At 68.2% G+C, this 57488-nt stretch carries 53 protein-coding genes, 4 tRNA genes and 1 pseudogene (1 of these 58 running past the window's edge); 11 read left to right on the forward strand and 47 right to left on the reverse strand.

Annotated elements, in window-relative coordinates:
- Positions 1-108: 108 nt before the first annotated feature.
- From rpoB to ACFYP0_RS18915, 27 genes are all read right to left on the reverse strand, one after another.
- A complete protein-coding gene (rpoB, locus tag ACFYP0_RS18785; RefSeq protein ID WP_091402413.1) occupies positions 109-3540 on the reverse strand; it encodes a DNA-directed RNA polymerase subunit beta in 3432 nt (1143 codons plus the stop codon).
- 569 nt (positions 3541-4109) lie between these two features.
- Entirely contained in the window at positions 4110-4496 is a 387-nt protein-coding gene (rplL, locus tag ACFYP0_RS18790; protein ID WP_091402415.1) for a 50S ribosomal protein L7/L12, read from the reverse strand.
- 54 nt (positions 4497-4550) lie between these two features.
- Positions 4551-5096 (reverse strand): 50S ribosomal protein L10, encoded by a 546-nt coding sequence (rplJ, locus tag ACFYP0_RS18795; RefSeq protein ID WP_112584808.1) that lies wholly within the window; start codon positions 5094-5096, stop codon positions 4551-4553.
- 339 nt (positions 5097-5435) lie between these two features.
- A complete protein-coding gene (locus ACFYP0_RS18800; protein ID WP_355499009.1) occupies positions 5436-6125 on the reverse strand; it encodes a hypothetical protein in 690 nt (229 codons plus the stop codon).
- Entirely contained in the window at positions 6122-7012 is an 891-nt protein-coding gene (locus ACFYP0_RS18805) for an ABC transporter ATP-binding protein (RefSeq protein WP_355499011.1), read from the reverse strand. Before ACFYP0_RS18805 ends, ACFYP0_RS18800 begins: the two co-directional genes overlap by 4 nt.
- A gap of 80 nt (positions 7013-7092) precedes the next feature.
- Complete coding sequence (rplA, locus tag ACFYP0_RS18810; RefSeq protein ID WP_124858778.1) at positions 7093-7809, reverse strand: 50S ribosomal protein L1; 717 nt, start codon at positions 7807-7809, stop codon at positions 7093-7095.
- A gap of 78 nt (positions 7810-7887) precedes the next feature.
- Positions 7888-8319, reverse strand: a complete 432-nt coding sequence (gene rplK, locus ACFYP0_RS18815) for a 50S ribosomal protein L11 (RefSeq protein WP_091402426.1) — start codon at positions 8317-8319, stop codon at positions 7888-7890.
- A gap of 186 nt (positions 8320-8505) precedes the next feature.
- Positions 8506-9228, reverse strand: coding sequence for a transcription termination/antitermination protein NusG (gene nusG / locus ACFYP0_RS18820; RefSeq protein ID WP_112584800.1), 723 nt, complete (start codon positions 9226-9228; stop codon positions 8506-8508).
- A 38-nt stretch (positions 9229-9266) separates the two neighbouring features.
- On the reverse strand, positions 9267-9656 hold the full coding sequence (gene secE, locus ACFYP0_RS18825; RefSeq protein ID WP_091403530.1) for a preprotein translocase subunit SecE: 390 nt from the start codon (positions 9654-9656) through the stop codon (positions 9267-9269).
- 213 nt (positions 9657-9869) lie between these two features.
- Positions 9870-9942: transfer RNA gene (locus tag ACFYP0_RS18830), tRNA-Trp, on the reverse strand.
- Between the two features lie 129 nt (positions 9943-10071).
- Positions 10072-10464: a MaoC family dehydratase gene (locus tag ACFYP0_RS18835; protein WP_091402431.1), complete on the reverse strand. Its 393-nt coding sequence runs from the start codon at positions 10462-10464 to the stop codon at positions 10072-10074.
- A gap of 1 nt (position 10465) precedes the next feature.
- The gene (locus ACFYP0_RS18840; protein ID WP_355499014.1) at positions 10466-10912 is read right to left on the reverse strand and encodes a MaoC family dehydratase N-terminal domain-containing protein; all 447 of its coding nucleotides are present in this window, start codon (positions 10910-10912) and stop codon (positions 10466-10468) included.
- Positions 10913-11035: 123 nt separating this feature from the next.
- Positions 11036-11203: a 50S ribosomal protein L33 gene (rpmG, locus tag ACFYP0_RS18845; RefSeq protein ID WP_007073056.1), complete on the reverse strand. Its 168-nt coding sequence runs from the start codon at positions 11201-11203 to the stop codon at positions 11036-11038.
- A gap of 135 nt (positions 11204-11338) precedes the next feature.
- Positions 11339-11411: transfer RNA gene (locus ACFYP0_RS18850), tRNA-Met, on the reverse strand.
- A gap of 24 nt (positions 11412-11435) precedes the next feature.
- Positions 11436-11508, reverse strand: a tRNA-Thr gene (locus tag ACFYP0_RS18855).
- A 93-nt stretch (positions 11509-11601) separates the two neighbouring features.
- Positions 11602-14151, reverse strand: coding sequence for a putative bifunctional diguanylate cyclase/phosphodiesterase (locus tag ACFYP0_RS18860; protein ID WP_355499016.1), 2550 nt, complete (start codon positions 14149-14151; stop codon positions 11602-11604).
- Between the two features lie 1106 nt (positions 14152-15257).
- Complete coding sequence (locus ACFYP0_RS18865; RefSeq protein ID WP_355499018.1) at positions 15258-15623, reverse strand: hypothetical protein; 366 nt, start codon at positions 15621-15623, stop codon at positions 15258-15260.
- A 667-nt stretch (positions 15624-16290) separates the two neighbouring features.
- Positions 16291-16710 carry a DUF2750 domain-containing protein gene (locus ACFYP0_RS18870; RefSeq protein WP_355499020.1) on the reverse strand — a complete coding sequence of 140 codons (420 nt, stop codon included), beginning with the start codon at positions 16708-16710 and terminating at the stop codon, positions 16291-16293.
- A 303-nt stretch (positions 16711-17013) separates the two neighbouring features.
- Positions 17014-19629 carry a KGGVGR-motif variant AAA ATPase gene (locus tag ACFYP0_RS18875; RefSeq protein ID WP_386996909.1) on the reverse strand — a complete coding sequence of 872 codons (2616 nt, stop codon included), beginning with the start codon at positions 19627-19629 and terminating at the stop codon, positions 17014-17016.
- A 522-nt stretch (positions 19630-20151) separates the two neighbouring features.
- The gene (locus ACFYP0_RS18880; RefSeq protein ID WP_386996911.1) at positions 20152-21588 is read right to left on the reverse strand and encodes a tyrosine-type recombinase/integrase; all 1437 of its coding nucleotides are present in this window, start codon (positions 21586-21588) and stop codon (positions 20152-20154) included.
- Entirely contained in the window at positions 21585-21770 is a 186-nt protein-coding gene (locus ACFYP0_RS18885; RefSeq protein WP_030329852.1) for a helix-turn-helix transcriptional regulator, read from the reverse strand. Before ACFYP0_RS18885 ends, ACFYP0_RS18880 begins: the two co-directional genes overlap by 4 nt.
- Positions 21767-23521: a replication initiator gene (locus ACFYP0_RS18890; RefSeq protein ID WP_386996913.1), complete on the reverse strand. Its 1755-nt coding sequence runs from the start codon at positions 23519-23521 to the stop codon at positions 21767-21769. The genes ACFYP0_RS18885 and ACFYP0_RS18890 overlap by 4 nt, the downstream gene beginning before the upstream one ends.
- On the reverse strand, positions 23518-24060 hold the full coding sequence (locus ACFYP0_RS18895) for a DUF2637 domain-containing protein (RefSeq protein WP_386996915.1): 543 nt from the start codon (positions 24058-24060) through the stop codon (positions 23518-23520). Before ACFYP0_RS18895 ends, ACFYP0_RS18890 begins: the two co-directional genes overlap by 4 nt.
- Positions 24057-24245, reverse strand: a complete 189-nt coding sequence (locus tag ACFYP0_RS18900; protein WP_151496821.1) for a hypothetical protein — start codon at positions 24243-24245, stop codon at positions 24057-24059. Before ACFYP0_RS18900 ends, ACFYP0_RS18895 begins: the two co-directional genes overlap by 4 nt.
- A gap of 3 nt (positions 24246-24248) precedes the next feature.
- The gene (locus ACFYP0_RS18905; RefSeq protein WP_386996918.1) at positions 24249-24515 is read right to left on the reverse strand and encodes a hypothetical protein; all 267 of its coding nucleotides are present in this window, start codon (positions 24513-24515) and stop codon (positions 24249-24251) included.
- Positions 24512-26107: an FtsK/SpoIIIE domain-containing protein gene (locus tag ACFYP0_RS18910; RefSeq protein ID WP_386996920.1), complete on the reverse strand. Its 1596-nt coding sequence runs from the start codon at positions 26105-26107 to the stop codon at positions 24512-24514. The genes ACFYP0_RS18905 and ACFYP0_RS18910 overlap by 4 nt, the downstream gene beginning before the upstream one ends.
- Positions 26108-26282: 175 nt before the next feature.
- Positions 26283-26678, reverse strand: coding sequence for a transcriptional regulator (locus tag ACFYP0_RS18915; protein WP_091402451.1), 396 nt, complete (start codon positions 26676-26678; stop codon positions 26283-26285).
- A gap of 776 nt (positions 26679-27454) precedes the next feature.
- Between ACFYP0_RS18915 and ACFYP0_RS18920 the strand changes: the two genes are divergently transcribed.
- Complete coding sequence (locus tag ACFYP0_RS18920; protein ID WP_196919831.1) at positions 27455-27898, forward strand: hypothetical protein; 444 nt, start codon at positions 27455-27457, stop codon at positions 27896-27898.
- On the opposite strand, the gene ACFYP0_RS18925 is transcribed toward ACFYP0_RS18920, so the two are convergent.
- The 4 genes from ACFYP0_RS18925 to ACFYP0_RS18940 form a co-directional block, all read right to left on the reverse strand.
- On the reverse strand, positions 27888-28664 hold the full coding sequence (locus ACFYP0_RS18925; protein ID WP_386996923.1) for a glycosyltransferase family 2 protein: 777 nt from the start codon (positions 28662-28664) through the stop codon (positions 27888-27890). The two genes, ACFYP0_RS18920 and ACFYP0_RS18925, sit on opposite strands and share 11 nt — an antisense overlap.
- Positions 28652-29473 (reverse strand): GntR family transcriptional regulator, encoded by an 822-nt coding sequence (locus ACFYP0_RS18930; RefSeq protein ID WP_386996925.1) that lies wholly within the window; start codon positions 29471-29473, stop codon positions 28652-28654. Before ACFYP0_RS18930 ends, ACFYP0_RS18925 begins: the two co-directional genes overlap by 13 nt.
- Before the next feature lie 149 nt (positions 29474-29622).
- Positions 29623-29868, reverse strand: a complete 246-nt coding sequence (locus ACFYP0_RS18935) for a precorrin-4 C11-methyltransferase (RefSeq protein WP_366337949.1) — start codon at positions 29866-29868, stop codon at positions 29623-29625.
- 91 nt (positions 29869-29959) lie between these two features.
- Positions 29960-30097 carry a hypothetical protein gene (locus ACFYP0_RS18940; RefSeq protein ID WP_386996928.1) on the reverse strand — a complete coding sequence of 46 codons (138 nt, stop codon included), beginning with the start codon at positions 30095-30097 and terminating at the stop codon, positions 29960-29962.
- Positions 30098-30846: 749 nt separating this feature from the next.
- Between ACFYP0_RS18940 and ACFYP0_RS18945 the strand changes: the two genes are divergently transcribed.
- Positions 30847-31269: a GntR family transcriptional regulator gene (locus tag ACFYP0_RS18945; RefSeq protein WP_386996930.1), complete on the forward strand. Its 423-nt coding sequence runs from the start codon at positions 30847-30849 to the stop codon at positions 31267-31269.
- A 129-nt stretch (positions 31270-31398) separates the two neighbouring features.
- On the opposite strand, the gene ACFYP0_RS18950 is transcribed toward ACFYP0_RS18945, so the two are convergent.
- Entirely contained in the window at positions 31399-32544 is a 1146-nt protein-coding gene (locus ACFYP0_RS18950; protein WP_386996932.1) for a DNA cytosine methyltransferase, read from the reverse strand.
- Between the two features lie 126 nt (positions 32545-32670).
- On the opposite strand from ACFYP0_RS18950, the gene ACFYP0_RS18955 reads away from it, so the two are divergent.
- Together ACFYP0_RS18955 and ACFYP0_RS18960 are read left to right on the forward strand one after the other, a co-directional pair.
- The gene (locus tag ACFYP0_RS18955; protein ID WP_386996934.1) at positions 32671-34932 is read left to right on the forward strand and encodes an ATP-binding protein; all 2262 of its coding nucleotides are present in this window, start codon (positions 32671-32673) and stop codon (positions 34930-34932) included.
- A gap of 388 nt (positions 34933-35320) precedes the next feature.
- Positions 35321-36148: a hypothetical protein gene (locus ACFYP0_RS18960; RefSeq protein WP_386996936.1), complete on the forward strand. Its 828-nt coding sequence runs from the start codon at positions 35321-35323 to the stop codon at positions 36146-36148.
- Between the two features lie 632 nt (positions 36149-36780).
- On the opposite strand, the gene ACFYP0_RS18965 is transcribed toward ACFYP0_RS18960, so the two are convergent.
- A tRNA-Tyr gene (locus tag ACFYP0_RS18965) sits at positions 36781-36864 on the reverse strand.
- A gap of 147 nt (positions 36865-37011) precedes the next feature.
- Here ACFYP0_RS18965 and ACFYP0_RS18970 point away from each other — a divergent pair.
- Positions 37012-37506: a YajQ family cyclic di-GMP-binding protein gene (locus ACFYP0_RS18970; RefSeq protein WP_091402478.1), complete on the forward strand. Its 495-nt coding sequence runs from the start codon at positions 37012-37014 to the stop codon at positions 37504-37506.
- Between the two features lie 419 nt (positions 37507-37925).
- Here ACFYP0_RS18970 and ACFYP0_RS18975 read toward each other — a convergent pair whose 3' ends face one another.
- From ACFYP0_RS18975 to ACFYP0_RS19015, 9 genes are all read right to left on the reverse strand, one after another.
- Entirely contained in the window at positions 37926-38453 is a 528-nt protein-coding gene (locus ACFYP0_RS18975; protein ID WP_386996938.1) for a dihydrofolate reductase family protein, read from the reverse strand.
- A 261-nt stretch (positions 38454-38714) separates the two neighbouring features.
- On the reverse strand, positions 38715-39974 hold the full coding sequence (locus ACFYP0_RS18980; protein ID WP_355499027.1) for an MFS transporter: 1260 nt from the start codon (positions 39972-39974) through the stop codon (positions 38715-38717).
- 137 nt (positions 39975-40111) lie between these two features.
- Positions 40112-40987, reverse strand: coding sequence for a zinc metalloprotease HtpX (gene htpX, locus ACFYP0_RS18985; protein WP_124858758.1), 876 nt, complete (start codon positions 40985-40987; stop codon positions 40112-40114).
- A 116-nt stretch (positions 40988-41103) separates the two neighbouring features.
- Positions 41104-42591 (reverse strand): NADH-quinone oxidoreductase subunit N, encoded by a 1488-nt coding sequence (locus tag ACFYP0_RS18990; RefSeq protein WP_386996941.1) that lies wholly within the window; start codon positions 42589-42591, stop codon positions 41104-41106.
- 55 nt (positions 42592-42646) lie between these two features.
- Positions 42647-44155, reverse strand: coding sequence for a complex I subunit 4 family protein (locus tag ACFYP0_RS18995; RefSeq protein WP_386996943.1), 1509 nt, complete (start codon positions 44153-44155; stop codon positions 42647-42649).
- Positions 44156-44210: 55 nt separating this feature from the next.
- Positions 44211-46142: an NADH-quinone oxidoreductase subunit 5 family protein gene (locus ACFYP0_RS19000; protein ID WP_356979127.1), complete on the reverse strand. Its 1932-nt coding sequence runs from the start codon at positions 46140-46142 to the stop codon at positions 44211-44213.
- The gene (nuoK, locus tag ACFYP0_RS19005; RefSeq protein ID WP_124858754.1) at positions 46139-46501 is read right to left on the reverse strand and encodes an NADH-quinone oxidoreductase subunit NuoK; all 363 of its coding nucleotides are present in this window, start codon (positions 46499-46501) and stop codon (positions 46139-46141) included. Before nuoK ends, ACFYP0_RS19000 begins: the two co-directional genes overlap by 4 nt.
- Complete coding sequence (locus ACFYP0_RS19010) at positions 46498-47058, reverse strand: NADH-quinone oxidoreductase subunit J family protein (protein ID WP_356979129.1); 561 nt, start codon at positions 47056-47058, stop codon at positions 46498-46500. Before ACFYP0_RS19010 ends, nuoK begins: the two co-directional genes overlap by 4 nt.
- Positions 47059-47083: 25 nt before the next feature.
- A complete protein-coding gene (locus tag ACFYP0_RS19015; RefSeq protein WP_355499041.1) occupies positions 47084-47680 on the reverse strand; it encodes a NuoI/complex I 23 kDa subunit family protein in 597 nt (198 codons plus the stop codon).
- A gap of 104 nt (positions 47681-47784) precedes the next feature.
- Between ACFYP0_RS19015 and ACFYP0_RS19020 the strand changes: the two genes are divergently transcribed.
- Positions 47785-48360, forward strand: coding sequence for a Uma2 family endonuclease (locus ACFYP0_RS19020; protein ID WP_355499043.1), 576 nt, complete (start codon positions 47785-47787; stop codon positions 48358-48360).
- On the opposite strand, the gene ACFYP0_RS19025 is transcribed toward ACFYP0_RS19020, so the two are convergent.
- Entirely contained in the window at positions 48341-48769 is a 429-nt protein-coding gene (locus tag ACFYP0_RS19025; protein WP_124858751.1) for an ester cyclase, read from the reverse strand. The two genes, ACFYP0_RS19020 and ACFYP0_RS19025, sit on opposite strands and share 20 nt — an antisense overlap.
- An 85-nt stretch (positions 48770-48854) precedes the next feature.
- Here ACFYP0_RS19025 and ACFYP0_RS19030 point away from each other — a divergent pair, with 85 nt between their 5' ends.
- Positions 48855-49874, forward strand: coding sequence for a glutathione S-transferase family protein (locus tag ACFYP0_RS19030; protein ID WP_355499045.1), 1020 nt, complete (start codon positions 48855-48857; stop codon positions 49872-49874).
- A gap of 371 nt (positions 49875-50245) precedes the next feature.
- Here ACFYP0_RS19030 and ACFYP0_RS19035 read toward each other — a convergent pair whose 3' ends face one another.
- Together ACFYP0_RS19035 and ACFYP0_RS19040 are read right to left on the reverse strand one after the other, a co-directional pair.
- The gene (locus ACFYP0_RS19035) at positions 50246-51208 is read right to left on the reverse strand and encodes a complex I subunit 1/NuoH family protein (protein ID WP_030329816.1); all 963 of its coding nucleotides are present in this window, start codon (positions 51206-51208) and stop codon (positions 50246-50248) included.
- Between the two features lie 284 nt (positions 51209-51492).
- Positions 51493-52089: pseudogene (locus ACFYP0_RS19040) on the reverse strand (NADH-quinone oxidoreductase subunit C); the annotation flags it as partial.
- Positions 52090-52194: 105 nt separating this feature from the next.
- On the opposite strand from ACFYP0_RS19040, the gene ACFYP0_RS19045 reads away from it, so the two are divergent.
- The gene (locus ACFYP0_RS19045; protein WP_355499049.1) at positions 52195-53241 is read left to right on the forward strand and encodes a glucose 1-dehydrogenase; all 1047 of its coding nucleotides are present in this window, start codon (positions 52195-52197) and stop codon (positions 53239-53241) included.
- 16 nt (positions 53242-53257) lie between these two features.
- On the opposite strand, the gene ACFYP0_RS19050 is transcribed toward ACFYP0_RS19045, so the two are convergent.
- On the reverse strand, positions 53258-54574 hold the full coding sequence (locus ACFYP0_RS19050) for a DUF2252 domain-containing protein (protein ID WP_355499052.1): 1317 nt from the start codon (positions 54572-54574) through the stop codon (positions 53258-53260).
- A 179-nt stretch (positions 54575-54753) separates the two neighbouring features.
- Between ACFYP0_RS19050 and ACFYP0_RS19055 the strand changes: the two genes are divergently transcribed.
- Positions 54754-55014: a hypothetical protein gene (locus ACFYP0_RS19055; protein WP_355499055.1), complete on the forward strand. Its 261-nt coding sequence runs from the start codon at positions 54754-54756 to the stop codon at positions 55012-55014.
- A gap of 54 nt (positions 55015-55068) precedes the next feature.
- On the opposite strand, the gene ACFYP0_RS19060 is transcribed toward ACFYP0_RS19055, so the two are convergent.
- Positions 55069-55650 carry an NADH-quinone oxidoreductase subunit B gene (locus tag ACFYP0_RS19060; RefSeq protein WP_124861683.1) on the reverse strand — a complete coding sequence of 194 codons (582 nt, stop codon included), beginning with the start codon at positions 55648-55650 and terminating at the stop codon, positions 55069-55071.
- Between the two features lie 195 nt (positions 55651-55845).
- On the opposite strand from ACFYP0_RS19060, the gene ACFYP0_RS19065 reads away from it, so the two are divergent.
- Positions 55846-56406, forward strand: a complete 561-nt coding sequence (locus tag ACFYP0_RS19065) for an RNA polymerase sigma factor (RefSeq protein WP_386996949.1) — start codon at positions 55846-55848, stop codon at positions 56404-56406.
- On the forward strand, positions 56399-57488 hold the 5' portion of the coding sequence (locus tag ACFYP0_RS19070) for a hypothetical protein (RefSeq protein WP_355499058.1). The gene runs 119 nt beyond the window's last position; 1090 of the gene's 1209 nt are visible here — the first part of the coding sequence; it begins with the start codon at positions 56399-56401; the stop codon falls past the right edge of the window. Before ACFYP0_RS19065 ends, ACFYP0_RS19070 begins: the two co-directional genes overlap by 8 nt.

Here is a 57488-nt window from a genome sequence, read left to right on the forward strand (position 1 = left end):
CTTTGTTATTTTTGACTTTCTTATATTGTTGCTTTACTTGTGTTTTGGGCCCCGGGCGGGGGGGGGGGGGGGCGGGCCCCCCCCCCCCCCCCCCCCCGACCGCTCACCTCAGACCTCTTCGACCGAGCTCGGCTCGCGCCGGGACAGGTCGATGCCCAGCTCCTCAGCGGCCCGGAACACCTCGTCGTCGGTCTCGCGCATTTCCAGGGCCACACCGTCGCTGGAGAGCACCTCAACGTTGAGGCACAGCGACTGCAGCTCCTTGAGCAGCACCTTGAACGACTCCGGGATGCCCGGCTCCGGGATGTTCTCGCCCTTGACGATGGCCTCGTAGACCTTCACTCGGCCGAGCACGTCGTCGGACTTGATCGTGAGCAGCTCCTGCAGGGCGTAGGCAGCGCCGTACGCCTGCATCGCCCAGCACTCCATCTCACCGAAACGCTGACCACCGAACTGCGCCTTACCACCCAGCGGCTGCTGCGTGATCATCGAGTACGGACCGGTCGAACGAGCGTGGATCTTGTCGTCGACCAGGTGGTTGAGCTTCAGGATGTAGACGTAGCCGACCGCGATCGGGTCCGGCAGTGGCTCGCCGGAACGACCATCGAACAGCTGCGCCTTGCCGGTACGACCGATCAGCTGCTTGCCGTCCCGGTTGGGCAGGGTCGACTCGAGCAGACCGGAGATCTCCTCCTCGCGGGCACCGTCGAAGACCGGGGTGGCCACGTTGGTGTCGCCCTCGGACTCGTGCGCGTCGATCGAGCGCAGCTGGCGCTTCCAGTCGGCGTCGTCGCCCTCGACCTTCCAACCGGTCTTGGCGACCCAACCGAGGTGGGTCTCCAGCACCTGGCCGATGTTCATCCGGCTCGGCACACCGAGCGGGTTGAGCACGATGTCGACCGGGGTGCCGTCCTCAAGGAACGGCATGTCCTCGATCGGCAGGATCTTCGAGATGACACCCTTGTTGCCGTGCCGGCCGGCGAGCTTGTCGCCGTCCTGGATCTTGCGCTTCTGGGCGACGTAGACCCGGACCAGCTCGTTGACACCCGGCGGCAACTCGTCGCCGTCCTCGCGGGAGAACGTGCGCACACCGATGACCGTGCCGGTCTCGCCGTGCGGCACCTTCAGCGAGGTGTCCCGAACCTCGCGCGCCTTCTCACCGAAGATCGCGCGGAGCAGACGCTCCTCCGGGGTCAGCTCGGTCTCGCCCTTGGGCGTGACCTTGCCGACCAGGATGTCACCGGGGACGACCTCGGCGCCGATCCGGATGATGCCGCGCTCGTCGAGGTCAGCGAGCATTTCCTCGCTGACGTTCGGGATGTCGCGGGTGATCTCCTCCGGACCGAGCTTGGTGTCCCGGGCGTCGACCTCGTGCTCCTCGATGTGGATCGAGGTGAGCACGTCCTGCTGCACGAGGCGCTGCGACAGGATGATCGCGTCCTCGTAGTTGTGGCCCTCCCAGCACATGAACGCCACCAGCAGGTTGCGTCCGAGTGCCATCTCGCCCTCGTCGGTGCACGGACCGTCGGCGATGACCTGACCGGCCTCGACGCGGTCGCCCTCGAAGACGACCGGCTTCTGGTTGACGCAGGAGCCGGCGTTGGAGCGGCGGAACTTGTGCAGCAGGTACGTCCGGCGGTGGCCGTCATCCTGGTGGATGGTGACGTAGTCGGCGCAGAGATCCTCGATCACGCCGCCGACCTCGGCGACCACCACGTCGCCAGCGTCGACAGCGGCCCGGTACTCCATGCCCGTACCCACGAGCGGCGCCTCGGCCTTGACCAGCGGCACCGCCTGGCGCTGCATGTTCGCGCCCATCAGTGCCCGGTTGGCGTCGTCGTGCTCGAGGAACGGGATCATGGCGGTCGCGACCGAGGTCATCTGCCGGGGCGAGACGTCCATGTAGTCGACGGCACCGGGGACGACGTCCTCGGTCTCGCCGCCCTTACGACGGCAGAGCACCCGGTCCTCGGCGAACGTGCCGTCAGCCTTCAGGCGCGCGTTGGCCTGGGCCTTGACGAACCGGTCCTCCTCGTCCGCGGTCAGGTAGTCGATCTGGTCGGTGACCCGACCCTCGACGACCTTCCGGTACGGCGTCTCGATGAAGCCGAACGGGTTGACCCGGGCGAAGGTGGACAGCGCGCCGATCAGGCCGATGTTCGGGCCTTCCGGCGTCTCGATCGGGCACATCCGGCCGTAGTGGGACGGGTGCACGTCGCGGACCTCGAAGCCGGCCCGTTCCCGGGACAGACCACCCGGGCCGAGCGCGCTCAGCCGACGCCGGTGGGTCAGGCCCGCCAGCGGGTTGGTCTGGTCCATGAACTGGGACAGCTGGGACGTCCCGAAGAACTCCTTGATCGCCGCCACCACCGGGCGGATGTTGATCAGGGTCTGCGGGGTGATCGCCTCGACGTCCTGCGTGGTCATCCGCTCGCGGACGACACGCTCCATCCGGGACAGGCCGACCCGAACCTGGTTCTGGATCAGCTCGCCCACGGTACGGAGGCGCCGGTTGCCGAAGTGGTCGATGTCGTCGGCCTCGTAGCCGTCCTCACCGGCGTGCAGCCGGCACAGGTACTCCACGGTGGCGACGATGTCGTCCTCGGTCAGCGTGCCGGTGGTGATCGGCACACCAACTTCGAGCTTCTTGTTGAACTTGTAGCGCCCGACCTTGGCGACGTCGTACCTCTTCGGGTTGAAGAAGAGGTTGTCGAGCAGGGTCTGGGCGTTCTCGCGCGTCGGCGGCTCGCCAGGGCGCAGCTTGCGGTAGATGTCGAGCAGAGCCTCGTCGGCGCCGGCGATGTGGTCCTTCTCGAGCGTGGTCATCATCAGCTCGGACCAGCCGAACTTCTCACGGATCCGCTCGGCCGACCATCCGATGGCCTTGAGCAGGACAGTGACGGCCTGCCGACGCTTGCGGTCGATACGTACACCGACCGTGTCGCGCTTATCGATGTCGAACTCCAGCCAGGCACCCCGACTCGGGATGACCTTGACGCTGGAGAGGTCGCGGTCGGAGGTCTTGTCCGGCTGCTTGTCGAAGTACACGCCCGGAGACCGGACGAGCTGGCTGACCACGACGCGCTCGGTGCCGTTGATGACGAAGGTGCCCTTGGGCGTCATCATCGGGAAGTCACCCATGAACACCGTCTGGCTCTTGATCTCGCCAGTGGTGTTGTTGGTGAACTCCGCGGTCACGAAGAGCGGAGCGCAGTAGGTCAGGTCCTTCTCCTTGCACTCCTCGATCGAGGCCTTGACCTCGTCGAAGCGCGGCGCTGAGAAGGAGAGCGACATGGTGCCGGAGAAGTCCTCAATGGGACTGATCTCTTCAAGGATCTCCGCGAGACCCGATCGTGCGTGCGGGTCGTCCGCCGACCGGCCCTGCCAAGCCTCGTTGCCGACGAGCCAGTCGAAGGACTCGTTCTGAATGGCAAGGAGGTTGGGGACCTCGAGGTGTTCGGTGATCCTGCCGAATGAAACTCGGCGGGGAGCGAATGCGCTCGACGTACGACTGGTCTTCGCAGGGCGGGAAGCTGCCAAGATGCGTCCTTCCGAGGACCGGTGCTGCAGAACGGCTGGTACGCGTGCACTCCAATGACCCCACCAGAAATATCCGTAAACGGACATTTCCGAGCAGGGGTCAAGTCGGAAGGCAGCGCAAACTAGCAGTGTAGCCGAGAGGCTAACCGCTGTCCAGCCCACCCCGCAGGTTGTTTGCGGAGCGCGCCTCGGCCCCCGTCAACCGGGGTCTGCCGGGCCGCTCAGAACGCAACTCCCCACTGGGCCGCTCGGGTTACAGCGGCCGATGGTGCCGCCGCTGTCATACCCACGTCGTGGCCGTCGCAAGCGCGGTGTCTTGCTGGTGTCAGCGTGCCTGGCAGCCCCGGGCCGCGTCAAGGGCCGGTATCCGGGTTGTCCCTTGTTTCCCACTGGAGGGCGACCCGCCACGCTCGCTCGGGTCAAGGGTACCCATGGTTGGAGCCCAGCTCAGGACCGGTCGCAGCCAGATCTACCAACACGGCGGGCGGTGATCCGTGTCGGATCACCGCCCGCCGTGACGCGATGGTGTCCCAGCTCACGAGCCGGGTACGCGTTGGTGGAACGTCAGGTCACTTGAGGGTGACCTTGGCGCCTTCACCCTCGAGCTTGGCCTTCGCCTTGTCGGCGGTCTCCTTGTTGACCTTCTCCAGGATGGCCTTCGGCGCGGACTCGACCGCGTCCTTGGCCTCCTTGAGGCCCAGGCCGGTCAGCTCACGCACGACCTTGATGACCTGGATCTTCTTGCCACCGTCAGCCTCGAGGATGACGTCGAACTCGTCCTGCTCCGGCTCGGCCTCGGCCGCAGCGCCGCCGCCGCCGCCACCCTGGGCGATCGCGACCGGAGCGGCAGCGGTGACCTCGAAGGTCGTCTCGAACTGCTTCACGAACTCAGAGAGCTCGATCAGCGTCATCTCCTTGAACGCGTCGAGCAGCTCGTCGGTGCTGAGCTTCGCCATATCTGGCGTCCTTTCCTGATTCTGTTAAGTAAGAACTGGTGCGCCGTGGGGGCCTCAGGCCGCCTCGGCGCCCTCCTTCTCGCGCTTGTCCTGCAGTGCAGCCGCCAGACGGGCGGTCTTCGACAGCGGGGCCTGGAACAGGGCCGCGGCCTTGCTCAGGTTGCCCTTCATCGCGCCGGCCAGCTTGGCCAGCAGCACCTCGCGGGACTCCAGGTCGGCGAGCTTCGTGACCTCGGCCGCGGTGATGGCCTTGCCCTCGAAGACACCGCCCTTGATGACGAGCTTCGGGTTGGCCTTCGCGAAGTCGCGAAGCCCCTTCGCCGCCTCGACGACGTCGCCCGAAACGAAAGTCAGCGCGGTAGGACCGGTGAACAGCTCGTCGAGGCCGGTGATGCCCGCGTCCGTCGCAGCACGCTTGGCCAGCGTGTTCTTCGCGACCGTGTAGCTGGTATCGGCGCCGAGCGAGCGCCGAAGCTGGGTGAGCTGGGAAACCGTCAGACCGCGGTACTCGGTCAGCACGGTGGCGCCCGAGCTGCGGAAGCTCTCGGTCAGCTCAGCGACGGCCGTGGCCTTGTCGGCCCGGATCGGCTTGTCCGCCATGTCCCTCCTCTCTCGTTACTCGAGGCTGGTCCCCGTCTCGGCCGAAGCCGGAACGGGGGCGGAGGCAGCGCGACAACGAAAAGCCCCGGCGCAGGGCGCACGGGGCGAGGGCCGGCGGATCGTCATGGTCGGCGGACCACGCTCACTGCCGAGTTACGCTTGCCGCCCTACGCGGGTCGCCCGTTGTCGCGGGACCTTCGACCGTGCCGAAGCACGGCGACCAGCGGTCTCTGGGTGGTTCCTCATCCATGAGAACACGGATGACGGTTGAAGAGTACGCGCCCCGACCAGCAGCGCCAAATCGCGCCCGGTGAGCCGCGTCACCCGTACCGGAGCCGGTCAGCCCTGGGCCCGCCGGCGCCACAGGTAGCCGCCGACGACCGCGGCGCTCCAGGCCATCGCCCACCCGCTCAGCGCCAGCAGGGTCAGCGCGGCCGCGTCGCCGGCGGTGGTGCGGGCGGCCGCCATGATCGGCGGTGCCAGCCAGGGGGCCACCGAGCCGGTCAGGCCGAACACCACCGCGCCGACCCCGCCGAGGGCCAACACCGCGACGCCGTACCCCGCGCCGCCCACGGAGGCACGGCTGGCCAGCGCCCCAAGAGCAACCGCAGCGGGTACGACCAGCAGGTGCGCCCACAACCCCAGGGCCAGCCCGACCGGAATCGACCGGTCCCCCGGGTCGACCGGGCCGGACACCCCGCCGACCAGCCACGGAAAGAGCAGCGCGACTGCCACCGTCACCAGCGCCGCCACTGCGGCGGCGAGCAGCCCGGCCGACCGCTCCCGCGCCACCCCTACCGTCACCTGCGCCAGCCGACGTTGCACGTCCGGCTCGACGTCCAACAGGATCTTGGTCTGCCAGGCGAGCACCGGGAAGAGCACCACTGCGGAGACGCCGTACGCCTCCGCGGGCTGGGCGCGGCCACCGCCATAGAGGGTGCCGAGCGTGATCAGGCCGGCGAGCAACGGTGCCAACGCCCGGCCGGTGCGCAGGAAACCGGCCAACCGCATCCGGACCAGGGCGCTCACCGGGCCTCCCCCGCCGCCGACTCGACCGCGGCGTCAGCGGCCTCCGGCTGCTCCGCTGTCAACTCTCCGGCCATCCCGAGCGGCGGCTCGGCGGGTCGGGCGGCCCCGGTCGACCGGGGCGGCTCGACGGGTAGGGCCTGGGATGCGACGGTGGAGGCGTCGGGGCGTACCCGCAGCACCTGGTGGCCCTCGGCGCGCAACCGGGCGACGGTGCCGGCGACCCGCGCGGCCGGCACGGCGACCTCGACCACCGCGATCGTCTCGTCCGTCGACGACGTCTCCTCGGAGAGCGAGCCGTCGGCCACCAACCAGCGGCGCGCGGCCGGGAGCCGGACCGTCTCGCCGCGGTGGTCGCTGACCAGGACGGACCCGTCGGCGGCGAGCACCTCGGCGATCAGCTCGGGCACCAACTCACGGGTGGCGGCGTCCAGCCCCTCCCACGGCTCGTCGAGCACCAGCAGGCCCGGTGGGCGCAGCAGCGCCTGGGCGAGGCCGACCTTCTGCGCGGTGCCCTTGGACAGCTCCGGCAACCGGACCGAGCGGAAGGCGGACAGCCCGAGCCGGTGCGTCCAGGAGGTCACCGCCTCGTCGGCCGCAGCCCTGCCCAGCCCTGCCACCCGGGCCATCCCGGTCAGATAGCGGGTCACCGTGAACGGTTGGTCCGCGGGGAACCGCTCCGGCACCCAGCCCACCCGTGCCGGCCGGTCGGTGACCCGGCCCCGGCCCGGGCGGAGGACCCCCGCTGCCACCTGGAGCAGTGTCGACTTGCCCACCCCGTTGCGGCCCAGCACGATCGCCACCTCGCCGGGACCGATCCGCACGTCGATGCCCTGCAGCACCCACGGCCCCCGCCGGTGGTACCGCAACCAGACGTTCTCCAGCCGCATGGCGTCGAGCCTGCCACACCTGGAACGCGCCGGGGCGCCGCCACGGTCGTGGCGGCGCCCCGGCGGAGCGATCTGTCGACTCAGGCGTCAGCCTGGTCCTCCCGAAGGTTCTTCACCAGGTTCGGGTCGACCGGGACGCCCGGGCCCATCGTGGTGGTCAGGATGACCTTGCGAAGGTACTTGCCCTTGGCCGCGGACGGCTTGGCACGCAGCACCTCGTCGAGCACCGCAGCGTAGTTGTCCACCAACTGGGTCTCCGTGAAGGAGGCCTTGCCGATGATCAGGTGCAGGTTGGAGTGCTTGTCCACCCGGAAGGTGATCTTGCCGCCCTTGATGTCCGACACCGCCTTGGTGACATCCATGGTCACCGTGCCGGTCTTCGGGTTCGGCATGAGACCGCGCGGGCCCAGGATCCGCGCGATCCGGCCGATCTTGGCCATCTGGTCCGGCGTGGCGATCGCCGCGTCGAAGTCGAGCCAACCACCCTGGATGCGGGCGACCAGCTCATCGGTGCCCACCTCGTCCGCACCCGCGGCGGCGGCCTCTTCGGCCTTCGCGCCGCTGGCGAACACGATCACGCGGGCGGTCTTACCGGTGCCGTGCGGCAGGTTGACCGTGCCGCGGACCATCTGGTCCGCCTTGCGGGGGTCGACGCCGAGGCGCATGGCGACCTCGACCGTGGCGTCGAACTTGACGTTGGTGGTCTCCTTGGCCAGCTTCACGGCCTCGGTGGGGGTGTAGAGCTTCGACCGGTCGATGACATCGGCGGCCTTGCGGTAGCTCTTGCTGCGCTGCATTGCTTATTACTCCTGTGGTCTCTGGCGGGCCGCTCGGCGCGAACCCTCCCACGGTCGGAACGAAGGCCGGGGCCGACGTCAGTCGTTGACGGTGATGCCCATCGACCGGGCGGTGCCGGCGATGATCTTCTCGGCCTGGGCGATGTCGTTGGCGTTGAGGTCGGCCATCTTCTTCTCGGCGATCTCACGCAGCTGGGCGCGGCTGACCGAGCCGACCTTCTCGGACTGCGGAACACCCGAACCCTTCTGCACACCGGCAGCCTTGATCAGCAGCCGGGCAGCGGGCGGGGTCTTCAGCACGAACGTGAAGGACCGGTCCTCGAACACGCTGATCTCGGCGGGGACGATGTCGCCCCGCTGAGACTCGGTCTGCGCGTTGTAGGACTTGCAGAACTCCATGATGTTCACGCCGTGCTGGCCGAGCGCGGGGCCGACCGGCGGCGCCGGCGTGGCCTGGCCCGCCGGCAACTGAAGCGTGAACGTCTTGACGAGCTTCTTCTTCGGAGGCATGTCACTTCCTGGGGCTTGGAGCTGGGAAAATGCGGCTGTCGCCGCCCTCGGGCGCGCACGGTCAGCGCGGTGCGACAGCGGCGACATTCAAGAGTAGCGCAGGCCGCAGCCCACTCGTCCGCCGAGGTCGAGCGAGAGCGCGTACGCCGACGTCGGCGGCGGGTCGGGCCCGCCGCCGACGACCAATCAGATCTTGGCGACCTGGTTGAAGTTGAGCTCCACCGGAGTCTCACGACCGAAGATCGACACCAGCACCTTGAGCTTCTGCTGGTCGGCGTTGATCTCGCTGATCGTGGCCGGCAGCGACGCGAACGCGCCGTCGGTGACGGTGACGGAGTCGCCCACCTCGAAGTCGAGGACCTTGATCTCCGGCTTCGCCTTCTTCTGCTCGGTCTCGACCGCCGGCGCCAGCCACTTCAGCACCTCGTCGAGCGAGAGCGGAGCGGGCCGGTCGGCCCGGTCGGTCGCGCCGACGAAGCCGGTCACACCAGGGGTGTTCCGGACACAGGAGTAGGACTCGGCGGTCAACTCCATCCGGACCAGGATGTAGCCCGGGAAGACCTTGGCCTGGATCTGCGAACGCTTACCGTTCTTGACCTCGACCTCTTCCCGGGTCGGCACCTCGACCTGGTAGATGAAGTCCTCCATGTCGAGGCTCGTGATCCGGGTCTCGAGGTTGGTCTTGACCTTGTTCTCGTAGCCGGCGTACGAGTGCACCACGTACCAGTCACCCGGGGCGTAGCGCAGCTTCTGCCTCAGCTCCGCGACGGGGTCGTAGTCCTCGTCCGGTGCGGGCTCGGTCGTTGGGAACTCCGGCTCGCTGGCGGCCTCAACCGACTCGTCACCAGCCGCCGTCGCGACCGTGGACTGCTCGTCCACCGGTCCGGCGGTCTCGTCGTACTCAGGCACGCTCGCTCACTTCCGTCACTATGGCTGGAGGCAGCCGGTCAGTCCGAGTTGCCAAAGACAAACAACACGACCTTGGCGAAGCCGAAGTCCAGCACACCCACGATCGTCAGCATCACCGCGACGAACGCCACCACCACGGCGGTGTAGGTCAGCAACTCCTTGCGGGTCGGCCAGATGACCTTACGCAGTTCGGCTACGACCTCGCGGAAGAACCGCGCGATGCGGCCGAAGACGCCCACCCGACCCGTTTCCGACCGCGTGGTCGGCCGGCTGTCCGCCGACTCCGCCCGGGCACGGGACCGCGTGGCGGTGCCTCCCCGGGAAACCGGCTCGTCCGCGCCGGAGGCGTCGTCGTCGGCCACGTCGTCGACGACCTCGTCGTCCAGACGATCGTCGCCGTCGTCGTCGCGCCGCTTGTTGTCGGCCACTTCGCCCTCCGTCGCGGAATCTGGGGTCGCACGCCGAGTGGCGTACGCGGCGCTGGTCACGCCGGCCGGACCCAACCGTCCCGCGACGGGCCGCGGCCGGTGGATCACCAGGAGGGCCCGATTGCCTCGGAGCCACCCCGCCGATGCCACCACCACGGGCCGGACGCCGCCAAGTTGGCGGCGCGACCCACGGGAACGGTCAGGCCTGAGGCGCAGGGGTGACAGGACTTGAACCTGCAGCCTGCGGTTTTGGAGACCGCTGCTCTGCCAATTGAGCTACACCCCTATGTGGCAACACTCGCCCCACGCGGCCACAGACGGCCGAGCAGGGGTCACTTGCCCCACGGCGGACCAGTGTACGGGTAGCCGCCCGACTTTCCCAACCGGTCTCTCCGCCACGCGTGGCGGGCTCGGTTCAGCGTGCCGTCCGGATGGTTGCCCGCGCCTGCGACAGCACCTTTTCACCAAGGCAGGTGGCGGTCACCTCGAGTCGGGTGAGACCGTCCTCGGTCACCTCGCGGACCCGCGCGGTCACCTCGATCTCGGTCCCCTGGTCGTCGTCGGGGACCACCACCGGCCGGGTGAAACGCACGCCGTACTCGACCACGGCGTCCGGCGACCCGGCCCACTCGGTGACCGCCCGCCCGACCAGCGCCATGGTGAACATGCCGTGGGCGATCACCCCGGGCAGACCCACCTTGGTGGCGACCCGGTCGCTCCAGTGGATCGGGTTGAAGTCGCCCGAGGCGCCGGCGTAGCGGACCAGGTCCGCGCGGGTCACCTGAAACGTCTGTGCTGGCAACTCCATCTCACGCCTCCCCGCGAATGACATACCTGGCCCAGACCGCGACCACGGGTTCGCCGCCGACGGTGCTCACGTCGGTGCGCGTGGTCAGGAAGCCGTGCCCGCCCCTGGTGCTGACGTCCTCGATGGTGTTGGTGCAGACCAGCTCGTCGCCGGCGACGACCGGCCGGGTGTACGCGAACCGCTGGTCGCCGTGCACCAGGCGGCCGTAGTCGACACCCAGGGCCGGGTCCTCGATGATCTGGCTGCTCGCGGCCATCGTCACGATCACCGGAAAGGTCGGCGGGGCCACCACGTCGGGGTGGCCCAGCGCCCGCGCGGCCTCCGGGTCGTGGTGGGCCGGGTCGGTGGCGCCGATGGCACTGGCGAACTCGCGGATCTTTTCTCGGCCCACCTGGTAGGGGGCGGTCGGCGGATACGTCCGGCCGACGAAGGAAGGGTCCAGAGGCATGCCGCGAACCTACACGGAAAGCCCAATCGCCGACCTGATCGGTAGGCGGCGGAGCCGCACCAAACCGGTCAGATCGGCGATCGGAAAGCTTCGACAACGGCCGGCCCTGAGGCCGGCCAGCAGTCAGCGGGTCTCGCGGTGGACCGTGTGCCGACCGTCACGCGGGCAGAACTTCTTCAGCTCGATGCGGTCGGGGTCGTTGCGCCGGTTCTTGCGCGTGATGTAGTTGCGCTCCTTGCACTCCACACACGCCAAAGTGATCTTCGGCCGGACATCGGTAGCCTTCGCCACGGCGGAGTGCCTTCCTCGCTAACGGAAACAACTACGACGCGCCAGCCTAGACGCTGACAGCGCGGACATGCAAAGTGGGCGCCGGAAGCGCCCATTTTCTTACGACCACCGGCAACGGAGCCCGGAAGACGAGAGTAGCGGTGGCCGGACTTGAACCGGCGACACAGCGATTATGAGCCGCTTGCTCTACCATCTGAGCTACACCGCTGCGATGGGTCCAGCTGAACCCTCGAGCCCCCTTACGGAATCGAACCGTAGACCTTCTCCTTACCATGGAGACGCTCTGCCGACTGAGCTAAGGGGGCCTGCGCGATCTCCCCGTGGGGCGCGCAGGAGTAAGAGTACACGGCCCGGCTCGGCAGGTGAAATCGGATCCCCCGTGATCGTCCGCGCCCTGCTCAGGGCACGACACGCAGGCGCGGAAGCTCCCCGTTGGCGACCGTCTCCGGCTCGACCTGGGCACCGAACCAGGCAGCCAACCGCTCGTACGGCAGCGGCCTGCTGAACAGGAAACCCTGCCCGATCTCGCAGCCGATGTCCTGGAGAAGCTCCAGGGTCAGCTCGCTCTCCACCCCCTCGGCCACCACCGCCAGGCCGAACTGCTGGGAAAGGGTGACCACCGCGTTGACGATCGCCAGGTCCCCCGGATCGGTCGCCATGCCCTGCACGAAGGAGCGGTCCACCTTCACCTCGTGCACCGGCAGCCGGCGCAGGTGCGCCAGGGACGAGTCACCCGTGCCGAAGTCGTCCACCGACAGCCGTACGCCGAGATCCCGCAGCCGTTGCAGGGTGGGGATCGGCCGGTCCGTGCCGTCCAGCACCCCCGACTCGGTGATCTCCAGGGTGAGGCGCTGTGCCGGCACCTTGTACTCGGTCAACAGCTCCTGGACCCGGTCCGGGAAGTGCTGGTCGATGAGCGTACGAGCCGAGAGGTTGACCGCGATGGGCAGCGGCTGGTCGGCCAGCGCCCAGTCCCGGCTGCGCCGGAGGCCCTCCCGGAGCACCACCTCGGTGAGCCGGCTCAACTGGCCGGTGTGCTCGGCCACCGCCACGAAGTCCTCGGGCGCGACCGTGCCGTGCGCCGGGTGTTCCCAGCGGGCCAGACACTCCACACCCACCAGGCGCCGGTCCCGCAGAGTCACCTTGGGCTGGAAGTAGACCTCCAGTTCGTCCTGGTCCAGTGCTCGGCGCAGATCGCCGGCCAGACCCAACCGGCGCAGTGAACGGGACTCCAGCGCGGGATTGAACAGCTGCACGCTGCCCGGCACCGACTTGGCCGCGGTGGCGGCGAGGTCGACCCGGAGCAGCAGGGTCGCCGCGTCGCTGCCATGATCCGGGTGTACGGCCACCCCGACGGCGGTGTCCACGTCGAGGGTGAGCGCGTCGAAGACCATCTCGTCGCGGATCTGGTCGCGCAGTTGGGCGGCCAGCTCGAGCGCGGCCTCAGCGCTCTCCAACCGCAGCGTCACCAGGAACTCGTCCCCGCCGGCACGGCCAACCAGAGCCGACGACGGCGCGCTGGCCCGCAACCGATTGGCGACCTCGGTGAGGACCTTGTCCCCGGCCGCGTGCCCCAGGGACTCGTTGACCTGGCGCAGCCCGTCGACGTCGAAGAGCAGCAGCGCCACCACCTCGCCCGGCGCGCGGATCTTGACCGACTCGTCCAGCGCTCCGGTGATCCGCCGCCGGTTGGGCAGTCGGGTCAACGTGTCGTGGTGTGCGTCGTGCCGGAGCCGGTCGACCAGCCGCGAATTCTCCAGGGCCACGGCCGCGTGCGCGGCGACCGTCTCGAAGACGGGGATGTCACCGGGCGTGAAATGACCGACGTCGCTGAGCCGGTTGACCACCTCGAGCGTGCCGATCACCGCCTGCCCCGAGTAGAGCGGCACCACGATGATGTCCTTCACACCGGTGGCGCGCAGCGAGCTCCGCAGGCTCTCCTCGTCCCCGAGGCGAACACCCATGGCCAGACTGCGGCGCTGACGGCGGGCCTCCTCGCGAACGACCACCGGCGTCGGCGACGTGTCCAAAAGGCCGGCGTCGTCGACCCGCGCCGTCAGCATCACCTCCGGGTGACGCCCCTGGGCCGGCAGCCACAACGTCGCGTACTCGGCCTGCATGAGCCCCCGGATCCGACCGAGGAGGACGTCAGCCAGGTTGCCGCTCTGCCCGTTGGCGGTCATCGCCTTGGTGAGTTCGTACATGTCGCCGAGCGTCCGGTGCTGACGGAAGAACTGCTCGTACGACCGGTAGACCTTCGCGAGCGCGGCCGCAAGCACGACGATCAGCACGGACGACCACCAGGTCGTCCGCACCGCGATCAGGACGACCAGCCCGACGACGATGTTGACACCGGAGGTCAGCAGGGGCGGCAACGCGTTGCGCAGCACGCCCAGTGCCGCCTGCCAGCCGTGCATGATCGCGATGACGCCGGCCACACCAGCCAACGTCGAGATGAGGATCGTGCTGACCGCGACGAAGAGCACGGCCCACGTCCGTGGCCCGACCTCCCCCTGAATGGGCGGGAGCGCCAGCAGCACGAGCCCGGCCAGCGATGCGGCGGCAGAGGCGTTCGCGACGTTGAAGGCCAGTTTCGCGAGGCCGAACCGGTACCGCAGATGGGTGATCAGCGTCGAGAGCGTGTACGCCGCGACCACCATCAACGGTGGCAGGAAGAAGAACGCCAACACGAGTGGGATCTCGGTCAGCCGCGACCCGAAGGACTGGCGTCCGATGACGAAGTTGAGCATCGGTAGGCCGGCGATCACCATCACGGCCAACAGGACGGCGGCGAGCCCCCAGGATCGGAGATGGTCCTGACTGGCCAACCCGATAGCCGTCGAGAAGATTGCGGCCGCGAACGCCAACGGCCCGGTGATGAACCAGGCGTATTGGGCAGGGCGGCTAGGAGACCCTGAGCCACCCGCTGCGGGCCGACGCTCGGCCATACCACTCCTTACCGGTCACTGCCACAGAACCATGCACGGCCGGCGAACGAAGCTGGCGGACAACGCCGATCACGGTGTTGGCCGCCTGCCCGACCTAGCGGAGTGGTGCCGTCCAAACGAAATCGAAGGCTTGGAACTCTCCGTAACCGGAAGCTCCGCCAGCCATCACGGCGAGGGCCAGAACTGCGAACACCATGCCGACCCGCCGGGCCAGCCTTTGACCAGACATCGCGTGCTCCTCGTGGCAGGGGTGTCGGGAAGGCAAGATTCCACGATGGTGCCACACCGGGGGCAGCCCGCAAAGCGGTCGGACGGCTGAGCAGCGCAGGCCGTCCAGTCGGCCCGAGCGCTTCAACGACGGATGCCCAGCAAGGTCGTTGGCTCGCCCCAGGAGACGCGCAGATGATGCATGTTCAAGTTATAGCCACAATTTGGATCTACGTCATGGATGCCACTTCCGGTTGCAAAGCCCGCCTGAAACCCAAAGCCGGCAAGCGTGGGGGGGCGGCACCGGAACCTCTCCACAACCGGAACACCCCCAGAACGACGGGCGCCGGTCGGCAATTGGCAACCGGTGACCAGTTGAACACAACAATCCCCTCGGATCCATAGGATCGGAGTCTCTCGATTATCACCGCCGACGGAGGATGGTTCGAGACTCTGTAGCCTTCGCGACCGATCGGCGAGCCCCACAAGGCTCGTCCCAGGCCGCGAGGTGGCCGCCGCGGTCAACCTCGTTGAAGTACTGAGGCCGGCTAGACCGTTTCGGCCCAGTTCCGCGGAGCGGCCCAGACCTCGCCGGGGACGTGGTGAAGCCGACGGGACCGAGACCGGCAGAGGCTGTTCAGGACGCGGCGGACCATCCCGGGCGAGTCCAGCTCGACGACCGGAAGGGACGCGGTTTCCAGCCAGGCAAGCGCCGCCGCGTGCTCGGCCGGGATCTCTCGGACCAGTGGTGGGGGTTGAGACCGTAGAGGTACGCGCCCCACGGAGCAAGGCTGCAGTGACGGCAGGCCGCCCCGGACCGCTACGCGGCCGGGACGGGAAGCCACCGAATACCGTCGGGCAGCCGCCCCCGCGCCGAGGTGTGGCAGTCGATCCGCTGGCTACGGGCGTGAAGCGTCTTCCCTGTCCTGACTAACCGCGAGGCAAGCGACGACGCGGGAGGCGTCAGGTGCGAGGAAGAGCTGGAAAAACCAGGGCGTCTCGGCGCCGCCGACCTGACCGATCAGCAACTCTCCCAGTTCTTCGGCCGAGATCAGCCGATTCACCGCCTGGACGAAGCCGAGCGTCCGGATGCCACGCGTACGGGTGTGATGCTCTCGACGCCGGTAGGCGGTCACCAGGGCCCCAACCGGTGCCGCCCCGTCGAAGACCTTGAAGTCGTAGCCCGCTCGCAGAGCGTCGCGACATGACTCGTAGATGTCGCCGTCCTCAGCACTAAGAAGGATGATCAGGGTGTCTCGCTCCACCGGGCTATCCTGCCGGTCCGCCGACGTCCCATGCCCGGGAGTGACCAGACTCCGCAGCCGACGAACTAGACCACCGCAAGGCGTTACGGAAGCCGGGCCGCCGTCGAGGTCTGGGCTTCCGACTGCCGCACCAGTCCAAGAAACGGGACTGGCTTGCCCCGAGCGTCCCGCTGCCGGCCCGCACATACCTACCAAGGCCGCCCCACGCCGGTACGCCGTCGAGAGACGCCCAGGACCGATCTGCCTGAATCCAGCAACCGTGCGCCGCCCGAAGGTCGTGCCGGATCAGGTCGGTCAGGCCAGCCCGCTCGACCGCCCGGTCAAATCGGTACTTCCAGCCGTTGTAGCTCTGCGGGCGTCCGGCGGTCCGCTGCTGCCGGCCGGGGAAGAGGAAGGGTCTGGGTCATCGGGCAGCTCGGCTAAGTACTGTCGAAGCCGATCGACCACGAAGGCCGGCAGGGCGAACTCCCGGCGCTGGTGACTCTTCGGGGTGTCGATGACCGGGCCCCGGGGAGCTGGGCGACGGACTCGGCTCAGGTAGCCGAGGCAGCTTGACTCCCCGACCCGGGGTCACCGGGATCAGCCCGTTGTCGACGGCCGAGGCCATGATCTGCGACAGCAGCCGGTACGCCTGCCGAACCCGAGAGGGATGGGGGCAGCCTGGCGGTCAATCAATCGCAGCTGTAGGCGATGAGCTGCCTTCAAGCCCGGTGAACCAGCCGAGCATGTCTTGAGGGCTCACGTCGTAGCCGGTGGCTCGTTCCCCGCTCCAGTTGACGCCGATCAGGACTCCCTGCTCCGCCAACCAGGGCACAAAATCGCGCAGCCACTGATCGAACGGCATGGAGACGATCTCGAGCCCGTTGTAAGCGGGCACCTGTTCGACCACACGTTGCGCTCGTGACCGCAGCGACCAGAAGGGCATCGCCCGGCTCCCATCGGGCTTGTGGGGCGCGATGTAGGAGCCGTCATCCTCTAGGAGGGTCCAAACACGCCCGGCAGCAGGAGCCTCGCTCCTGAACGCAGCAGAGTGAGCGGCACTGACAGTCAAATCGTGCCTCCCCACCGTGCCGGCGCTTCTGCGCACCTCACCGACAACTCGCCTACGTGCCCGTTGCGTGCCCGATCAGCCAGTAAACCGGGGGCACTCGCGGTCAACAGCAGCAGGAGACGACAAAGGCCCCCAACCTGTGTTTCCGCAGGTAAGAGGCCTCGCCGTTCCCTGGTGGCGGGTAGAGGATTCGAACCTCTGAAGCTTTCGCGACGGATTTACAGTGGGCGACGACCTCGGTCGGAAGGTCGGTGTTGACCAGCCATTTCTTCAAAAGTGATCATGACAGCCGCGGATGCCGCCCACGGTCCGCCCACAGCGGGCGTTGGAAGCTAGACCTCACGCCTGACCCCTGCGGGTCATTCCCAAGGCATGCCGGTAGAGGTCCGGCACTCGGTACCGGCGAACCTCTTCCTGGGTGCCCTCATGAACCGCTATCAGGCCAACCTCCAGCGCTAGGTCAAGTTGCTCCAACGCCTGCGGGTTCACGCCCTCGATGTCGGTGGGCACGAGAGGTGTCCGGCCGACCAACTCCAACGCATCGACCATCGCTTTCAGTTCCGGGAATTCCTCGTGCAGCGCTCCGATCGCCTCAATACTCACCTGCTCCAGGCTTGGAACGAGCGCGCGCGGGCGAATCACACTTTGGTCGTAGGCGCTACGTTCCCGCGTCTCCCACTCCACGGCAGTGGCAAACAGTTGAGAGAGCGTCCGAGGACTATGGTCCCCCTGGCCGTCGGCAAGCCTGTTCCATACCCAGTTCCGGGTAAAGGTAGTTTTGGCACCCTTCATGCGTTCGCCGATGAGAAGGTTCCACGCCTGGAACACCTCCTCTGAACGCCAGGAATCAACTTGGTGTCCAATGCCAATGTCGGTCAACATTACCTGAAAGGCCTGACTACGAGCCGCCTGCTTGAGCACGGTCTTGAAATAGTCCGCCTGATCCCTCCACAGTAGCTGGACGTAACGACCAAACAGGTGGCTTTTATTTTCAAACAACAACTGCTGCCAGATATCTAGCCGTAGTAACACCTTGAAAGATAGGTTATCCAGCCGCGTCTCGGCCTCGGTAAGGAAGGTAAACAGTCCCGCAACTGCCGAAGTCCTTCGGTCGCGACTGGCCACATCGTTTCCAAAGCCGGTGTCCAGGCCGTCAAATAGGAGGAACCTCGCTCCCGGCAGGCTTTTATCGAGGTCTCGAAGCCATCGGGCAGCGAGCAACCCAGCCTGAGGGTCCTCGATCATCTTGATGACGGCGTCAACGACGAACAATTCGTCTGTCCGCTCCGGATGGCTGAACTCGCTCAAGTCCAAATTGAATCTCGGCGGCGGCGCAGTTTCAGCCTGCTTTGGGAGCGTCAAAAACGCCGCCAGCGCTGCATAACAAGCCCAGAAACGCGACCAGGCCGCACCCCGTGCAGCCAGCGCCTCGTCGATTGCTGCGAACCCTTCCGCCCCAAGCACCCATGGGAATCTTTTGCGAAACGTGTTCGGGCACATTACCACGACCGGCGGGTCTCCCCCCGGACGGTCCAATAGCCATCGGAATACTGCGGTCTTTCCTGTTCCCTTACGACCTATCACAAGTGGATACTGCGGATCCGCTGCCTGGAGTGCGACACGTGTCTTGACGAAGTCGTCGAGAAGATTCTCCTGCACCTCTGCCTGCCCACGCGAGAAGTTCAGCTCACTCAGAGCCTCCCGCTTACTACCAGAGCGGACAGCGGTTTGGCGTGAAGGTTGCGGCAATAACTGCTCTAACCAATCAGCAACCGGGCCATAAGTGTCGTTTACGGCCGAGGAGACCTCCATGAAGTCTTTGAAGGCCATATCAGCTGAATACCCCACCGTGTGGCTCAGCTCATCGGACTGCAAGGGTCCAACTTCGGGGACGCGCCGGTCAGCAGCTTTTTCGAGCCACGTGTCAATCCATGACAAGGCACGCTCGTGCACCTTAATAGCCGAAGGTCCAGGCGGGACAGGCGACACAAGAAATCTGGGCTCCGGCGAAATCACACGCTCATTAGTGGACCGCCTCGTTCTGGCAGCCAAAAGCGACTGCACCAACAGTTCCGTGCCAAGGTGCGCCTGTGGGTGCGGAAAGAAGCAGACAACAGCCAGATCGGAAATATCGAAAAGCAGCGGCGCACTAATGGGGGATATGCCGGTGCGAGAGTCGACCAGGATGAGTTCTGGCTGAATGGAGGAGGCGGACGCTAAATCGAATAACCCCCGCAGCGGGTTCCGTTCCTCAAGGTACCAGTTCTCCGGTTCCAACAGCCGTAGGCGTTCCGCGTAGTCAACCCCCAGTCGGCCAGAGGGCAAGCAGTAGAGCTCTTCGGCATCATTGACCCGCTGTACATGCTCCCTGATATCTACAGGGTCCCCCCGCTCAAGAGCTAGCAGCAGCGGGAGCACGCCCTGATCGGAGCTAGGCTCGCCAAGGCGAAGCAGATGGTGCAGCCCGGGTGCCTCGAAGTCCATGTCGATACAGAGCACTCGCCGCCCTCGAGCCGCCAGGATCCGAGCGGCAGCAGCCAGCGCGGTAGTTCGCCCGACGCCGCCGCGGAGGCTGTAGAAGGTGACCACTGCGGGTGCGTCAATATCTTCGTCCAGGTCGCTGGCGAAGAGGAGCGGTTGGCTGGATGACTGGTTAAGAGCGTCGGACCAAACCGGCAGCGCGCCTTCGACCTCGCGCGGCGGAGGGCCGTACCACTCCTCTTCAGCAGAGGTGAGGAGCTCCGCATCTTCGATCCAACCCTCCAGCCCTGACAACAGAAGGCTGCGCCGCTCGACATCCGATCGGCCTGTCAGGGCATCGCTGACCACTCGGATCCGCCACCCCTGCTCCATCCCCCGCGTCACATGCACACGAAGATCAGTCACGTTATTACGGGCTGCATTCTCCTCTAGTGCTCGCTTCACGGCGTCCGCATCGAGCTGTTCGGAATTCATGACTTCCTTCCGCCATGTCGAAGCGGGCGAGCGTACCTAACCCGGTGGGTCACCATGCCCGCCAGCTCGATCGCTCCCTTTAGCAAATCCGTCGGCGCATGCGGCGATTCCACCACGCAGGTATATCTGATGCTCGTGCTCCAGTAGTCGAGGAACGCGCGCTTGTGCCCGACGAGGTCTTCTCGACGAAGACCGGCCGCGTCCCACAATCCGCGAAGGTCATGTCCGGCTTGCCCTGACCGCGGGAACGGCCTGCTGGACCGGCTGAGGAGATCTTTTAACTTGCACTCGATGACGTAGCCGGCTAGATACAGGGCGCCACACAGGTGACCCCCGTCGGCCAAATGCCTCGCCTCGGTCGCGCGCATCCGCGCCGCGTCCTCGTACAACCCATGACCCCTCTCCCGCCCGACGCCCACCACCGTAGGCCCTCAGGCCTCTACTTCGGAATGCTCCCTCGGCTCCGCAACCTCGAAGAAGGCGCTTGAACGCCCCGTTCGTTTACGGCATCCGGCGGGCCCATCATCCGAGCGCGTCGCCGATCTTGTCGTTCATGGTGTCGTCGCCGCCATCGATGCAGTTGGCATAGACCCGAAGCAGAACGGCGACGCCGTGTCCCAGGCGCCGGGCGACCTCGGTCGGCGGGACGCCGGCATTCAGCCAGAGCGAGGCCGCCGCGTGCCGCAGGTCGTAGGGCCGGCGGACGAGCGGCGAGGCGACCTGTGATTCGGTCAGCGCCCGTTCGCGGGCGAGCTTCCACCACCGGTCGTAGACCGACTCGGAGAGCGGTCCACCGTGCAGGCCCCGGAAGAAGCGACCGTCCGGGCCGACCCCGTGATTCTCGACGTGCGCGCACAGCAGCTCGACGAGCCGGGGCGGGATCGGGACCGTACGAGTCTCAGCCCTCCCCCGGTGCTTGAGTCCCCGCCGCTCGTGGGAGCCGCCATCATCGGTCCAGTGCGACCCGGCGCGCGGCGAGGTGCCGGCGAGCACCAGACGGCCCCAGCGATATTCGATCTTCTCGTGGTCGCAGGACCGGGAAGGCTTGACCGCCGCCAGGTCGTCGAAGTCGGCCCCGCAGTCGGCGCACCGGCCGGCTAGGTCGCAGTCTTCTCGCCGCAGGTCTGCCGCTTCCGAGGGCCGCATCCCTGCGTAGTAGAGACAGCCGAAGAAGGCCGTGACCTTGTCAGCCCGTTTGCCGAGAGATTTCACCGCCTCCAGCAGCGTGGAGACCTGGGCCGGGTTCGCCACCACCCGCCGGTCGATCGACTGTGCAACCTCGGGCGCGGTCCACTGGACCCGGTCGACCGGGTTGGAGGCGACCAGCTCCAGCTCGACCGCGTACCCGAGCACGTTGTAGAAGGTTGCCCGCTTCCGCTGGACGGTGGAGGCAGCCGCGGGCTTGCCGTCGAGGCGTACGCACAGGCTGTCGAGAACACGGCGGACCATCGCGGGCGAGTCCAGCTCGACGACTGGGAGGGACGCGGTTTCCAGCCAGGCGAGCGCCGCTGCGTGTTCGGGCGGGATCTCGTCGGACCAGCGGCGTGGGTTGAGGCCGTAGAGGTACAGCGCCTCACGGAGCAGCGCGTCAGTCGGTCGGCCCCGCTTTGTCGGACGGGTCAGTGTCACCGTGATCGAGGTCAGCGCTTCGACGATCGAGCGCCGGGTCTTGGCCGCCGCCCGGGGCCACTTCATCTCGACGTACGCGCGGCTGTGCGCGTACCAAGTGGTTGGGTTCTTGGTTCTGGCTTCGGCCACCGGGCGCCCGGTGGCCGGGTCGAAGGGCTCCCCCGCGTTGGCCGCCTGGACCAGCTCGGCGCGGAACGAGTGCGCCAGGGCCTTGGTACGGAACATGTCCTCGAAGCGTTGGCCGCTCACCGCCCAGCGGACCCGCCACGGCCGAGCCTTCCGGTCAGCGCGCTTACCGATTTCCCATATCTGGACCTCGTAGCTCTTCATGCGGCGTCCTGCTCCAGGTCGCCGAGCCACCGACCGAGCGCCGACCGGCGGACCCGCAGCTGCCCGTTCGGGAGCTTGATCACCCGTGGTCCCTTGCCGGTCTGCCGCCAGTAGAACCAGGTCGAGCGCGGTACGCGAAGTTCGGCGAGCACTTCCGGCACGGTCAACAACTCCTCGTTCACTGCGTTTCCTCCCCGTCGTGCTGTGCGCTGTGCTGAGTTGCCGAAAGATCTGGAGATCCCTGCGCGGCCCGGTCCTTGGCGGCGAGCAGTTCGGACCGCCAGCGCGCGCGTTCGCTGATCGACCGCATGAGCCGGTGGGTCATCGGGCCGACATCGGGGTCATCGGGTCGGGCGAGTTCCCAGGCGTGCCGGACTCGTTCGGTGGTGTCGCCCTGGTCGTCGACGAGCTGCGTGCCGTCGGTGGTGACGCCGAGCAGCGCTCGGACCCAGGCCCGCGCGTCGTGCTTGTGGTCGGCGAGGGTCTTGCCGGACCAGTCGCGGGAGATGAGGATGCGCCGGCCGCCGATGCCGAGGGTGTCGCGCTGGTGGACCTTGCCCCTGCAGCGGCCCGGCTTGAGCTTGGCGTGTGCCTTTTTCGGCTGGACGCCGTAGAGCAGCCAGTTGGCGCACCGGTCGGTGCAGGGGGTCAGCTGGAGTTGCTGCCAGAGCCGGTCGAGGTGCTTGCGTTGCCGGTCAGTGGTGGCCTTGTGGCAGTCGCCGGTGTGCTTGGTGATGTATTTCGTGACGTACCGGATGGTCCGCTCGGCGTCCTCGGTGCCGGGCATGACGCCGCGGGCGTCGACCTGGGCGCCGAAGCGCACGACGTGCACAGGCTCGGCGTCCGGGTCGTCATCGATGGTGTCGAGGGCTTCCGTCCAGGTGGTCAGCGGCTCGCGGCTGGCCGGGTCTACCCATGTCGCCGCCTGCTCGTCCCAGATTGGGAGCCGGTCGAGGGTGTAGCGCTGGACGTCGACCGCGGGCCACCACACCTGGTGGTAGGTCGCCGCCGCCACCGTGCGCAAGACGTCCCGGGGGATGGTGCCCCGGATGGCGAAGTGAGCGTGTGGGGCGAGTCGACGTTGCGGCTCGACGCAACCGGCGTACTGGACGTTCCAGCCCTCGCACCGCCGAAGGTTCTGCCAGAACCGGTCGAGGAGCCGAGGGAAGTGCACGGCGTCCCAGGCGGCGCGGCGGTAGTCGTAGCGGGCCGGGTTGACCGGGGTGCCATCGGGGCGGACCGGGCCGTACGAGTCGAGGGTGAGGGTCAGCCACATGGACGGTTGGTAGGTGGAGCCGTCCGGGGCGGTGTAGGTCTTGCCGACGGTGCGGCGCTCGACCTTGCGCCGGGGCAGTTCGGGGGCATCTTGGCGCCGTTTGGTGGAGCGCTTGCGCCGTGGGCCGGGCTCGTCGTCCTGGTCCTCGTCGTCGCTGGCGTGCGGTGGCCCGACGCGCCCGCGCAGGCCCTCAGCGGCGATGGCTTCCTCTACCTCGCGGATAGCCTCGTCGAGGTCGGCCACCTGGTCCCACTGGGCCGCCCTCACCGCCTCGTCGCGGGAGAACTCCAGGTGCGCGCGGAACAGGATCAGGGACTTCTGCGCCTCGGTTGCGGGTTCCGGACCGGGCAGCGGTTCGTCGTCGCGGTGCCAGCCCTCGCGGATCTGGGCCTGCCGAAGGCGGCGGTTCTTCTTGGCGCACGGCGCGCACTTGTCCTCGCGGGTGGCCCCGCAAGGCAGGTCGATGACTTCGGTCAGGCCGGTGTCAAGGTCGGTACGGCGCATGGCGAGCGGGCGGACGCAGACGCCGTACTCGATGGCGATGTCCTTGAGCACGTCGATCGAGCGGGGTAGCGCCATGCGGGCCGCCCGCGACCCCGGCCGAGGAGCAACCGGGGTCGGGGCGGGTTCGAGACCGGGCAGGGTTGGTGCCGTCATCGGATGATCCCGACGACCTGGGGCCGGTTGGGCTGGATGGCCTTGATCGGAGGCAGCACCGCGGCTGATGCCGGCGGCATCACCGGAACCGGCGGGGCGGGTTCGACAGGCTGCGCCTCGTCGTACCAATCGCCCTGCGGCTGATCGGGTTCAGGAGCCGGCGGGACGGTGGGTGCACTGGACAGGACAACCTTCACCAGGGCGAGGAAGGCCAGCGACGGCACCGCCGCGACGATCCAGCCCCAGACGGACGGTTCGGCTTCGGCGACCTGGGCGGCGAGGGAGAGCAGCGCGAACGCGATCAGGAGCACGCCGACCAGGCCGACAGGTCGGCCGACGCGGCGGCGGGCGCGGATTTCCAGGCCGAGGTAGATGGCCATCAGCTCGACGGCTACGGCGTTGGCCCAGCCGATCCAGTCGGGTTGGCCGTGGGCGACGGTCAGGTCGTGGACGTGGGTGAAGGCGGCGGCGCCGGCCATGGTGCCGATGGCGAGCAGGATCAGCACCCGGACGCCGGACTCGGCGCGTTCGCGGATCATCGGCCGCTGCCGTTGTCGCGGATGGTCAGGATGATGCAGATCTGCTGGCCGTTGAGGTCGCGGCGGCGGTTGACCATGTGCGCCAGGCCGTGCAGAGCACCGGCGAGCCGGTCCGGGGAGCCGTTGAGTTCGATGTGCAACGGCTTGAGGCGGTGGGTGCCGAGGAAAAAGCTCTTGAGGGACATCGGTTACCTCCGGGCCGGAGCGACGCGAGTACGGATGTGGTCGGGTGGCTCGCCGAGGGAGGCCACCGCTTCGGAGAGGCAGCGCCACAGGGCCCACGCCTCGTCGGGGGTCAGGTACATGCGGCGTCGGCCGCCGCCGACGGCGAGATAGACCGGGTACGCGTCGGGCCGGGCAGGGTCGACGCGCACGGACACAGCCGTGCTGCTGGCACCGTCGGTTCCGGGTGCGCGCAGCCGGTAGAAGGTTCGGCCGTCGGTCGGGGCGGTCACCGCGGCTCACCCCCGTCGGCGTCCCGGTCGAGGATGTTCAGCAGCGAGTCAGGCAGCAGCGGTCCGCGACGCTGCCGGGGCAGAGGAGGCCGGGTCGGTTCGGTGGCGGTCTCCCGGCCAACCTGGGCGAGGATGTCCGCCGCGTCGGCCGGAGCCGGGTACTCGGCGGCCAGCTCCCGAATGTGGTCGTCGGAGATGTAGGAGAAGCGGACCCGGGCCGGTTCGGGGGTGCCGTCGAGGATCACGTAGCCGACGCCCTTGGCCCAGCGGGGCATCTGGTCGGCGAGGGCACCCCGGTTGCGGGCACCGTCGCCCAACACGAGGTCGACCTGAGCGGCCTCGGTCAGGCCGAGCGCGATTCGGGTCGGGAACAGGTCCCGGAACGGCAGCACCTCCTTACGGGGGTCCTGCAACGCGGCCACCACCAGGACACCAACGCCGGCACCCTGCGACAGCAGCAACCCGAGCGACCCGGCGATGCGCTTACGTAGGTCGACGTCCTGGAGGTACGCGGTCAGTGCCGCCATCTCGTCGATGACGACCACGACCAGGGGGTCAGCCAGGGTCGGAGTGTGGACCCGCACCGCGCCGGCAAGGCGGGTCTGCCGCTCCCGCATCACCGTGACGGCCTCGTCGAGCAGGTCGGCCATGGCCTCGAACGACTTGCAGGCGAACCGCGCGAACAACGGCCGCCCCATCGCGAACTCCATGCCGCCCTTGGGATCGATCACCCACAGCCGAACCAGCCCGGAGGAGATCCCACCGGCTAGGACGCGGACCAGCGACCACAGCACCGAGCCCTTTCCGGAGCGGGTGGCGCCGCCAATGAGGACGTGCGTGGCGAGCAGGTGCAGGCACCAATGCCGCAGGTCTTCCCGTCGCGCGAGCGGGAGCGCGGTGAAGTCGGGTACCGACGGGACGTCGAACGGGTCGACCAGGGTGCGCAGCGCATCCGTACGGACCACCACCAGGTAGACCACCGACGGCCGGTCCCGGAACCGCAGCCGGTCCACCGCGCCCAGGACCAGTGCCCAGTAGCCCGACCGGATCGGCGGGTCATCGGGGCGCTCGGAGTAGACCCGGGCGTGGCGCCGGCCGAAGGCGTACGCCAGGTTCGCCGTCGCTTTCTGGAATTCCTCCGGGGTCTGGCCGCGGACCATGCGGATGGTCAGCACGTCGAGCGCCTGATCCGAGCGGACCCTCAGCAGCTCCGGCAGGACAGTGCGATGGTCGTACACCTTGGCCAGGCCGCAGAGGGTCATCGCTTCGCGCCACGCTCGCCGGTAGACGAAGAGTTGACGGAATCGGCCGAGGATCGGCCCGGCGCACCAGGTCCACCAGGACGATTCGTGCCGCCACCGCCACAGCGCCGACACGGCAGCGGCCAGGACCACGGGCACGATCACGCCGGCCCGGCCGAACTCGCGGTAGAGGCTCACCCCGGCCACGAGCAGGCCGACGGCGATCGGGTGGCGAAGACACCACCACAGGCCCCGCCACAACCACCGCAGCACCAGGCCGAGCGCGATCAGCCAGACCGGCAGCTCCAGGCGACGCGGCCGGATCACCATCAGGTCCCCGGCGGTGGTCATCACGACCTCGCCGCGCGGCCGGCGGATCATCGCGCACCCGCCACTGTGGGCCGCCGCAGGACGGCAGGCATACGCTTGGACACGTCACTACCTCTCTCGACAGAGCAGGGGAAAGAGACAGAGGGCGGGGCTGCCGTCCGCCAAGACCTGACAGCCCCGCCCCCACCAGATGCGGCTACTGCGCCGCCTTCGTCGCCACGCCTGCCGGGGCACGCATCCCGGTCGCCCGCAGCGAATACGCCATCCGACCGTTGTTGCCCACGTACGGCGTGACGGTCATGCCGTCGAACTCCACCGCCTCGAACAGGCCACCCGTCGGCGGCACCGGCTGGTAGTCCGCCGAGATCTTCACCGTCGTCTCTCGCGACCGCTTCCCCAGCTCCGGGTCCAGGTCCATCACCCGGACCTGCCACACCCGCTGGCCGGTCAACTTGTCCTTCGCCGGGCTACGCCGCCCGGTCTTCTCGTCGTAGTCCTCAACCTCGCCCAGAGATTCGGGCACCAACGCGCACCCCGCCGGGAACACGTCCTCACACCGCACCGCGAACCTCGTGCCGCCACGCAGAGCCATCGCTCAACCTCCAACTTGTTAACTTGTCTGCCAAGTTGCGTCCAAGTTAGACGGCACTTGGCAGACAAGTCAACAACCGCAGTGAGGCGAATGCTGGTAGGCCCGAGTGCCGTAGTGCCGCACAGCGAGGTGCTGGCCGATGCGCGGCCAGCGACCAGGCGCAGCAGCCCAGAGGCATCCACCCGCGCGACCCGCCGCCACCTCGGCGCCTGCGAGGTCGCCCGCGGCCGAGACGGGCAGTCCGTTAAGTCCTAATTACAAGTCCCGGAAACTGCATCGAGCCATGCGCTTAATAGAGAAAGCGTGGGATTTCAAAATTAATTGAAGTACAAGGCCCTGGAATGAATTGACCGGCACCCCCCTATTCCAAGCCCTCCTCCAGCCCTCTGCCACCCCCTGAGCGGGCTTGCGCCACCGTTGTCACCAGCTCTCTTCCGAGGCTAGGCTTTACGCATCGACGGACGCATGTCCGCGTTTCCCGAAGATCACATCAAGGAGATCCGTAATTACTATGCCCTACTTTCTAAGCAACTGGGACACATTCCTAATTTCCATTATTCGCTTCGCCCTCGACCTTATGGTCAGCCTTCCAACAGGCGGCCTGGCGGTCCTGACCATAGTCATCATTATCAGGATTCGTTTCAAGGTCGTCTTATCTGCAAGAATTGGTGGATGCATAGCAGCTCGCGTTGGCAACCAGGCATGACGCGAGCGCATCCTGCTCTTGACCAGATCCACAAGTAGGCTGGAAGCTCTGGATGGGGTATAAGCACCTTATGGCATCCCATCCAGAGCTTCCCGCAGTTGACGAGAAGCATTCAAGGCCTGACGGGCTAGACAACAAGACGATCGAGGCGTTGGGCGAACTGAGCAAAGCGTTGGAGACAATCCACCGCGTGCGTGGTCACCTGTACTCGGCGCACCAGCTCGTCGGCGGCGCAGATCTCACCCTTGACCGGGTGGTGAAGCTGCTCCGCGAGGCCGGGCACGACGAGATGGCCGACCGAGTCGAGCACGAGCTGTTGGGGCGCAACGTGCTACCCGGGCGGTGGACGTTCCAGATCGTGGAGGAGTTCGACGACGGCTACTACGCCGCGTTCCAGGAGATCGAGCGGGACGCGCGGGAGAAGCTGGCCGGCGGCCGGCGGCACATCTTCGAGGCGGAGATGAAGGAGCGGCGGCGCACCCACGGGATGCCGGGGCACGAGGCTACGCCGTAGCGGTGCCGTCAAAGCCGTTTGGGATCATCGAGGTCAGGGCGTTGGCTCGGGCCTCGATGATCCGCATCCGTGCCAGGTACTCGGCTGGTTCCCGGTGTGCGGCCTGGCTGGTGACCTGGCCGGGCCACTTGCGGTAGAGCAGGCCGTACTCCCGGGTGAAGTAGCCCGGCATGACCGCGTTGGCGGCGAGCAAAAGGCCGGTGTCCTCCGAGGCTGGTAGGGCCATCCAGCCGCCCAGGGCGAAGACGAGATCCCGCCGCAGGCACAGGGTCGCCGGGTGCACCGATGCTCGGTAGTCGTTGGCCTGCCAGAACGTCAGGACCGAACCGCGGTCGATAACGCCGCCGGCCGGGTCCTTGTCCCATCCGGCGGTCGATCCGTCGGGGAGCAGGTCGAGTACCCGCGAGGTGGTCCAGCCGATCTGCGGGTGCGCATTGAACGCGGCGATGTCCCGGGCGAGTGCGCCGGGGGTCAACTGGTCGTCGGCGTCCAGCACCTTGATGAGTTGCCCGGAGACTCGGGAAAGAGCGAGGGTACGGGCAACACCAGGCCCACCAGGTCGGCCCGTGCCCAGACTGACCCGGGGATCTTCAGGCAACGCGTCGACCAGGGCGCCGGTCTGCCCGTCCTCTTGGACGAGCCATTCCCAGTCCCACCCGGCCGGCATCTCCTGCTTAACCAACGACTCGTAGGCGCCAGCTAGATGCTCGATGCTGGGCGCGTGAACCGGGGTGATGACCGAGACGAGCTGCGTCAAATTTTCCACCGCTGGAGTTTGTGGGAGTAGACAAGCTCGGTGCGGTCGCCCGGCATCACCACGTCGGCGACCTCGACGACCCGGCCCGTGGTGTCGGTCGAGGTCTTCCGCACGGTGAGCACGGAGACGCCCGGGTCGATGTCCAGCAACTCGGCCTCATCGGGCGACGGCGGGCGGGCGCGGATCTCGTCGTCGATCCGGTCCAACTCAATGCCGAGCGTGTGGAGCTGGTGTTGCGTCCCGCCCGGCCACGGCTCCTTGCCTGCGTCGAGCAGGTCCGGGTTCGCGGCCACCAGGTCATAAGGCAGGTAGGAGTACGACACGGTCAGCGGCGCGTTCTCGTGCCGAGACGACGTCCAGTAGACCCGGCGCAGCAGGGAAGTGCCCGGCTCGACTTGCAGGGCCGCCGCCATCTCCGCGTCAGCTTCGACCCGGGAGTATTCGGCGTGGAACTTCAGGTCGTCGACGGTCAGGCCGGTGTCGTGCTCGGTGGCACCGGTCTTCAGCCGCTCGTCCTCGTCGAGCAGGACGCGATCCTTCTCCCACTGGTACCGCTCGGTGTTGCGACGTCGTACCCGCTGGCGGGGTGCCCGCACGTAGGTGCCGCGCCCCTGCTCCGCACGAACCAGGCCCCACTCCCGGAGCTGCCGGATGGCGTTGCGGACGCTTGTGCGCGACAGGCCCGAGGTGTCGGCCAGCTCGGTCTCGCTGGGCATCAGAGTGCCGGGGGCCAGTTCGCCGCTCACGATCTTCGCCCGCAACTCTTCGGCGAGTTGCAGGTAGCGAGGGCGCCAGTCCCGGCCTTGCACACCGGTCACCGTACCCCCTAGACGTTCCAACGTCTGCCAGGTGGTCCCGCCGGCGGGCCGCTCAGGAACCGGCGGTACGGCTACCGCTGCTCGCGGTGGACGTACAGCGCGCAGACCAGGAGTACGAGGAACGGCTGAGCCCCGACGGGTGTTGGCGTTCACCGCGTCTCTCCGGCCCGCTCGCCGCCATCCGCCGGTGTCAGCATCTCCAGCTGGGCGTAGACCAGCTCGTCAATGAGCCGATCCACCTGCGCGGGCGACAGGAGTACGGTCTGCGTCGCGCCGTAACGGGTCGCGTCGAGCTTCACGGCCAGGTCCCGGCGGGCGAACCGGTCAACGACCAGTTGGACGGTGACCCAGCCGGTCCGCTCCCGTCCAATGGTGGAGAGAAGCCCGCGGTGCATCGGGTCGTTCGGTCCACAGCCTCGACACCACACCGGGCACACGACCGGCGCAATCGACGACGGGGACGCCCTCTCTGGGATGGCAGCACCCTCACTCATCGCCGGCCCCCTGCTGCCCGGTGGCCTGGGCCAGCGATCCGCGAAGTTGCTCGACCAGTTGGGCCGCCTGCGGCAGGGACAACTCCGCCCAGGCGTTCCCGGCCCGGCACGCTATGTGAACACCGACCATGGGACCGCCCAGAGCCTCACTGCTGATGAGGTACGTGACGACGAGCCCGCCTGCCCGACTGTCGCCGGCCCGTTGCATTGGGCCGCGATGACGGCGAGCCATGTGCGTCATCACTGGTGGCACCAGATAGCCGCAGCGATCCGGGGCGCACCAGTCCGGATGGCTCGTGACGGCGCCCGGCTTGTTCGTACGACTCATCGCGGCCACCGCCCGCCGTTACCTCGGTAGAGCTGGGCCCGCGTCATCAAGGGCGCATACCGGAGCGCAGGCAATCCACGAGTGGTGCCCGTCGACCACCACGGCGAGGAGGTCGTAGAAGCCAGGCGCGGACTCGACGGAACGTTGCTGGTGGCACTCCGGGCAGATGGGCGTCTCCGAGACCACCAGGACGAGAGCCAATGGTGTCGACGATGGGAGCCGGACATCGCACCTCCACAAGTAGGCGGGGACCGGTGGCCAGCCGCGGGGGAATGCCGCCGGCCACCGGCCCGGATGAAGGCACGGCGCACCGTCCGACGCCGGACGGGTCGGGTATCGCCGAGCCAACTTGTATGCGCGGCTACCGCAACCGGTCCGACAGGACGCCGCGCATCAGGTGCGACCAGGGTCAGCGCGAGACCACCCCTGACACGAGCCGTCGCCCCAACCGCACATAAGGAAACGTATCTACAAGTGGACGAGTTGTCTAGACGTCGAAACGGATCACTTGGTTGGCACTTGGTAAGACAAGTGCCAGGTACGGTGAACAGGTGCCCACCCCGCACTACGGACAGCCGCGGTACCGCTTCATTGCCAGTGATCTACGGGAGCGCATCGAGAGCGGTGCCATCCCGCCTGGCTCCCTCCTGCCAACTGAGAGCGCACTCACTGCCGAGTACAGAACAAGCCGAGGCACCGTCCGCCAGGCAATAGCTGCACTACGAGATGATGGGCTGGTCGCAACGGAGCACGGCCGAGGAACTGTTGCGCAAATGCGCTCCATCGACAATCCCTTGCCTGAGGGTCTGGAGATAGAAACCCGCCAACGAACAGTGGCCGCCAGCACCGAGCTGGCGAGGCTATTCGGGGTCGATGTCGATACTCCGTTGCTTGAACGCGAAACCATTGCGCGGAGGCATGAAGCAGTCGAGTCAGTTACCAGGATCTACCATCTGCCAACGCAGGTGGTATAGAGCATCGCGAACGCCATTACGAGCTTTCGGACGTCCGCCACGGGCCTCACGCACTGCGACCGACCTTAGTAAATCACCGGAGGCGGTCGCTGACGCTTCGGCTGGGCCCGCACAAGGCAACTGGGCAAGCTAACTCAGGGGCGAAGCAAGGGGGTCGCTGCCAGACGCCAAGTTGAGGCAGACGGACCGGGTCTCGCCAAGCTGCAGCTGTGTCGACTCTCCGACTAGCGGATCGGGACCTGCTTGCAGCAGGCGAAGAACAGTCGCCCCTAGCGCCTCGGCCATACGAACCGGAACTGCATTTCCTATCTGCCGTTCGATCGAGCCAAAGTTGCCTTTGAACGTGTATGTCGACGGGAACGTTTGGAACGCTGCCGCCTCTCGAAGCGTAAGGCCACGATGCTCTGTTGGATGGATGAAGGAACCACAGGCCGGCGTCGCGCATCTCGTAGTCATTGTGGGGGCGGGCTCGTCTAGGCGCACCCGGCCATAAGACGCAGTTGCGTTCCTGACACGCAGATTATCGTGGCAGGCCAACCGATGCTCCGGTGGGAGATCGAAACGGTTACCGCCTACAGGGACCGCTTTAATACGTGCAAGGACCTTTGCCGAATGAGCGCGATGCTTATCCAGGTGGTTGCCTACTTCGCGTTTGGCAGACAGCTGCTCCAGTGCGGTCCGCACGGTCGCGGGCTCTTGCACGAACCACTCACCAAGGAGATCAGGGAGACGTTCGGGGAGAACAGTGCGGCGACCGCGGATTGCCAGCATGATGAGCCGACGTCTCCGCTGAGGCACACCGACCCAAGCAGCGTCGAGACGGAAGGTCTTGATTTGATAGCCAAGTTTTCGGAGAGCCTCCTGAACGCGGCTAAATCGCGCGTCCCTCTCAAGCCCGGGTACGTTTTCTAACAACACAGCGGAAGGCCTGAAGGCTCGCACGAAGCGAATAACATCGAGCACCAGGTCATTTCGGTTGGTTGCTTGATCCGATTCGCCACCGGGACCTAGTGTCGAGAATCCTTGACAGGGCGGACACGCCTTCAGGAGTGTCAGCTCCCCAACCTCTAGGCCCAGGTCACGGAGCATGCCCGCCGCAGTAAGCAGTCGAATGTCACGATCCCAAAGCCTGACGTCGGGGTGATTTGCTTTATAAGACGCAGCAGCATCGGGATCGACCTCTACAGCCCCAATGACGTTGAATCCGGCCGACCGAAGACCCTCAGTGGCGCCGCCGGCACCCGCGAACAAGTCGATACATGTCAAGCGGGTCACGGGCGCATGCTACCTGATCAAGGACAGGAGGTGTACCCCCCACGCGCCGTAGTGGACAGTGCACAGAGGGGTAGCGGCCAAGCTCCTGATCGGACAGGATGCATGGTCCGACGGCAAGGAGGTCTAGTGGGCGAGATCTATCAACCTGGAGAGGCTGACGGCAGAGATGGCTCCATGCAACCAGACGGAGCCACCGAAGCCTTAGCTAGCCGGCAGGTACCGTCTGCGCGCACCGCGCCTGACCAGGCACCTGCCGCGCCTAAGTACACCATGAAGATCAGTCGGCTTACGATCGACAAACTAGGCATCAAGCTCTATGACCGGGTCACCGCCGTGCTTGCCGAGCTCATCGCGAACTCCTATGACGCCGACGCGGAGACCGTCACCATCGCCCTGCCTTGGGGAACGCTGCTGGCCCGCACGGGCAAGTCCGGTCCTGGCGAACACGTCAAGCTCGCCGATGGCGGCGACGGTACCGCTGTAACGGCCAAACTATCCGACCCGCAGGGATCGCTCCTTAGCAGTGATCAAGCAGGTGGAGTGAATGGACACGGGCACGGGCACGAAATTCTCATTGTAGACGACGGCCACGGTATGACTGCCGAGGAGCTAAACAAGCACTATCTTTCGGTTGGCGCCGACCGCCGGAAGCGAACGGGCAGCGACAAATCCCGCTCCCGTCATCGACCAGTGATGGGCCGCAAGGGAATCGGCAAGCTTGCCCCGTTCGGAATTTGCGGCACCGTCGAGGTGATAACCGCTGGCGGTGACCGAACGCCGCAGGGCTACCGGGTATCGCACATCATAATGCGACTGTCAGAAATGCTTGCTGACACCGACGACGAATACAATCCGCAACCGGGCGAGTTTGACGCTACTTACGCAAATGATCCGGGCACTACCGTTAAGCTCAGAGATTTTTTTAGAAAGCGCGTCCCCAGTCGGGACGAACTTGACAGGCAACTGTCCGCTCGATTCGGCCTCAGTCGAACCGACTGGCTCGTCAGAGTCGTCAACTCGCTGCAAGTCGATCAGTCCTTCGAGCTGGGCACCCTAAAGATCGACTTCATGGACGACACCTATACAGATGTTTCCGACACGCCAGTGAAGTTCGAGGAGAACTTCCTACCTGTTACAGGCTTTGTAGCCTACTCGAAGAAGCCATATAAGGACCCCGCCATGGCTGGTGTCCGGATATATGCGCGAGGCAAGATCGTTGCCCAGACACGTGACTTTGATATCGGTGCGGGCTTCACTGGCGAATACACCCTTAGGTCATACCTAGTAGGCGAAATTCATGCTGAATGGCTAGACCAAGAGGATGACTTGGTGCGCTCTGACCGTCAAGACATCATCTGGCATACGGATCAAGGTGAGGCGCTGCGGACCTGGGGACAGAAGTTGATCAAGGTTCTCGCTAAACGCGGCGCTAGTGCGATGAAGAAGGAGAAGTGGGCGGAATTCGAGAAGAAGTCTGATCTCAAAAAACGCCTCGACGAAACAGCACCTAATGAGCCAGAGCTGAAGAACTCCGTGACGGAGGCGGCAAAGCTGCTTGTCAAGGATATCGATCCGGAGGCTCTTGAAGATCAAGACCATGTCAACCGCCTTACCGATCTCGCATTCTCCATCGGTCCACACCAGACTCTGCTCGGCACCCTTAGGGAAGTCTCCGAGACAACTGCAACAACCGTTGATGCCGTCATGGCGCTCTTCCACAGGGCAAGGATGGTTGAGATGTACTCACTCGGCCAAGTGGCCGAGGAGCGGCTTGACGTAATTGCGAAGTTGGAAGAACTAATTGCCAACGGGGCGACCCTCGAAAGGCCGCTGCAAGAACTCATCGAGCAGGCGCCTTGGTTGCTGGCCCCAGAGTGGACGCCCCTCGGAATGAACGAGTCTCTGAAGCGGGTACGAGCGAGCTTCGAAAGTTGGTATGAGAAAGTATTCCGGAAGCCCGTCGTTACGTCTGCTATAGACAACGAGCGGAAGGAGCCTGACTTCGTCATGCTCAACGACGCCGGAGTCCTCTGGATCGTCGAAATCAAGCGCCTTGAGTACCATTTGACCGACGAAGAGTACCAACGTGGGTTCGGCTACCTTGTTGCATTAACCAAGTTCCTTGACGCCAACAAAGAGCTTGGCGATCAATTCCCTATCCGAAGACTAACTTTCGTCTCGGACTACACCGACAGACTCAGTCCTGTCTCCCTCTCGTCCTTGAATTCCGACACTCGCGTATCCCACCGCACGTGGCACGAACTGCTGGATTTCACTAAACGAGCACACCGCGATTTCCTCGAAAGAGTAGAGGCCTCTGGCATTAGCCTTCGGGCAGACGAAGTCTCCCTTGATGAGGACGCCCTATTCGAAGATCCACACAGCTAACTCCAGTGGCATGGCTATTGCGGTGATCAGCTACCGGCGCCGCCTCGATCGCGGACAGGGGGCAAACTGGCCCCTGCTTCTACGAGTGGGTGTCAGACGCGTACGGCAGAGTCGGTGATGTTCGAAGGCGGGAGCTGGAGCTGACTGCGTGCTTCACCAAAAGCGCAGCCACGCAAGTCAACGGAGGCAGGGAGCGTTGATCAAGAGCGTTAGATACGGCTCCGGCGACAACTCAGTGCTGCGACTTGTCCTCTACAACCAGTGGGGGCGCAAGTGCTACTGGTGCCACAGGCCAAAGGACTATACCGATGTCGACATAGACCACATAATCCCTCAGTCGATTGAGACAGCGCGTACAAAAGAGTTGATACGAGCTTGCGGGTTGCCCATGGACTTTGACATCCACGACCCCGCCAACCTCGCACCCATCTGCTCGTCATGCAACGGCCCTGCGGGCAAGGGCGGCGAAGATCTCAGCAACAAACCGGTGGTACTCAGCAACCTCAGGCGGGCTGAAAGGCTTCGCCCCAAAGTTGTGAAGCAAGTGCAGACATTTGGTAATTCGAGAAAAACAGCCGAGAACCTAATTAAGGCAAACGAAACCGACCTGAGCGATCCGCGGGCACGGCGGGCCTTTGAGGACCATGCGCCGGCGATCGTCCAGAAGCTAGCCCTTCTTGGCGAAGAAAAAGCGGACTTCCTCGTACTTCGAACCATTGATATAGAGATCCACGATCGCCCGTTAACTATGGGCCTGTCCCTCAATGCGCGCGGCCGGATGGCGTTAACGGTACTCGAAGAGGTCTGCGGCTGTCCTGCGGCTCGAGTGCTGGAGGAGGGAACACGCAACCTCGTGACGCATCTGGACCGTGCCGTGCAGACGGAACTCGAGGCAATAGAAGCCCCTGCCGGGCAGTCCTACTCGGGGCCGCCCGAGAACCACTACCTGACCGTGGAGTTCGACTCGGTCGACTTCGAGCGCTCCGACGAGTGGCTAGTGTTCACCTTCACAGGAAGCTTCGAGGGAAGCTTTTCGTCTTCGCTCGTGCAGGACAGCTCGGACGGTTATGGCCTGGACGAGTTGCAGGGCGACGCAGAAGTCTCCGGCAAGTTCGAGATGGTCGGCACGGGGGAACTGGTCCTGGGCAGCATGCAACTTGTCGAGGTCGAGAGCTGCATCACTGAATGGGAAGCCGACGCATACGCGACTCCGTAGCGGGGGTTTGGCCGGTGGTACGGCTAGGCCTAGCACCGGCGGTCTTGGGCACCTACGAACACCGCACGGGTCATATCGCCGAGTCGTCGGTCAGCCCTCACTCGCTGATGCGACGGTCCATGCTGCCGATTTCCTCTGTTTTGGATCAAGGCGCCGCGCTCCGCGCGGCGCGGGCGGTGAGCCGGCCGGCGGCAAGCCGCCCCGGCCGCCTCCGGCGCCGGGGCGGAGAGCCACCGACTGCCGCCGGACCGCCGCCCCGAACTCCACTGATCCAGAGGCAGGACGACCACGGCCAGGCGACACGGAAGCCGGCAGGTCGACCTGATCGAGGGCCAGGGCTTCCGACTGCCGCGCCAGTCCAACCCCGGGACTGGCTTGCCCCCGACCTACCTCCGCAGCCAGGCAAGCCCCGCGGCAGCCTCAACAGGTCACTCCAGGCGTGTTCGCGCCGGGCCGACCTCTCTCGGAAGCACGAGCGTTGGCAGCCCCAGGAGAGCCCTGAGAGGCAAGATCGACCTGCCCACCATCTGCCCACAACCAGTCGTCAACGGCTGGACCCAGCCGGACTCGCCCAGACAAACGGCAACGGCCCCCGATCAGCATCTCTGCTGGTCAGGGGCCGTGTCTGCACCTGGTGGCGGGTAGAGGATTCGAACCTCTGAAGCTTTCGCGACGGATTTACAGTCCGCTCCCATTGGCCGCTCGGGCAACCCGCCAGGGCACCCCACCGCGTCGTAACGCGGCGGCGGAAGCAAGGATAGCGGCTCCCCCCGGCGCCTACGCAACCGGGTACGGTCAGGGGGTCGTGCCGCTGGTCGGCGGCCGACGGCAGGCCCAGACCGCCGGACAGCAGGAGCAGATACATGGCAGCGAACCCGTCGTTCGACATCGTGAGCAAGGTTGACCGTCAGGAGGTCGACAACGCCCTTCGGCAGGCGGAGAAGGAGCTTGCGACGCGGTTCGACTTCCGCGGCACCGGCGCTGAGATCTCCTGGTCTGGCGAGGAGGCGATCGGCCTTCAGGCGGAGACCGAGGAGCGCGTCCGCGCCGCGCTGGATGTGTTCAAGGAGAAGCTCGTCAAGCGGAACATCTCGCTGAAGTCGCTGGATGCTGGGGAGCCGCGTCCGTCGGGCAAGATCTTTAAGATCGACTGCAAGGTGATCCAGGGCATCGAGACGGACAAGGCCAAGGCGATCAGCAAGAAGATCCGCGAAGAGGGCCCCAAGGGCGTGCAGGCGCAGATCCAGGGCGACCAACTGCGGGTCACCGGCAAGAAGAGGGACGACCTCCAGGCGGTCATCTCTCTGCTCAAGGGCGAGGACTTCGGCGTCGCCCTCCAGTTCAACAACTACAGGTAGGGACTTCCGGCCGGCGGAGCGATCGGGCCGTCGGCATGCGGCCAGCCGAGCAGCCGTCGTTCGTCACTCACGACGGACCTCGGCGGCCCTCTTTGACCTACCCGAGCCGGACTCAACCCCCCGAACCAGGGACGCCACCCGCCGAGCAGGCGTCAAGCCCAGACGAACCGGGGACGCCACCCGGTGAGCAGGCATCAGGCCCACTGAAGCTGAGGAAGTCACCCGCCCGAGTCGGCGTCGACCCATCCAGGTCGGCGTCGACTCACCCCGCCGGTCAGGCTGATTCCGCAGGGAGTCCGTCGACCACGAGTGCGTGGACAGAGCACAGCACGGTCGCCTCCTGCTCGTGGCCCACGCTGCTGGCGACCGCGGCCCCGTGCGGCGCACTGGGCAGCCAGCTCCCATTTGTCTGCGCGAGCTCAGTAGACGACGCGATACCAGTGCTCGGTCTCGCCGGGCAGCGACTCCAACCGCACTTTGGTGCCGCCGGGGTGGTCGAACATGCGCACCCCGTCGCCGAGCAGCACCGGGGCGAAGAACATGAGGACCTCGTCGAGCAGCCCGGCCTCGATGCACTGCTTGGCGACGTTGGCGCCGAGGATGTTGACGTACCTGTCCCCGGCGGCCTCCTTGGCCTGGGCGACGGCGGTGTGCAGGTCACCAACGAACGTGACGTCCGCGGGTGGCTCGGCCGGTGGCCGGTGGGTGAGGACGAACACCGGCCCGTGGTACTGGCCGCCGAAGGCGCCTTCGCTGTCGGTGCCACGGTTGGGGTCGTCGCCGCCGAATGTGCCGTTGCCGGCCAGGATCGCGCCGACGCTGTTGAGTAGGCGCCCCGCCGTCGGGTTGTCGCCGCCCAGGTGGTCGGTCAGCCACGACATGTCGCCGCCGGGGCCGGCGATGTAGCCGTCGAGCGACGCCGTCGCCGAATATAGAAGCTTGGCCATGGACCCAGGGTAGGCGGGCGGAACCCGGGTTCCTGGAAGTCGGGGTGTCCGCCGCGCAGGGACACCCCGACTTCCAGGAAGCCGCGCGGATCAAGCCGGCACGAACCCGCGCGGATCAAGCCGACACGAACCCGCGCAGATCAAGCCGACACGAACCCGCGCAGATCAAGCCGACACGAACCCGCGCGGGTCAAGCCGACACGAAGCCGCGCGGATCAAGCCGACACGAAGCCGCAGCGAAGACAGCCAGAAGCCAGCAGGTCAGACGGGGACGGGGTGTTCGGCGCGTACCGCTGTGGTTTCCGCGCGGGCGATGGGCCCGGCGGGTAGTGCGGCGACCGCGGCCCCGACGGCGACCGCCGCCCCGGCGAACAGGAACGCCCAGCGGACGCCGCCGGCGTGGTCCACGATCACGCCGGCCACCGAGCCGCCGGCGGCGCTCGACGCCACCGCGACGGTGACCACCCAGGTGTACGCCTCGTTCAACATGCCGGTCGGGGCGATCCGGCCGACCAGGGTGTTCTCCAGGGTCAGCGCGGGCGCGATGGTGGCCCCGCCGGCGACCAGCGCGACACCCAGCGCGAGCGGGGTGGGCATCACCGCGAACACGGCGAAGGTGGCGGCCAGCGCGGCGAGCAGCAGGGCGAACTGCCGGGTCATGTTCGGTGCTGGCTTGCGGACGCCGAACCAGAGTCCACCGATGGCACTGCCGACCCCCCAGACCGCGAGCAGGACGCCCGCGAGGCTCTCCGGGTCGCCGGTGGCGTGGTCGCTCGCGAATGCCGGCACGATCACACCGGCGGCCCCGAATGCGATGCCCAGGCCGGCGACGCAGATCAGCAGGGCTGGGAAGCCGGAGACCCGTAGCGGGCCGAGCCCACGGGCGTGGTGTTCCTGCGGGTGCGGACGCCAGCCGCGCATGACCCGGCCGAGGGCCACGGCGGTCGTGCCGACCAGGGTGACCACGGCCGCACCGATCAGCGCGGCCGCCGCGTCGGCGACGAGGACGAACCCGGCGACGAGCAGTGGACCGAGGACGAAGACGATTTCGAACAGCGTGGTCTCGGCGGCCAGAGCCGTGTTGCGGAGGTGGTATCGGCCGGAGTTGGGGCCGGTCAGGTCGTTCCAGGCGCCTCGGATGGCGGCGCTGAGCGGCGGGTAGGTGGCGCCGGCCACGCCTGCGGCGAGGTAGATGACGGGGAGCGCGTCGTCGCCGGAGCGGCTGGCCAGCAGCAGCCCGATGAGCGCCAGGGGGTGGGCGACGGCGGTGAGCAGCAGGACGGGGCTGGGGCCGACCCGGTCGGCGATCCGTCCGGCCACCGGGCTGAGCGCTGCACCGGCGAGGGCGTAGATGCCGCCGGCGACGGCGGCCAGTGAGTAGCGCCCGGTCACCTGCTCGACGACCAGGAGCAGCGCCAGCGGGGTCATGCCGATTCCGAGCCGCCCGATGATGCCGGTGATCAGCAGCATGGGCGCGCCGGGGATCCGCCAGACACCCAGGTACTGACGCAGCGCGGTCACCGTGAACCTCCGAGGATGTAATGAGCGTGAGCCGTTACGACCCTAACGCCAGCGCCCGGCCGGCAGACAACGGACATACAGCACTCCGCCCGTACCCGGCGCTGGCCGGGTACGGGCGGATGCGGTGGATCAGCGGGTCAGCGCTGGAACTGCACCGGCCCCGAGTTGCGGGCCATCTGCTCCAGCCGGGCGACGCGGTCCTCCATCTTCGGGTGCGTGGAGAAGAGCGCCGCCATGCCGCCGCCCCGGAACGGGTTGGCGATCATGAGGTGAGCGGTGCTGGTGAGCTGGCCCTGGGCCGGCAACGGCCGACGTCGGGCCACCGCGTCGATCTTGCGGAGCGCGCTGGCCAGGGCCAGCGGGTCGCGGCTCAGCTCGGCGCCGGAGGCGTCCGCCTGGAACTCGCGGCTCCGGCTGATCGCCAACTGGATCACCGTGGCCGCGATCGGGCCCAGGATCAGGGTGAGCAGCAGCACAGCCGGGTTGGGTCGGTCCTCGTCGTCCCCGCCGCCCAGTGGGATGAAGAAGGCGAGGTTCGCCAGCAGGGTGATGATGCTGGCCAGGCCGGCCGCCACGCTGGAGATCAGGATGTCCCGGTTGTAGACGTGGGACAACTCGTGCCCGATCACGCCGCGCAGCTCACGGTAGTCGAGGATCTCGGTGATGCCCTGCGTCACGCAGACGGCCGCGTGCTGCGGGTTACGACCGGTGGCGAACGCGTTGGGCTGCGCGGTGGGGCTGACGTAGAGCCGCGGCATCGGCTGCCGGGCGTCGGTGGCCAGCTCCCGGACCATCCGGTACAGCTCGGGGAACTGTGCCTCGGTGACCGGTTGCGCCCCCATCGAGCGCAGTGCGAGCTTGTCGGAGTAGAAGTAGGTGACGCCGTTCATGACCAGAGACACGACGACGGCGATGACCAGACCGCCGCTGCCGCCGAACCAGTAGCCCACCGCCAGGATCAGGGCGCTGAGCAGGCCGAGCAGCGCTGCGGTCTTCAGACGGTTGTGGTGCACGATGTCTCCTTCGGTGCACGGATCGCCGGGATCCGCTGACCGGTTCAACAACCCGGTACCCGCCAACCATCCGTTACAACGCTGAGAGTTCACTGAGACCGAAGTCGCAGGTCAGGTCAACGGCCGGCCAGGTCGAGCACCAGCTGCGGGGCGACGCCCAGCACCACGGTGGCCACCGTCACCACCGCCAGCACCACCCCCACCACACCCACCACGGGTACGGCCGCGGCACCGCCGACGTTCGGGGCGGCGAGGGGCGTCGGTGCCCAGAGCGCGGCGGTCACCCGCAGGTAGTAGGCGAGCCCGATCACGGCGTTCAGCGCCACCACCAGCGCCAGCCAGGCCGCGCCACCGTCCAGCAGCGCCCGGACCACTGTCACCTTCGCGAACAGGCCGGCCAGACCCGGCGGCAAACCAGCCAGACCCACCAGCGCGAGACCGAACGCCGCAGCCCGCCACGGGTGCCGGCGGGCTGCCCCGCGCAGGTCGTCCAGCGTGCCGCCGTCCGCACCCGCCGGCCGCAGCGCGGTCACTCCGGCGAACGCGGCCAGCTCCAACACCACGAAGAAGACGGCGTACGCCATGGCGGCGGCGTACGCGGCGGACCGTGCCTCGTCCGTGCGTCCGGCGGCCAGCGCCAACGCTCCCAGCGGGGCGAGAATGTACCCGGCCTGCGCGACGGACGACCAGGCGAGCAGCCGGACGGTCCGCCGCTGACGCAGCGCGACCAGGTTGCCGACGGTCATGGTGAGCACGGCGAGCAGGGCGAGCACCGGACCGGTCTGGTCCGCCGGCAGCGCCCGTTGCACGACGGCGAGCAGGGCGACCAGGCCGCCCAGCTTCGACGCGGTGGACAGGTACGCGGCCACCGGCAGCGGCGCGCCGTCGTAGGTGGACGGCGCCCAGGCGTGGAACGGCACCGCCGCCACCTTGAAGGCCAGGCCGACCAGCAGCACCGCCACCGCGGCGGTGGTCAACGGCAGGTCCCGCAGCTCCGGCTGCTCGGCGAGCAACGCGCCGAGCCGGTCCAGGTGCAGCCCACCGGTCACCGCGTACAGCAGTGCCGCGCCGAGCAGGGTCAGCGTGGTCGCCACCACGCTGACCACGAAGAAGGTCACCGCCGCCTCGGCGCTCGCGAGGCTCCCCCGGCGCAGGCCGACCAGCACGTACAGCGGCAGGGTCAGCGTCTCCAGGGCGACAATCAGCGTGATCAGGTCACCGGCCGCGCCGAGCACGACGCCGCCGGTCATCGAGCAGGCCAACAGGAAGGCGTACTCCCCGACCGGTGACCGTCCGGACCGCAGCGCGGGCACCGACAGCCCGAGCACGCCCACCGTGATCAGCCCGACCACCACGGCGACCAGGGCCGCGCGACCGCCGAAGATCCAGGAGCAGTCGGCTCCCACGCAGAACGTGCGCCGTTCCGCACCCGCCCCGACCAGCGCGGAGCCGACGGCGGTGCCGAGCGCGCCGAGCGCGGCCACGGCGATGGTGGCCCGTGGCCGGGCCACGAGCAGATCGGTGATGAGCACGAGTACGGCCGTGCCGGCGGCCAGGTAGGCCGGCAGCAGCGCGACGCTGTCCACGCTCTGCACGACGTTCATCGGGGCTCGCCTTCGTTCGCGACTGCGGGGCTCCGCTCCGCTGCACTCCTCGCGCTCACCGGGAAACCACTCCGATCAGGGCGTCGACGGGGGCCTCGGCGACGCCGAGGACCAGCGTCGGCGCCAACCCGATGGCCAACGCGAGCAGCACCAGCGGCACCCAGGCGGTCAACTCCGCACCGGCCAGGCCGGGGCCGACCTGACCGACGGCGGGGCTCGGCCGGTTGTGGGTGACCTGGCGCAGCAACCGCAGGAAGTACGCGGCGGTGAGCGCCCCACCGACCGCCGCCAGCACACCGAGGGTGGTCCAGAGCGGGCCGCCCACCTGCACGGCGGCGATCACCGCGAACGCCTCGCCCCAGAAACCGGCCAGCCCGGGCAGGCCCAGTGACGCGATCGCCGCGAACGCGAGCAGACCCGCCAACCGGGGCGCGGTCTCCCGCAGCCCGGACAGCTCGGCGAGGGTGCCCGTGCCGGTACGGTCCTTCACCGCCCCGGCCAGGAAGAACAGCAGGCCGGTGATCACACCGTGCGCGACGTTGCCGATCAACGCCGCCTGGATGCCGGTGGCGGTCAGCGTGGCGACGCCCAGCAGCACGAAGCCCATGTGCCCCACGCTGGAGTACGCGATGAGCCGCTTCACGTCCGACTGGGCCAGGCAGACCAGCGAACCGATCAGGATCGCGGCGACGGCGAGCACGCCGAGCACCGGCGCGGCCCAACGGGCGCCCTCCGGCGCCACCCCCACCGCGACCCGGATCAGGCCGTACGTGCCCATCTTGAGCAGCACACCGGCCAACACGACACTGCCCACCGTGGGTGCCTGGGTGTGCGCGTCGGGCAGCCAGGAGTGCAACGGCCACAGCGGGCTCTTCACCGCGAACGCCAACGCGAGCAGTGTGAACGCGGCCAACTGGGTGCCCCGGGACATCCCCGCGCCACCGGTCAGTGTCACCAGGTCGGCGGTGCCGGCGGCGGCGACCACGACGTACACGCCGACCAGCAGCAACACCGAGCCGAACAGCGTGTAGAGGGCGAACTTCCGGGCCGCCCGACGCCGGTCCGTGCCACCCCAGCCGGCGATGATCGCGTACATCGGCAGCAGGACGACCTCGAAGAAGAGGAAGAACAACACCAGGTCCAGGGCAAGGAAGGTGCCCAGGATGCCCACCTCGACCACCAGCAGCAACGCGACGAGCGCCCGGCCGCTGCCGCCGTCCGGCACCCGCCACATCGTGTACGCGCAGCAGAGCAACGTGAGCAGCGCGGTCAACACCACGAGCGGCCAGGAGATGCCGTCGACGCCGAGGTGGAAGCGCAACTCCAGACCGGGCACCCAGGGCAGGTCCAGTTGGTGCCACGGGCGCACCGCCGGCGCGTCCGCCGTCCAGGCGACCCAGCCTCGACCGCCGAACACCAGCGGCACCGCGGCCAGCAGGGTCAACGCCGCCGCGATCGTGCCGACCAGCCGGGCCGCCCGGTCCCGGGGCGTCGCCGCCACCGCTACCGCACCCAGCGCCGGCACCGCCAGCACCGCGACCAGCAACACCTGCCCCAACGTCATTGGACCGCCTCTGTTCGCGACTGCGGGGCTCGCAGACCCGGCTCACTCCGCACGCTCACTGGTTGGCTCCAACCAGGGCGGCGGCCAGGCCGATCAGCAGCGCGCCGGCCAGTACACCGGCGGCGGCCCGGGGCAGCGCCGCGCGGTGCAGCGCGGCCAGCCCCGCGCCCAGACCGGACGCGGCTCGCCCGCTGCCCTCGACCGCGCCGTCCACCACCACCTCGTCGCCGGCGCGCGCGGCGCGGGCCAGCGCACGGACGGGGCGTACGACAAGTGTGTGCTGGACGTCGTCGAGCCGGAACGCGCGGGCGAAGACCGGCCGCAGCGGACCCAGCGCCGCGGCCGGGTCGGCGGCCGGGTCGCGCCGCCAGCCCAGCGTCACCAGCGCGGCGCCGAGCAGTAGGAACGCGAGCGGCAGCAGCACCCCCGACCCCAGGTGGACCAGACCGTCTTCGGAGCCCGCCACCGGGACGGTGGGGAACCGCAGGCGGTCGGCGAACGCCCCGACGAACCCGGCCAGACCGAGCAGCGCGGCCGGCACGGCCAGCAGCAGCACCGGCCAACGCAGCACGGCCGGCGGGTCGTGCGGCTGGACCAGGGGCAGGCGCGGGGTGCCGAAGAAGGCGCGCAGCAGCAGCCGACCCGCGTACCAGGCGGTGATCGCCACGCCGACCAGCCCGGCGATCCAGACGATCCAGCCCACCCAGGACGGGGCCGGGCCGGTGCCCTCCAGCGCGGCCGACTCGGCGACCGTCAGTACGCCGTCCTTGCTCCAGAAACCGGCCAGCGGCGGCACCCCGGCCAGCGCGCCCAGGCCCACCACCGTGCACCAGAACGTCACCGGCATGCTGCGCCGCAGCCCGCCCATCTCCGACATGAGGGTGGTGCCGACGGCGTGGATCACCGCGCCGGCGGCGAGGAACAGCAGCGCCTTGAAGGCGGCATGGGTGAGCAGGTGGAACAGTGCGGCCGACGGTGAACCGACCGCCAGCGCGCCGGTCATGTAGCCCAGTTGGGACACTGTCGACCAGGCCAGCACGCGTTTGATGTCGTCCTGGGCGGTGGCGGCGAGCGCGCCGAGCAGCAGCGTGATCGCACCGAGCACGCCCAGCACGGTCAGCGTCACCGGCGCGGCCGTGAACAGCGGGTAGAGCCGGGCCACCGCGTACACCCCGGCGGCGACCATCGTCGCGGCGTGGATCAGCGCGGAGATCGGGGTCGGACCGGCCATCGCGTCCGGCAGCCAGGTGTGCAGCGGGAACTGCGCGCTCTTGCCGGCCACACCGGCGAGCAGCAGCAGGCCCGCGGCGGTCAACGTCGCGCCGGAGTGCTCGTGGGCGAGCACGTCGGCGATCCGGAAGCTGCCCGTCGACACGCCCAGCAGCGCGATGCCGAGCAGGAACCCGACGTCACCGACCCGGGTCACCAGGAACGCCTTCATGGCGGCGGCGGGCGCGCCGGCCAGTCGGCGGTCGTGGGCGATCAGGAGGTACGAGCAGAGGCCCATCACCTCCCAGCCGACCAACAGCATGATCAGGTCACCGGCGACCACCACCAGCAGCATGGCACCGGTGAAGAGGCTGATCTGGGCGGCGTAGGGCGGGTAGCGGTGGTCCACGTCGACGTCGTCGTGGGGACCGCGCCGCAGGTAGCCGATCGAGTAGACCTGCACGGCCAGGGCGACCGCGGTGACCGCCACCGCGACCAGCGCGGCGGCACCGTCCAGCCGTACGCCGAGGGTCACCGCCAGCCCGCCGAAGTCGACCCAGGTGGCCGACGTCTCCGTCGGCCCGTCGACAGTGAGCAGCAAGGCGACGGCCAGCGCCAGCGCACCGGCCGCACCGGCGACGCCGAGCGTCACGGCGGCCGTCCGGGCCCGGTCACCGCCGGTCGCGCTGTCGCGCCGAGGGGCCGGTGGCAGCAGCAGACCGAGCAGGCCGGCGACCAGCGGTACGGCGGGCAGCAGCGCCCCGAGCAGCCCGGTCACCGGCCCGCCTCCGAGTCCACGACGGCCGGCTCGCGCCCGGTGACGGGGTCCGGCGACTCGGTCAGCGGCACGTCGTCCACGGCGACGGTCGCCCGCAGCCGGTAGAGCTGAAGGACGATCGCCAGCCCCACCCCGATCTCGGCGGCGGCGAGGACGATGACGAACAGCGCGAAGACCTGCCCCGAGTGCGGGAGCACGGCGCGGGCGGTGGTGTCAGCGGTGACCAGGATCAGGTTGACCGCGTTGAGCATCAACTCGACCGACATCAGCACCAGCACCGCGTTGCGGCGGCGCAGTACGCCGTACACGCCGAGGCCGAACAGCAGCGCGGCGGTGACGTACGGGATGACCGGCCTCACCGGCGCCCCCCGGGCTCGCTGTCGACCAGGTCGCCTTCCGTGCTGTCGCGTCGCGGGGCGGCTCGGCCGATGTCCGGGCGGGACAGCACGATCGCGCCCACCAGGGCGGAGAGCAGCAGCACCGAGAGCACCTCGAACGGCAGCACCCAGGATTGGAAGATCTGCTCACCCAACCGCTCGGCGGTGCCGGCGTGCGGCAGCGTGACGGTGCTCCAGCGGTACGCGTCGACCAGCAGGGCGGTCAGCCCCAGCCCGGCGCCGCCACCGATCAGCGCGGCCGGCCAACCGGGCCGGTCCAGGTCGTCGGAGGCGCCGATCGGGGCCCGGGTCAGCATCACCGCGAACAGCAGCAGGACCACCACCGCGCCCACGTAGATCAACACCTGCACCCAGGCCACCAGCTCGGCGCTGAGCACCAGGAAGTCACCGGCCAACGCGCCCAGGCACACCACCAGGTAGAGCCCGGCCCGGACCAGGTGTTTCGTGGTCACCACCAGCACGCCGGCACCGACCGCCACCGCGCCGAGGGCGAGCAGCAGCACGTCCGCGCCGGTCACCGGGGCGCCCTTCCGGCTCGGGCCCTCACGACGCCGGGTCCTGGTCGGCGTCGGGGCGTACCGCTGGCGGAGCGGGACGGGCCGCGGCCGCCTTGCGGGCGGCGGACGTCTCCTCCTTGGCCGGCTCGCCGTTCGGGTCGTGCGCGGGCGGCGGCGGAACGGTGGCCATCCACTGACCGAGGTGGTCCTTGTCGTGCAGCAGGTCCTTGATGTCGTACTCGGCGTACTCGAACTCCGGCGACCAGTAGAGCGCGTCGAACGGGCAGACCTCGATGCAGATGCCGCAGTACATGCAGAGCGAGAAGTCGATGTCGAACTTGTCGAGCACGTTGCGCTGGCGGGGGCGGGCGGCGCCAGGCACCGCCACCTCCTCCTTGTGCGAGTCGATGTAGATGCACCAGTCCGGACACTCGCGGGCGCAGAGCATGCAGACCGTGCAGTTCTCCTCGGACAGGGCGATCACGCCACGCGAGCGGGGCGGCAGGTCGGGGGCCACGTCCGGGTACTGCTGGGTGGTCGAACGGCTGGTCATCGTCTTGAGGGTGACCGCCAGCCCCTTCACCAGGCCCGCGCCGGGGAGGCCGCGTTCGCTGGTGTCACCGCGCTCGCCGGGGTCGCTCATGTCGACCATCCTGCCCTGTGGCCACGGCGCGCGCGACCACCACCCACAGGTCCAGGGCGGTACCGTGGTCGCGGGGAGAACGAACGCACCTGGAAGGACCTGCCATGACCGCCGCGCTGCAGAGCGACCACCCGCCCGAGAGCGAGTGGACGACTGACGATCTGGATGCGCTGCCCGAGGATGGCCGCCGCCGGGAACTGCTCGATGGAGTGCTGCTGATGTCCCCCTCCCCCACCCGTACCCACCAGACCATCGCTGGCCATCTGATGGCCGCGCTCGACGAAGACTGTCCGGACGGCTACGACGTGACCCAGGGGGTCGAGGTGCGAATCAACCGCACCCGGTCCTTCATCCCCGACGTGCTGATCACCACGTCCACCGCGGCGGCTCGCGAGCCGTCGAAGTACGAGCCGCACGAGGTGGTCCTGGCCATCGAGATCGTCTCACCGAGCACCCGCTCGATCGACCGGGTACTGAAGCCGGCGCTGTACGCCCAGGCCGGGATCCCCTACTACTGGCGGATCGAGACGGAGGGTGACGCGCTGGAGGTCGTCACCCACCGGATCGACGCGGTGAACGAGGTCTACGCCGAGACCGGGCGGTGGACGAAGTTCGTCGACACCGGCGAGCCGTTTCCGATCAATCTGCCCATCAGCCGGATCACGCCCCGGGTCCGCTGACGACAGCCGGTGGGAGCATCTCGACGCCGAGCTGTTGCAGCAACTGGAACAGCTCGTTGCAGCTCCAGACCTCGACGATCCGGCCCGCCGCGTCGAAGCGCAGGAACGTCGCCCCCGAGTAGCTGACCACCTGACCGGTCGGCGGCACCGGACCGAACTGCCCGACGTGGGTGCCGGCGGCCCGCCAGTGCACGGCCACCCGCTCGCCGGCCGCGACCACGTCGACGATCTTGTAGCGCAGGTCCGGGAAGGCCGCCCGGCGCTCACGGTGCCAGGCGAGGGTGGCCTCCGGCCCGGTGCCGCCCAGCCCCGGGCACTCCTCGGCGACCAACTCGTACGCCGACTCCTCCTGGCGGGCATTCCACACGTCGGCGATGAACCGCCGGGCCGCCGCCTCCACATCCGTCATGCCGGCAGGGTATCCGGGACCGCTGTTGAGCCGTAGATCCGTAAGGATGGGGTAGAGACACACTGATCCGGACCGGGAGGGTGACGTGGGCGAGGAAAAAGGCGGCAAGTACGTCGAGCCGGGGAGCGAGTTCACCCGCGACCAGCGGTACATCGCCACCCGGATCACGCAGGACGGGCGCGACGGATATCCGGTGGAGCCGGGCCGGTACCGGCTGGCGGTCAGCCGGGCCTGCCCGTGGGCCAACCGACTGATCATCGTGCGGCGGTTGCTCGGTCTGGAGGACGCCATCTCGATGGCGGTGGCCGGCCCGACCCACGACGCCCGGAGCTGGACCTTCGACCTCGACCCGGACGGCCGGGACCCGGTGCTCGGCATCGAACGCATCCAGGAGGCCTACTTCAAGCGCTTCCCCGGCTACGAGCGCGGCATCACCGTGCCGGCGATCGTGGACGTGCCGACCGGGCAGGTGGTGACCAACGACTACGCGCAGATGAGCCTGGACCTGTCCACGCAGTGGGGCGCGTACCACCGCGAGGGCGCCCCGCAGCTCTACCCCGAGCACCTGCGGGAGCAGATCGACGAGGTCAACGCGGTGGTGTTCCGGGACGTCAACAACGGCGTCTACCGGTGCGGTTTCGCGGGCAGCCAGGAGGCGTACGACAAGGCGTACCACCAGCTCTTCGACCGGCTGGACTGGCTCACCGAACGGTTGACCGACCAGCGCTACCTGGTCGGCGACACCATCACCGAGGCCGACGTGCGGCTGTTCACCACGCTGGTCCGCTTCGATCCGGTCTACCACGGCCACTTCAAGTGCAACCGGCAGAAGCTGAGCGAGATGCCGGTGCTGTGGGCGTACGCCCGGGACCTGTTCCAGACCCCCGGGTTCGGCGACACGGTCGACTTCGACCACATCAAGCGGCACTACTACGAGGTGCACCGCGACATCAACCCGACGGGGATCGTTCCGCTCGGTCCCGATCTGTCCAACTGGCTCACCCCGCACGGTCGGGAGTCCCTCGGTGGCCGCCCCTTCGGCGACGGCACCCCACCGCCACCCCCCGCCGAGCCGGTCGACCCCGCGCACACCCCGCCGCGCTGAGCGGTCCTGTTCCAACGCCGCGCCGGCACGCCCTTCCCGGCGGTGGCTGGCGGCCGGCGGTGGCTGGCGGCCGGCGGTGGCTGGCGGCCGGCGGTGGCTGGCGGCCGGCGGTGGCTGGCGGCCGGCGGTGGCTGGCGGCCGAGGTGGGCGACCGGGGCGGGCGTACGACGCTTTCGAGCTGAATCGTTTGTGACATCAGGTGTGATCTCGGCTGCGGCGGGGCCGGCCGGCCGGCCACCGATTCGTTTATGACATCAGCTCGAAAGCGTCTTCCGGGACCAACTCGACCAGCGCCCGCGCCGACCCAGCTCGAGAGCGTCGCGCTGGCGGATACTCTGCCGGCACCCGAGCCGACCCCGTGGGGCCGCCGTCTACAGGGCGATGCGGACGGCCGCCGTGAGGACCAGTTGGGCCAGGGACGCGGGGACCAGCACCAGCCAGCAGAGGCGTTGCAGTTGGTCCTCGCGTAGCCGGGGGTAGGACACCCGGAGCCAGATGATCACGAAGGACACCGCGAAGATCTTGAGTAGCGTCCAGAGCCAGCCCAGTTGGTCGTCGGCGAACGGGCCCTGCCAACCACCCAGGAACAACACAGTGGTCAGCGCGGCGATCACCACGATGCCGACGTACTCGGCGAGCAGGAAGAACGCGAACCGCAGACCGGTGTACTCGGTCATGTAGCCGAAGACCAGCTCCGAGTCGGCCACCGGCATGTCGAACGGTGGCCGACGGATCTCGGCCAGCCCGGCGACGAAAAAGATGATCATCGCGGGTGCCTGCCAGAGCAGCCACCACGGCTGCCACGCCTCGACGATGCCCGACAGGCTGAGCGTGCCGGCCGCCATCGCCACCGACGCGGCGGCCAGCACCAGCGGCAGCTCGTAACCGAGCAACTGGGCCGCCCCGCGCAACCCGCCCAGCAGGCTGTACTTGTTGGCCGACGCCCACGCCGACATCAGCACCGCCACCACCCCGACGCCGACCACGGCCAGCACGAAGAAGAGGCCGATGTCCAACGGTTGCCCGACCAGGTCGTTCGGACCGAGCGGAATGACGAGCAACACCAGCAGGTAGGGCACCAGGGCCACCGCCGGCGCCAACCGGAACACCGCCCGGTCCGCCTCGCGCGGGGTGATGTCCTCCTTCTGCACGAACTTGACCCCGTCGGCCACCAGCTGCGCCCAGCCGTGGAAGCCGCCCGCGTACATCGGGCCGAGCCGGCCCTGCATGTGCGCCATCACCTTGTGCTCGGCCTGGCCGACAAGCAACGGCAGGGTGAGGAACGCGACCACCACACCGCCGATCCGGAGCACCAACTCCACCCAGAGCGGCATCAGGCCGTACCCCCGTCGTGGTCGCTCCGGCCATCGCGGCCCGGCCGGTCCGCGATCGGCTCGCCATCCGACGCGGCCGGGCCCTCGCCCGGCTTGTCCGACGCGGCGCCGGGCGCGGGCTTGGCGGCCGGGCCAGCACCGGGCGCGGGCTGGTCGGCAGGGATCGGGCCGTCGGTGGCTCCGCCCGGCCGGGGAGTACGCGCCGGACGGGCCCCCGGGGCGGGCCGTGCCGGACGCTCACGGGCCGGTCTGGCCGGGGTGCCGCCGCGCGGGCCCTCCCCCACCCCGCCGGCGCCGGCCGGAGTGGGCGTGGGCCCCCACTCGCCCGGAGCGGGAACGCCAGGCGGGCGGATCGGCCGACGTCCGCCGCCGGCCTCAGACTCGCCCGGCTCCTTCGCACCCGGCCAGGGCTTCGCCACCCGGGAAGCCAGCACGAACTCCTTGCGCAGCGGGTGACCCTCGAACTCCGGCGGCAGCAGCAGCGGCAGCAGCTCCCCATGCCCGGCGAAGTCGATGCCGAACATCTCGTGCGTCTCCCGCTCGTGCCAGGCGGCACCGGGATAGACGTCGACCACCGAGGCGACCGTGGGCGCGCCGCGCGGCAACCGGGTACGCAGCAGCAGGCCGTGACGCAGTCGCGTCGACCAGAGGTGCGCCACCACGTCGAAGCCCTCGGCCAACTCGTCGACAGCGGAGAGCCAGTCGAAGAAGTCGCAGGCCAGCTCGGCGTCGTCACGGGCGGCGGAAATCGCGGTCAGCCAACTCGCGGGCGGCACATCGACGGTGGCCCGGGCGAAACGTTGCCCGCCGGAGACCGACGGGGTCGCCTCAACCGGCGCGAGCAGCGCGACCAGTCGAGCGCCGACCTCTTCGGGAGTCATGCCGCTGATCCTAGTGCCGGCCGGGCCAGCACCTGGCCGCCGCCGATGCCCAGCGATCTGCCAGCTTCGGGCGCGGCGCACGCCTCGGCGGGGAAAGATGGGGGCGTGCGCGCTGTGACGGTGAGACCCGGGGTCGCCAATTCGCTGAACCTCGTCGAGGATCAGCCGGAGCCGGCTGCCGAGGAGGGCTCTGTCCTGGTCGAGGCGCTGGCGGTGGGGATCTGCGGCACCGACCACGAGATCATCGCCGGGGAGTACGGCGAGGCGCCACCGGGTGCCGACCGCCTGGTCATCGGGCACGAGTCACTGGGCCGGGTGATCGAGGACCCGAGCGGCACCCTGCAACCTGGCGACCTGGTGGCCGGGATCGTCCGGCATCCCGATCCGGTGCCCTGCCCGAACTGCGCGGTCGGCGAGTGGGACATGTGCCGCAACGGCCAGTACACCGAACACGGCATCAAGGGACTGGCCGGGTTCGCCCGCGACCGCTGGCGGGTCGAGCCGCAGTTCGCGGTCGCGCTCGACCCGACACTGGCCCAGGTCGGCGTGCTGTTGGAGCCGACCAGTGTGGTGGCGAAGGCCTGGGACCACATCGAGAGGATCGGGCACCGGGCCGAGTGGCAGCCGCAGACCGTCCTGGTGACCGGGGCCGGGCCGATCGGTCTGCTGGCCGCGTTGCTCGGCACCCAGCGTGGGCTCACCGTCCACGTGCTGGACCGGAACACCGAGGGGCCGAAGCCGGAGCTGGTCGCCGGGCTCGGCGCCACCTACCACACGGTGCCGGTCAACGACCTGCCCTTCGAACCGGACGTGGTGATCGAGTGCACCGGCGCTCCCACCGTGGTCCTCGACGTCATGTGCAAGGCGGCCCCGACCGGGATCGTCTGCCTGGCCGGGGTGTCCAGCGGTGGCCGGATCATCGACTTCGACGCCGGGGCTCTCAACCGGGCGTTGGTGCTGGAAAACAACGTGGTGTTCGGGTCGGTGAACGCCAACCGGCGGCACTGGACCATGGCCGCGGAGGCGCTCGTCCGCGCCGACCAGGTCTGGCTCGAATCGCTGATCACCCGGCGGGTGCCGGTGAACCGCTACGCCGACGCGTACACCCCTGGGCCGGACGACATCAAGGTGGTGCTGGAGTTCGCGTCCTGAGCGACGCCGCGCCCGATCAGATGCCCGGCAGTCGACCGTTGCGGAACAGGTCGACGAAGAGCTGATGGTCCTGGCGGGCGCGCACCCCGTACGCGTGCGCGAAATCCACCAGGTGGGCGACAAATCCAGCTTCGTCGGCGTCCACCGCCGCGACGATCGCCTCCTCGGTGGAGTAGTCCACCAGGTCGTGACTGGATTCGTCGTCGGCGACCGAGTGCATCCGGGCCACCGCCCGGCCAAGGTCGACGAGAACCCCGGTCAGCTCCTCCGGCTCGTTCACGTCCGACCAGTCCAGATCGGCGGCGTACGGGGAGACCTCGGCGACCAGCTGACCGGCCCCGTTCAGCTGGGTGAAGCCCAACCACGGGTCGGCGTGCGCCTGCAACGCCCGCTGCGACTCGGCGGTCCGGTGCCCCTGGTGCTGGAAGTAGCCGCGGACCGACTCGTCGGTGACGTACCGCGCCACGGCCGGCACCTGCGCCTGCTTCATGTAGATGACGACGTCGTTCTCCAGCGCCTGGGTGTGCCCCTCCAGCAGCAGGTTGTACGACGGCAGCCCGGCCGAGCCGATGCCCACCCCCTTGCGCAGCACCACGTCCTTGATCCGCGCCGCCACCGGGCGCAGCTGGATCGAGGCGGTTGGCAGGGTGCCCAGGTAGTCCTGGAAGGCGGCGCTGACCAGGTCCCGGGTGGCGTCGTCGATTTCGAAGACCCCGTCGCCGATGGAGAAACGTCGCTCGTAGTTGTCGATGGTCGTCTGCGCGGCGAGCAGGTCGACGCGGGTGTTGAGCCGGGCCCGTTGGAGCACCCGGCGCAGCACCCCGTCGGCGTTGTCCAGGGTGATCGAGCCGATCGCGTCGTCACCACCGGCGGCGATGGCCCGCAGCTCGGTCAGGTACGACCGGGCGAACCCCGCCACCAGCTCCCCGATGGCCGTGTCGGAGAGCGCCTTGCCGTAGCCGAGCAGCGCCACGCTGGCCGCGAGCCGGCGCAGGTCCCAGGTGAACGGCCCGACGTACGCCTCGTCGAAGTCGTTGACGTTGAACACCAGCTGCCCGGAGGCGTTCATGTAGGTGCCGAAGTTCTCCGCGTGCAGGTCACCGTGGATCCACACCCGGCTGGTCTGCTCGTTCAGGAACCGGTCGTCGGCGAAGTCGCCGAGCTGGTCGGCGTAGAACAGCGCGGCGCTGCCCCGGTAGAAGGCGAACGGCGAAGCCGCCATCTTGCGGAACTTGCGGCGGAAGGCGGCCGGGTCGATCGCCATCGACGCGCCGAACTCCTCGGTGAGCACGTCGACGATGTTGGTGGACCGCTGGTCCGCTGAGCTGCTCATAGTGCGCAGGCTAGTGCGGCGGGTCCACAACGGGGTGGCGAACGGCACATCCATCGATCATGCTGCCTGGGTCACGGCGCGGGGGCCCGGACACCACGGTCACGTCGGTCGATCGCGTCGCTGCCAAGCGCGGGCGACAGGTCCCTCGCCGGGCGTCGACCACGGAGGACCAGATACAGATGCTTCACAAAACGGGGACCCTGCTCACCGCCGCACTGCTCGGCCTGACGGCGACGATCGGCGGGGCCGGACCGGCCGCTGCCGCACCGTCGGCCTCCGCCGACGCTCCCACGTTCTCACTCAGCCGGCCAACCGACCCGGCGGACGAGTCGACCCCGATCACCGTGGAGTTGGCGACGCACTACTGGAACGAGATTGTTCCCGACGTCGACCCGAGCGACAACACCGTCACGTTCAACCTGGCCCTGTCGACCAGCTGACCAACCCGCGGACGGCCGCCGCCCGGATCAACTCCGGGTGGCGGCCCACCGCCCTCAGCTCGCGGCGGGTGGGCGTACCGGTGGGGCAGTGAGCGAGTCGACCGAGCGTGGGGCGGCGGCCTCGCGGGGCGGGGCGTCCAACGGTGCGGCCAGCACGTCGCGTTGCGGCACACCCCCGATGCCGGACTGCTCGGCGGCGATCTTCTCCTGCAGGCGCAGGATGCCGTGCAGCAGCGCCTCCGGCCGGGGCGGGCAGCCGGGCACGTACACGTCGACCGGGATGAGCTGGTCGACGCCCTTGGTCACCGAGTACGAATCCCAGTAGGGGCCGCCGCAGTTGGAGCAGGCACCGAACGAGATGACGTACTTCGGCTCAGGCATCTGGTCGTAGAGCCGCTTGATCGCCGGGGCCATCTTGTCGGTCACCGTGCCGGAGACCACCATCAGGTCGGCCTGGCGGGGGCCGTGGGCGAACGGGATCACGCCGAGTCGGATGAAGTCGTGCCGACCCATGCTGGTGGCGATGAACTCGATGGCACAGCAGGCCAGACCGAAGTTGAAGACCCAGAGCGAGTAGCGGCGCCCCCAGTTCAGCACGAACCGGATCGGCTCACCGAGCACTGCCGGCAGCTGCACGACCGCCCCCTCTCCTCACCGACAGTGAATCACAGGCGGTGTCTGTGCGGTCCGGCAGTGATCGGCGCGAGCGGCCCACCAACTGTCCCGGAGCCGACAAGGATCGGCAGCGACTGACGCGCAACCTACCGGCGCGCTCGCTTGTGTGACCGGTGCTGGCGAACACGACGCCCGCAGTCGCCACGGGGAGGACGAGTGCTTGTGACACGAGATGTGCGGGTGGGTGGCCCCCCGCCGGACCCACCGGGAACCGCAACCTCCACGCCGGCAGAGCTGCTCTTCGACGACTTCTACCACGCCCACTTCCGCGGCCTGGTGGTGCAGCTGACCGCGTACACAGGCGACCGTGGGCAGGCGCAGGAGCTGGTTCAGGAGGCGTTCTGTCGTGCGTACGCCCGCTGGGACCGGCTCGCCGGATACCAGGACCCCCTGGCCTGGGTCCGTAAGGTCGCCTGGAATCTCGGCCACAACCGCTGGCGGCGGCTGCGGACCGCCCAGCTGTGGCTGCTGCGGCAGCGGGAGACACACGTTGCGGAGCCGAGCCCGGACCGGGTCGCCGTCGACGCCGCGTTGGCGAAGTTGCCGCCGAAGCAGCGGCGGGCCGTCGTACTTCACTATCTCGCCGACCTGACGGTTGCGGAGATCGCCGCTCAGGAACAGGTCGCCGAAGGGACGGTCAAGTCCTGGCTGCACCGGGGCCGAACCGCGCTCGCCACCCACCTACGCGACACCAATGAGGAGGTGCGGGATGTCTGAGCAGGAGACCCTTGACCTCGCCGAAGAGTTCGCCCGCTACCGCCGTACCGCGCTGGCGGAGGTCGAGGCGCCGGGACCCGCCGCCGTTCGACGGACCGTACGAGGCCGCAGCCGGCGTCGGCTGGCTGCCACCGCCACGACGGCACTCGCCCTGTTCGGCGGGTCTGCCCTCGGATACGCGGCGATGAGCGGCCCGGACCACCGGCCCGGTCCGGTGGAGCCGACGCCGAGCGTGTCGGCGTCGCCGACGCCGCCGCCGACGCCAACGCCAACCCCCAGCGCTGCCGGGACCAGTTCCAGCCCGACCACCACGGTGCCGGACGGCCGGTTCAGCCGGGCCCAACTGCTGGGGGTGCCGGTGACCCTGCCGGCATGGCGGGCCGGACCAGGCTGCCCGACGTCGCAGACGCGGCTCACCGCCGATGCCCGGGAGGGCGCGAACTCGCTCTTGGCGCTCGACCACGGCGACATCGACGGGGACGGCGCGGTGGAGACGGTGGCGCTTGTGCAGTGCGTGCTCGGCACCCGCGGGCCGATGCAGGTGGTCGCCTTCGACCGCGACAAGGAAGGAAAGGTGACGACGGTCGGCCGGGTGGTCACGACCACCATCGACAAGCCGGAGTGGCTGTTCGCGCTGGATGTCGTGGGCGACGGCACGGTTCGCGTCCAGGTCGGTGACATCGCTCCCGGGGGTGGCTGGAACGCCAAGTGGTCACAACGGCAGTGGCGGGGCTACCGCTGGAAGGGTGACGCCTTCAGCCAGGTCTCCGGGCCAACGAGCTTCGGTCCGAACCCGAACCTGGCCGACGTCGCCGTCACCACCGGTGACCTCGTGCTGAGAACGGCCGACGACGGCTCCCGGACGGGTACGGCCACGGTGCGGATTCGTAACCGGGGCACGGGCCCGGTCGCCCACGTGGTGCTGCGGTTGGGCGTGCCCGCGGTGGTGCGCGCGGACGTCGACGGGTGGGGCACGTGCGCGGGCGTCCACGACAGCGTCGAACCGATCACCTGCCGCCTGGGTCAGCTGGCCGCCGGGGCGGAGATGCGGCTGGACCTGGACTTCCGGGTGCTCGAAGGGA

The organism is Micromonospora arida (assembly GCF_042873195.1).
GTDB lineage: Bacteria > Actinomycetota > Actinomycetes > Mycobacteriales > Micromonosporaceae > Micromonospora > Micromonospora arida.

Bases quoted from the DNA above. Each gene is read 5' to 3' on its own strand.
- ACFYP0_RS19055 (WP_355499055.1), top strand. From the start codon at position 54,754: ATGCTTCACAAAACGGGGACCCTGCTCACCGCCGCACTGCTCGGCCTG.
- ACFYP0_RS19050 (WP_355499052.1), bottom strand. From the start codon at position 54,574: ATGAGCAGCTCAGCGGACCAGCGGTCCACCAACATCGTCGACGTGCTC.
- ACFYP0_RS18875 (WP_386996909.1), bottom strand. From the start codon at position 19,629: ATGAATTCCGAACAGCTCGATGCGGACGCCGTGAAGCGAGCACTAGAG.
- ACFYP0_RS18880 (WP_386996911.1), bottom strand. From the start codon at position 21,588: ATGAAGAGCTACGAGGTCCAGATATGGGAAATCGGTAAGCGCGCTGAC.
- ACFYP0_RS18995 (WP_386996943.1), bottom strand. From the start codon at position 44,155: ATGACGTTGGGGCAGGTGTTGCTGGTCGCGGTGCTGGCGGTGCCGGCG.
- rplJ (WP_112584808.1), bottom strand. From the start codon at position 5,096: ATGGCGGACAAGCCGATCCGGGCCGACAAGGCCACGGCCGTCGCTGAG.
- ACFYP0_RS19020 (WP_355499043.1), top strand. From the start codon at position 47,785: ATGACCGCCGCGCTGCAGAGCGACCACCCGCCCGAGAGCGAGTGGACG.
- ACFYP0_RS18860 (WP_355499016.1), bottom strand. From the start codon at position 14,151: ATGGCCGAGCGTCGGCCCGCAGCGGGTGGCTCAGGGTCTCCTAGCCGC.
- ACFYP0_RS18805 (WP_355499011.1), bottom strand. From the start codon at position 7,012: ATGCGGCTGGAGAACGTCTGGTTGCGGTACCACCGGCGGGGGCCGTGG.
- rplA (WP_124858778.1), bottom strand. From the start codon at position 7,809: ATGCAGCGCAGCAAGAGCTACCGCAAGGCCGCCGATGTCATCGACCGG.
- ACFYP0_RS19035 (WP_030329816.1), bottom strand. From the start codon at position 51,208: ATGCCGCTCTGGGTGGAGTTGGTGCTCCGGATCGGCGGTGTGGTGGTC.
- ACFYP0_RS19015 (WP_355499041.1), bottom strand. From the start codon at position 47,680: ATGAGCGACCCCGGCGAGCGCGGTGACACCAGCGAACGCGGCCTCCCC.
- rplL (WP_091402415.1), bottom strand. From the start codon at position 4,496: ATGGCGAAGCTCAGCACCGACGAGCTGCTCGACGCGTTCAAGGAGATG.
- ACFYP0_RS18940 (WP_386996928.1), bottom strand. From the start codon at position 30,097: ATGGTCGGTGTTCACATAGCGTGCCGGGCCGGGAACGCCTGGGCGGAG.
- ACFYP0_RS18920 (WP_196919831.1), top strand. From the start codon at position 27,455: ATGGCATCCCATCCAGAGCTTCCCGCAGTTGACGAGAAGCATTCAAGG.
- ACFYP0_RS18910 (WP_386996920.1), bottom strand. From the start codon at position 26,107: ATGACCACCGCCGGGGACCTGATGGTGATCCGGCCGCGTCGCCTGGAG.
- ACFYP0_RS18975 (WP_386996938.1), bottom strand. From the start codon at position 38,453: ATGGCCAAGCTTCTATATTCGGCGACGGCGTCGCTCGACGGCTACATC.
- rplK (WP_091402426.1), bottom strand. From the start codon at position 8,319: ATGCCTCCGAAGAAGAAGCTCGTCAAGACGTTCACGCTTCAGTTGCCG.
- ACFYP0_RS19025 (WP_124858751.1), bottom strand. From the start codon at position 48,769: ATGACGGATGTGGAGGCGGCGGCCCGGCGGTTCATCGCCGACGTGTGG.
- ACFYP0_RS18895 (WP_386996915.1), bottom strand. From the start codon at position 24,060: ATGATCCGCGAACGCGCCGAGTCCGGCGTCCGGGTGCTGATCCTGCTC.
- ACFYP0_RS18970 (WP_091402478.1), top strand. From the start codon at position 37,012: ATGGCAGCGAACCCGTCGTTCGACATCGTGAGCAAGGTTGACCGTCAG.
- ACFYP0_RS18990 (WP_386996941.1), bottom strand. From the start codon at position 42,591: ATGAACGTCGTGCAGAGCGTGGACAGCGTCGCGCTGCTGCCGGCCTAC.
- ACFYP0_RS18835 (WP_091402431.1), bottom strand. From the start codon at position 10,464: ATGGAGTTGCCAGCACAGACGTTTCAGGTGACCCGCGCGGACCTGGTC.
- ACFYP0_RS18960 (WP_386996936.1), top strand. From the start codon at position 35,321: ATGGACTTTGACATCCACGACCCCGCCAACCTCGCACCCATCTGCTCG.
- ACFYP0_RS18900 (WP_151496821.1), bottom strand. From the start codon at position 24,245: ATGTCCCTCAAGAGCTTTTTCCTCGGCACCCACCGCCTCAAGCCGTTG.
- ACFYP0_RS18935 (WP_366337949.1), bottom strand. From the start codon at position 29,868: ATGCACCGCGGGCTTCTCTCCACCATTGGACGGGAGCGGACCGGCTGG.
- ACFYP0_RS18840 (WP_355499014.1), bottom strand. From the start codon at position 10,912: ATGCCTCTGGACCCTTCCTTCGTCGGCCGGACGTATCCGCCGACCGCC.
- ACFYP0_RS18890 (WP_386996913.1), bottom strand. From the start codon at position 23,521: ATGACGGCACCAACCCTGCCCGGTCTCGAACCCGCCCCGACCCCGGTT.
- ACFYP0_RS18915 (WP_091402451.1), bottom strand. From the start codon at position 26,678: ATGGCTCTGCGTGGCGGCACGAGGTTCGCGGTGCGGTGTGAGGACGTG.